Genomic DNA, 56,366 nt, shown 5'->3' with positions numbered 1-56,366 from the left:
CGCTGGCAGAGGAATTTGGACAAAATGCCCTTTACTGGGTCGAAAAAGGGGAGCTTTTCTTGCTGCCAGTGCGGCTACGGCATGAGGGGGAGAGCTTAGGGAGGATTGCGCACTGCTGGATTGCCGATGCAAATTAGAGATGAAATAATGAACATTCATTTGTCAAGGATGATAAAGGAATGTTCATGTCTCTTCCGACTCCCTTCGATCTGCTTCCTGATCTTTGTGACAACCATCAGGAGTTGCTCCACGTCGCAGCCCCTGGTTTTGTCGACTTCGGCGGCAAAAAAACGTTTCATGGCGTTGCGGTGACCCTTTCATGTTTCGAAGATAACAGCCTGGTCCGCGACCTGGTGGGACAAGAGGGCCATGGCAAGGTGCTGGTGATCGATGGAAAGGGGTCGCTGAGGCGGGCGTTGCTTGGCGATTTGCTGGCACAAAAAGCCGTGGACAATGGCTGGGAAGGGATCGTTATCAATGGCGCTGTGCGTGATGTGGTGACACTGGGTTCCTTGCCTCTGGGGGTCAAGGCATTGGCAGCCTGTCCGGTGAGAACCGAGAAGCTAGGTGCCGGGGAGCATGGGCTGGCGGTGAGCTTTGCCGAGGTGACGATTCATCCCGGTGATTATATCTATGCCGATCCCAACGGACTGGTTGTCAGCCAGGTTCTGTTACCCGTTTAGAACTGAAACCCAAGGCCAAGACTCAGGCTCTGTTCGGTGCTGACACCAATGTCGGCTTGCAGGGAGAGCGATGATGGTAATTGGTAGACGCCGTTGAATTGCAGCTGGGTATGGGCTGATGCCCGGTGGAGCTGTCGTACTTGGCTGCCCAAGCTCAACGATGGCATCAGCTGATAACGTACGCCGGATCCCAGTGTGTAACCTTGGGCCTCTTTCCCGCTGGAAGAGGCCATTGAGCCGGCCTCGACAAACCAGTGCCAGCTCTCTGACAGGGAGAGCTGATACCCTGAATTGATGATCCAGAGATCGAAATGTTCATGCTCTGTATCGTTTTGTTTTCCCATCAACACGCCGGAATAGCCGTGGGTATAGAGTGACTCGGTCGTACTGCGTTCACTCAGCACATCGTCCCATGTCGCGGCGCTAGCGCCGACTGAGAGCAGTATGCTCGCCCACCCCCACAATACCGGCAATGTGCTCATTAGGCCTCTCCTTGTTGCCAGACGAGGTACAAGCATGGCACATGCAACCTGCTCGGCACCGAGTATTTTATCAGCAGTTGCTATCGTGGCGACAACAAAAAGCCGGCCATAATAGGCCGGCTGCTGGTTCATGAATGCGCTCAGGCTGCCTGAGACTTCTCCTTGATGAGCTTGTCGACGACTCCCGGATCGGCCAGGGTCGAGATATCACCCAGGCTATCCGTCTCGCCGGTGGCAATCTTGCGCAGGATACGGCGCATGATTTTTCCTGAGCGGGTCTTGGGCAACCCCTCAGCCCAGTGGATGATGTCAGGCGTGGCGATAGCGCCAATCTCTTTGCGCACCCACTCTTTGACCTCCTTGTGCAGCTCTCGACTGGGCTCTTCGCCTGCGATCAAGGTGACATAGGCATAGATCCCCTGGCCCTTGATGTCGTGAGGGACGCCGACCACGGCCGCTTCGGCTATCTTCGGGTGCGCCACCAAGGCTGACTCGATTTCGGCTGTTCCCATTCGGTGGCCGGAGACATTCAGCACATCGTCGACCCGGCCGGTGATCCAGTAGTCACCATCAGCATCACGGCGAGCGCCGTCACCGGTGAAGTAGCGACCGGGGAAGGTGGAAAAATAGGTCTGCTCGAAGCGTTCGTGATCGCCATAGACGGTGCGCATCTGCCCCGGCCAGGAGTCGGTGATCACCAGATTGCCTTCGGTGGCGCCATCCAGCGGTTCGCCAAGGTTGTCGACCAACGCGGGTTGTACCCCAAAGAAGGGACGGGTGGCCGAGCCTGGTTTGAGAACGGTCACGCCGGGGAGCGGGGCAATGAGAATGCCGCCGGTTTCGGTCTGCCACCAGGTATCGACGATGGGGCAGCGCTCATCACCTATGGTGCGGTAGTACCACTCCCAGGCCTCCGGGTTGATGGGTTCCCCTACTGATCCCATGATGCGCAGGCTCTGGCGCGAGGTACCTTGTACGGCTTCGTTACCCTTGGCCATCAAGGCGCGAATGGCGGTGGGGGCGGTGTAGAGGATGGAGACCTGGTGCTTGTCCACGACTTGGCTCATACGATTTGCAGCCGGATAGTTGGGCACCCCTTCAAACATGAGGGTAGTCGCACCGTTAGCCAGGGGGCCATAGACCAGGTAAGAGTGGCCGGTGACCCAGCCCACATCGGCCGTACACCAGTAGATATCCTCGTCGTGATAGTCGAAGACATACTTGAAGGTCATGGTGGCATAGACGAGATAGCCACCTGTGGTGTGCAGCACCCCCTTGGGTTTGCCGGTGGAGCCGGAGGTATAGAGGATAAAGAGCGGATCTTCGGCGTTCATCGCCTCCGGCGGGCAGTCGCTGCTGACGGTGGCGGTCGCTTCATGCCACCAGATGTCGCGGTGGTTGTGCCAGGCGACATTGCCGCCGGTGCGCTTGAGCACGATCACTTTGTTGACCTGGGTATCCGGGTTGGTGAGCGCTTCATCCACATTTTTCTTGAGTGGCACCGGACGGCCGCCACGCAGTCCCTCGTCGGCGGTGATGACGATGCGCGAGCCCGAGTCGATGATGCGGCCAGCCAGCGCTTCTGGCGAGAAGCCGCCAAAGACGATGCTGTGTACTGCGCCGATGCGGGTACAGGCCAGCATGGCGATGGCGGCTTCGGGCACCATCGGCATATAGAGGCAGACCACGTCGCCGCGGTGAACCCCTTGTGCTTTCAATACGTTGGCAAACTTGCACACTTCGCTGTGCAGTTCGCGGTAAGTGAGTTTACGATCTTCGGCGGGGTTGTCCCCTTCCCAGATGATGGCGACCTTGTCACCGCGCTCACTCAGGTGGCGATCCAGGCAGTTGGCCGAGACATTGAGCTGGCCATCTTCATACCACTTGATGGAGACGTGACCTGGGTCGAAGGAGGTGTTCTTGACCTTGGTGTAGGGCTTGATCCAGTCGACGATCTGGCCGTGTTCACCCCAGAAAGCATCAGGGTTGTCCACCGAGAATTGGTACATGGTGTCGTAGCTGGCCCTGTTGATGAGGGCGTGGGAGGCAATCTGTTCTTTGACCGGGTAGACCTTGCTGTCGCTCATGGCTGCTCCTTGGCGAATCGTCCTTTTAATAATTAGGTAACAACTTATACCTTGCGGCCACAGGGACAATTAGACTTTTGGATAGACCGGTGAGCCATGCATTCGCCTATCCCATTGATCTGTCATGTTTACTGCGGGCTGTGGTTTGCTGAAAAGGTAACCTTGGCCATCTTCACACCCCAGCTGTTGCAAGAAATGATACTGCTCCTCCTGCTCTATCCCCTCCGCAGTAACAGTGAGATCCAGATTGTGCGCCAGTGTGAGAATGGTGCGGCACAGTTCGCAGCTGTGACGATCATGGGGAAGTGGTTGCACGAATGAGCGGTCTATCTTGATGCGATCGATGGGCAGGGACTTAAGCAGACTGAGCGAGGAAAAGCCGGTGCCAAAGTCGTCGATGGCGATCATCACGCCGAGCTGTTTGAGGCGACTGAACAGGGTCAGGCTCTGATCCACTTGCTGCATGATGCTCTCTGTGACTTCCAGCTCCAGACGCTCGGGGGGAAACCCCGTCTCATCGAGAATGCTCTGCAATTGCTCTATGTAGTCACTGGCGCGTAGTTCACGCACCGACACGTTGACGGCCAGCCGGGTCAGTGGAAACCCGGCTTGTAGCCAGTGTTGCCCCTGTTGGCAGGCTGTGCGCATCACCCAGCGCCCTAACCTGTCGATGAGGTCGCTCTCCTCTGCGATGGGGATGAATTTGTCCGGCGTCATCAGCCCTCGTTCGCCGTGGTGCCAGCGCAATAGCGCCTCGACGCCACACAGCTGGCCTGAATGCAGGGCGATGATGGGTTGGAAGAAGAGTTCCAGCTCCTGACGCTGAATGGCTTGCGAGAGACCCTGCTCGAGTTTGAGCTTATCGAGGCTGCGGCGGGCCATGTCGGGGGAGTAAAGCAGGCAGCGATTACGTCCCTGGCTCTTGGCTTCGTACATGGCGCTGTCGGCTGCTTGCAGCAGGGCCTCAGGGGTGGTGCCATCGTTGGGAAAGATGGAGATACCGATGCTCGCCGAGATGGTCACCGGATCTGAGCAGAGCATCAGCGGTAGGCGAATGGTGTTGAGGATCTTGTCGGAAAGTATCTCAAGCTCCTGAGGGTGGGTAAGGCGGGGCACCAGGATCAGGAACTCATCGCCGCCGAGGCGGGCCACGATATCGGTGCTGCGGATGATGCCTTGCAAGCGACATGCGAGCACTTTGAGCAGTTCATCCCCCGCGCTATGACCCAGGGTGTCGTTGATCAGCTTGAAGCCATCGAGGTCGAGAAACAGCAATCCCAGGCTGTGATGATTGATGCGGGCGGTCTGTAGCTCAATCCCCAGCCGCTCCTGAATGAGGTTGCGATTGCCAAGGCCGGTCAAGGCGTCGTGGTAGGCAAGATGGTTGAGCTGTGCCTCGACATGGCGCATGGCGCTGATGTCAGAAAACGCGATGACATAGTGGGTGGTCTTGCGTCCCTGCCCATACACGATACTGACGTGCTGCCAAGCCGTGAAGGGTTGACCATCACGGCGCAGGCAGCTCATCTCTCCGTGCCAGACCGGGTTCTTGCGTCCGAGCGAGTGCCAGGGATATTGGGAATCCCCCTGCCTGCGCGTCTGCATGAAGCGGTCGGGGGTTTGGCCGAGCACTTCATCGCGGGAGAAACCGGTGAGTCGGGTAAATGCTGGATTGACCGAGATGATCTGCTGCTGCTCATCCATGATGATGATCCCTTCTGCCGCCGTGTCGAACACCACATTGGCTTGCCGGAGCAACTCTTCACGTCGGCAGCGCTCGGTGACATCGAGAAAGACGCCGATCATCCCCCTGTGGCCATCTCCCAAGTCGCGGTAGTCGGCATAGAGATCGATCCAGGCCAGATCGCCCTGCGGCCGCAGGTAGCCGAGCGTCAGGTTGAAGGCGCAATTGCCACGCAGCGCCTTGCGCAGTTGCTGCTGTGAGGGCAGGAGCAGTAACCGGGTAAATTGCTCAATTCCCTGGCAGTGCCCGTCCGGGAACAACCGGACCAAAGGATCATTTCCGCTCAGATGCAGGATGTCGCGCTCCATGTCCCACTCCCACAGCCCCAGCGCTGCTGCCTGCATGGCCAGCCGCAAGCGCTGCTCCGTCTGGCGTAAATTCAGCTCGGTGCGGCGGCGGGCCAGTGCCATCTGCAAGGTGGCCTTAAGCTCGCGCAGGTCAAACGGCTTGAGCAGATAGCCATAAGGCAAGCTGGCCTCGGCCCGCTCCAGACTCTTCTCTTCGGCATAGGCGGTGAGAAAGATGACCGGCAACTGCCAGCGCTGGAAGATGGTGGACGCCGCCTCGGTGCCATCCATCTCGTCTTCCAGATTGATGTCCATGAGGATCATGTCCGGTTGCAGTGAGCCGGCCAACTGGATGGCGTCGCTCCCTCGTGAGGCCATGCCCACCACCTCGTAGCCGAGATGGGTCAGGCTGTTTTTCAGGTCGAGCGCCACGATGCGTTCATCCTCGACAATCATGATGCGTTGCTGCATGACGTAATTCCTAAGCAATGTGGGGAAGGGAGAGCAGGAAGTGGCAACCGCGTTCACACGGCTCGACACTCAGGTGCCCGCTGGCCTGTTCGGTCAGCAGCGGCAGCAGTTGGAAGCCGAGAGTCAGCGTCTCGCCGAGGTGTATGTCGCTGGGCAGCCCGATGCCATCGTCTCTGACCGTGATGAAACACCCATCCTCACAGGGGCTGAGGGTGATACAGATTGTGCCGCGCTGTTCATTGGGAAACGCGTGCTTGAAGGCGTTGGAGATGAGCTCGTTGACCAGCAGGCCACAGGGAACGGCCCGCTGTAGATCCAGGGTGATGGGGTGATCTGGTTGCTGGATATGCAGACGGATGCGGTCGCTGTGGGATTGGAAGGTCTCTGATTGCAACCGTGCCAGACGCTGAAGATAGAGGCCCAATTCCACCTGGGCATAGTCATTGCGTTCATAGAGCAATTGATGGATGAGGGCGATGGCCTTGACCCGCCCCTGGCTTTCGCTGAGCAGTTGGCTGGCTTCGGGGCTGGCGTGCCGGGTCTGCAAGTTGAGCAGGCTGGAGACCACTTGCAGGTTGTTCTTGACCCTGTGATGCACCTCGTTGAGGAGGGCGGTCTTCTCCTGGAGCGCCTTCTCCAACATGGCTTGGTCGGCTTTGCGCTTGGTCACATCCTGTATGGTGGCGAGCACATGCAGGCGATCGGCCGCTTGCAGCGGATTGAGGCCGATTTCGACGGGAAATTCGCTACCATCCTTGCGCCTGGCATAGAGCTCTTTGCGCCCCGCCATGTCACGCGCTTCGGGAGCGCGCAGAAAATGGCTGCGCCGCTCGAGATGGCCCCCCCGATAGCGCTCCGGCATCAGAAACTCGATGGGGTGCCCGATCATCTCTTCACGGCGATAACCGAACATGCGCTCCAAGCCGGCATTGACCAACACCAGCAGGCCGTTTTCATCGACCATGGCCAGCCCATCTGGGGCGGCCTCCACCACCTGGCGAAAGCGCTCTTCCGAGCTGTTAACCGCATCCCGATCGAGATGTTGTGCCGTGATGTCCTGCACTATGGCCAGTATGCCGTTGGGCTCGCCGCTCTCATTGAGCAGGGGAGAGTAAGTGGCCAGCCAGTGGCGGGAGCTGCCGCCATGGGCCGCGGTGTAACCGCTCAGTGGTAGCTCGACAAACTCTTCGCCCGTGGCGAGCACTTGCAGCAGCAGGGGCTCGATGGTGGGGGCCAGCGTGGGGATGACCTCCCTGATGTGACGCCCCCGGTGCGCTTCGATAGCACAGCCATTGATATCGGCCAGCTCCTGGTTGACCTCGCAATAGTGCAGCTGCTTATCGATGATCCCAATCCCCAGCGGGGCGACGGCAAACAGCTGCATAAGCAGTCTGTTGTCACTGAAACCATGGGTGAACAGGCTTTGCGGCTGGTTGAAGAGTCCCGGCGACATGGATGCCCCCTTCTGACAAGGTTGTCAAAGGAGTATGCGTCATCCCGCTGGATGTGCCAGATAGAGGAGATCAGCCCTTGGTTCGAAAACAGGCCTGGATAGAGCGTGACAGTACCAGCATGCACAAGAGCAGAAAGGGGAGTGCCGACAGCCAATGCAGCAGGGGAGAGCCGGTAAGCTGGCTCTTGTCGGCCAGCTCCAGCCAGGCTGAGAACAGGACAAACATGCCCATGCTCTGAAAACGCCGCCTCAGCACCACCTCGACACCGAGATTAGCCAGATAAAGGGTCAGCAGCATACCGGCCAGGGCCGCCAACTGGCCGGTGCCATAGAGTTCCCGATCCGTATCCAGCAGGAGCATGCCGAGAACGCGCCACCCCTGCTCGGTGGGTTGCAGGATCAGCAACCAACTGGCGATGAGCAGCCAGGCCGTCTTCACTGCGCCGGCTGAACCAGCGTGAGGTAGTTGGCATCCATGGTCAGGAATACGCCGAGCAGGCGGGCACAGGCGCCGTAGAAACCAAATTCATCCTGGCTGCGGCAGCGGGCCTCAAAGTCGGGGTACCAGACGAGCAGGTGCTCGTGCAGCAGTGAGGCTTGCTCATCCAGCCACTGGGTACGCTCTTCGGCGCTCTGGGCCTCGGCGGCGCGAATGATGAGGCTCCCCATCAGATCCAGCTCGACCGAGAGGTGATCGAAGGGAGGCTCATATTTGTCGTCGACGGCGATGGCAAGACGCTCGAGACGCTCCTGCATCCGAGTCGCACTGTGAGCCGCGTAATGGTAGGTGGATTCAAAAGGCGGCACGCGCGCCGCACTGCTGCGGCTAAACAACGCGGTGAACTCTTGTGCCAGCGCTTCCTGCCGAGTCGGGCGAACCAGCAGACGGGCGATGGCGTCATTGAGCTCGGCAACGGCCTCACGCATGGGGTCCAGGGTCGAGAGGCTCTTGAGGAAACTGCGCACGTCATAGCTGTCGTATTCGGCAATCTCTTCATCGCACAGCGGGTGTGCAAACAGAGTGGCAAACCACCAGTAGAGCTCGGCGCGGCGTTCGCTGGTGGCCATAAATTCCTGCATTCATTCCTCCGTAGACGGCAATCGAGGCGTATTGAGCCCGATTTTAACGGCTTTGCTGATAAAGGCTACCCTTGCAGGCTCACTCCTCGCCGGGACGTGTCGTGAAGCGGGGCAGCGTGTCACTGATCTCGTGCCAGGGCGCCTTGGAGCCGACGAAGATGTGGAAGGTCGGTGTCTGACTCGGAGGGGTGTCGAGCACCCCAAGGCGCAGGTTGAGTTTATTGCTCGAGCGTTTGAGGCTGTAGAGGCTGGCGCCGCAGTGACGGCAGAAGGCGAGACGGGTTTCGGCGGATTTTTCATACAGGGCGATGGCCTCGGCGCCGCGTACTGTGGTGACCAGGGCGGCATCGAGACCACCGACGCTGGAGAAGGCGGCCCCGGTAAATTTGCGGCACTCACTGCAATGGCAGTGGCCGACATAGTCGAAACGATCGGGCAGACGCAGTTGGACGGCGCCGCACAGACAGCTGGCGGTGAGCTCGGTCATAAAGCCTCCTGGTTGGGACGGGGAAAAAGATCATGGCGCATCAGCTGGCCACGGGCATCTGGAGTGCCGACAGGTTGCCAGCCGAGACGGCGATAGAAATTGACCGCCCGGGTATTGCCGGGGCCAACCCGCAGCCCCGCTCGGTGGCTGCCGGCAGCGCGGATGCGCGCCAGCGCCTGGTCGTGCAGCCACAGCCCGGCCCCGCGACCGCGCCACGGCTCGCACAGATAAAGGAGGTAGAGATAGCCCTCCTGCGCGCCGTCCGGGCGAACCAAGGCAGGGCTCAGCTCGAGCTGACCGATGATCTCCTCCTGATGCCAGAGGTGATACAGGCGTCCGAGCTCGTGCAATCGGGCAAGCCAGGCCAGGGTGTCCTGCTCATCGAAGGTATCGAGCTGGCCGAAGCTGATGCGCCAGGCATCACGGCGAAAGGGGAGGGCGTGGCTCAGGTGATGGCTTGGATGGGCGGGAAGCAATCGATACATGGTGGCGGGCAGGGAGGTGATGGCGGAATGCCCATCGTATACCCCTTCTTTAATGCGACGCAATTTACAAGTTATAAACATTTTTTTAAGTGGTCGGGCTGTCGCTTTGATCCCTGTCACGTTACAATACCTCGCCTTGATTACACCCCACGCGCAAACGATTTTCAGGAGATAAACGGATGTTGAAACGTGACATGACCATCGCCGGCTATGATCCCGAGCTGTGGCAGGCCATCACAGACGAAACCCGTCGTCAGGAAGAGCATATCGAGCTGATCGCGTCTGAGAACTACACCAGCCCCCGTGTCATGGAGGCTCAGGGCTCCCAGCTGACCAACAAGTATGCTGAAGGCTACCCGGCCAAGCGTTACTACGGTGGTTGCGAGTATGTCGACGTGGTCGAAACCCTGGCAATCGAGCGCGCCAAAGAGCTGTTCGGTGCCACCTACGCCAACGTGCAGCCGCACTCTGGCTCCCAGGCTAACAGCGCCGTCTACATGGCCCTGCTGCAACCGGGCGATACCGTGCTCGGCATGAACCTGGCCCACGGCGGTCACCTGACCCACGGCTCTCCGGTCAACTTCTCCGGCAAGCTCTACAACATCATCCCCTACGGCATCGATGAGTCCGGCAAGATCGACTACGACGAGATGGAGCGCCTGGCCGTCGAGCACAAGCCGAAGATGATGATCGGTGGCTTCTCCGCCTACTCCGGCGTGGTCGACTGGGCTCGCATGCGTGAAATCGCCGACAAGATCGGTGCCTGGCTGTTTGTCGACATGGCCCACGTGGCCGGTCTGGTGGCCGCCGGTGTCTATCCGAACCCGGTGCCGCACGCCCACGTCGTCACCTCCACCACCCACAAGACCCTGGCCGGTCCGCGCGGTGGTCTGATCCTCTCTGCTGCCGACGACGAAGAGCTCTACAAGAAGCTCAACTCCGCCGTCTTCCCGGGTGGTCAGGGTGGCCCGCTGATGCACGTCATCGCCGGCAAGGCCGTCGCCTTCAAAGAAGCGCTGGAGCCCGAGTTCAAGACCTACCAGGCCCAGGTAGTGAAGAACGCCAAGATCATGGCCGCCACCTTCATCGAGCGCGGTTACAAGATCGTCTCCGGTGGCACCGACAACCACCTGATGCTGGTGGATCTGATCGGCCGCGAGCTGACCGGTAAGGACGCCGATGCTGCACTCGGCAAGGCCAACATCACCGTCAACAAGAACTCGGTGCCGAACGACCCGCGCTCCCCGTTCGTGACCTCCGGTGTGCGGATCGGTACTCCGGCCATCACCCGCCGTGGCTTCAAGGAAGCCGAGTCTCAGCAGCTGGCCCACTGGATCTGCGACGTGCTGGATAACCACGACAACGACGAAGTGCTGGCCACCGTGCGCGAGAAGGTGCTGGATATCTGCCGCCGTCTGCCGGTTTATGCCTGATAAGACGCGAGTCTGACCAATGCCGCCTTCGGGCGGCATTGTTTTTTCTGGATTTTCTTACCCGTGCTACACTGGCGCTCATTTCGTGAGACAAGCAGCGGAGGCACCATGCATTGCCCCTTTTGTAGTGCCGTCGATACCAAGGTGATCGACTCGAGGCTGGTGGCTGACGGGCATCAGGTCCGTCGTCGGCGCGAGTGCCTGCAGTGTCGCGAGCGCTTCACCACCTTCGAGATGGCCGAGCTGGTGATGCCGCGGGTCATCAAGAGCAACGGCTCGCGCGAGCCGTTCAATGAGGACAAGCTGCGCGCCGGTATTCTGCGCGCGCTGGAGAAGCGGCCGGTCAGCATGGAGGCCATCGAGCAGGGGATCAACCGCATCAAGTCGGCCCTGCGCGCCACCGGCGAGCGCGAGGTGCCGAGCAAGCAGGTCGGTAACCTGGTGATGGAGGAGCTCAAGGCCCTCGACAAGGTGGCCTACATCCGCTTCGCCTCCGTTTACCGCAGTTTTGAAGACATTCGTGAGTTCGGCGAAGAGATCGCCAAGCTGGAGATGTGATGTTTAGCCAAGACGATCATCGCTGGATGAGCCGCGCCCTCGAACTGGCGCGGCGCGGCGTCTATACCACGGCCCCCAATCCCTGCGTCGGCTGTGTGCTGGTGCGTGATGGCGAGGTGGTGGGCGAGGGGTATCATCAGCGTGCCGGTGAACCCCATGCCGAGGTGCACGCCCTGCGCGCAGCGGGCGAGCAGGCCCGTGGCGCCACCGCCTACGTGACCTTAGAGCCCTGCTCCCACCATGGCCGCACCCCGCCGTGCGCCAACGCCCTGATTGAGGCCGGTGTCGCCCGGGTGGTAGCCGCCATGGTCGACCCCAATCCCCAGGTGGGCGGGCGCGGCCTGCGTCTGCTCTCCGAGGCCGGTATCGAGACGGCTCACGGCCTGCTGGCGGCTGAGGCCGAGGCGCTCAATCCGGGCTTTTTCAAGCGCATGCGTACTGGGTTCCCGCGCGTCACCCTTAAATTAGGGGCGAGCCTGGACGGACGTACCGCCATGGCGAGCGGCGAGAGCCAGTGGATCACCTCCCCCGAGGCGCGCCGCGATGTGCAGCGCCTGCGCGCCCGCCACGATGCGGTGCTCTCCACCGCCACCACAGTGCTGGCCGACGATGCCTCGCTCACCGTGCGCTGGGACGAGCTGCCCGAAGGGGTCAAGGCCGCCTACCCGCGGGAGCGTCTGCGCCAACCCAAGCGCATCGTCATCGACTCGAAAAACCGCCTCACCCCGGCCCAATCCCTGTTTGCCCGTGAGGGCGAGGTGTGGCTGGCGCGTCACACCGCGCAAGGGCAGTGGCCTGCGTCGGTCAACGAGCTGCTGGTGCCGCGTCTGGGGGAGGGGCTCGATCTGGTGAGCCTCTTCATGCTGCTGGCCAAGCAGAACATCAATTCGGTACTGGTGGAGGCGGGGGCGTCGCTCGCCGGTGCCCTCATCAGCGCGGGGCTGGTCGACGAGCTGGTGCTCTATCAGGCGCCAATTCTGATGGGCGATGCTGGCCGTGGCCTGTGCCATCTGCCGGGGCTGGAGAAGCTTGCGCGCGCCCCCAAACTCGAGCTGAGCGACGTTCGTCGCGTCGGCCCGGATATCCGTATCACAGCCAAGGTAGTCTGACATGTTTACCGGCATCATCGAGGCGGTCGGCACCCTGACCGCCATGCAGCGGCAGGGGGATGACATGACCCTCACCGTACACGCCCCCGGGCTCGACTTCTCCGACGTCAAGCTCGGCGACTCCATCGCCACCAATGGGGTGTGCCTGACCGTGGTCAGCCTTGGCGATCACAGCTACAGCGCCGATCTGTCGCTCGAAACGCTCTCGCGCACCCGCTTTGCCGAGGCGAAAGTGGGTGACACCGTCAACCTGGAGAAGGCCCTGCTGCCCACCACTCGCCTGGGCGGCCATCTGGTCTCGGGCCATGTGGACGGCATCGGCGTGGTCAAGAGCAAGAGCAGCAGCGGTCGCGCCATCGAGTACTGGATTGCGGCGCCGGAAGCGCTGGCCCGTTACATCACCGAGAAGGGGTCGATTGCCGTCGATGGCATCAGCCTCACGGTCAACGGTGTGAAGGGGCGTGAGTTTCGCCTCACCATAGTGCCGCACACGGCCCTTGAGACCACCATAGCCCAGTGGAAGCCGGGTACCCGGGTCAACCTGGAGGTGGATCAGATTGCCCGCTATCTGGAGCGGCTGATGCAGGGGCGCGCCGAGAGCGGCTCGACCCTGACCCTGGAGAAGCTGGCCCAATCCGGCTTTTTGTGATCGCAGTAGCATTGAAACGGCCCGGTTTGCCCTCATCTTGACCGGGTACCCTAGACGACTTCTGGAGAAGCACATGGCACTGAGCAGCACCGCCGATATCATCGCCGACATCAAGGCCGGCAAGATGGTGATCCTGATGGATGACGAGGACAGAGAGAATGAGGGGGACCTCATCATGGCCGCCTCCTGCGTGCGCCCCGAAGACATCAACTTCATGGCGCGCTATGGACGGGGCCTCATCTGCCTGACCCTGACCCGGGATCGCTGCAAGCAGCTGGCGCTGCCGCTGATGGTCGATCGCAACAACGCCCAGTTCTCCACCGCCTTCACCGTCTCCATCGAGGCGGCCGAGGGGGTGACCACAGGGATTTCCGCTGCCGACCGCGCCGTGACCGTGCAGGCGGCCGTCGCGCCGGATGCCAAGGCGGCCGATCTGGTGCAGCCGGGCCACATCTTTCCGCTGATGGCCCAAGATGGCGGCGTGCTGACCCGTGCCGGCCACACCGAGGCCGGTTGCGATCTGGCCCGTCTGGCGGGCTTTGAGCCGGCTGCGGTGATCGTTGAGATCCTCAACGAGGACGGCACCATGGCCCGCCGCCCGGATCTCGAGAAGTTCGCCGCCGAGCACGACATCAAGCTCGGCACCATTGCCGATCTCATCGAGTACCGCAACCAGCACGAGACCACGGTCGAGCAGGTGGCCGCCTGCAAACTGCCGACCGAGTTTGGCGAGTTCGACCTCATCACCTTCCGCGACACAGTCGACAATCAGGTGCATTTTGCCCTGAAAAAGGGCGAGGTGCTGGCCGAGCAGCCGACCCTGGTACGGGTGCACCTGCACGACGTATTAAGCGATCTGCTGCTGACCGACCGCCACGCGGCGCGCAGCTGGCCGCTGGCCAAGTCGATGCAGCGCATCGCCCGTGAGGGCGGGGTGCTGGTGATCCTTGGCGCTGAGGCCAGCGGTCAGGACATCCTCAACCGGGTGCGCCAGTTCGAGGCGGTGGACAAGGGCGAGCAGCCCGAAGGGGCCAAGTGGCAGGGCACCTCGCGCCGGGTCGGTGTGGGCTCGCAGATCCTCAAGGCGCTCGGTGTGCGCCAGATGCGCCTGCTGAGCAACCCGAAGAAGTATCACGCCCTCGGTGGTTTCGGCCTCGAGGTGGTGGAGTACGTCGGCGAATAACCGATCTCACCACGCTTGAAAAGGGATGGGCTAGCCCATCCCTTTTTACGTTTCACGGGTGCCGGGACGAGCCCCTTATAGCGGTTTTTGTCCCCCACCCTTTGTGCTAGACTGTGCCCACTTTTGACTAGGCCCGTTTGACAGGATTGCCCCATGAAGGTTATCGAAGGGAACATTGCCGCCCCCGAGGCGCGCGTCGCTATTGTCGTTGCCCGTTTCAACAGCTTCATCAATGAGAGCTTGGTGGAGGGCGCCCTGGACGTGCTCAAGCGTCAGGGGCAGATTGCCGACGACAACATCACCCTGGTGAAGGTACCGGGAGCAGTCGAAATTCCGCTGGCGGTCAAGAAGCTGGCCAAGAGCGGCCAGTACAATGCCATCGTGGCACTGGGCACCGTGATCCGGGGTGGCACCTACCACTTCGAACTGGTGGCGAGCGAGAATGGCAAGGGTCTGGCCCAGGTGATGATGGAGTTCGAAATTCCCGTCGCCTTCGGCGTGCTGACCACTGAGAACATCGAACAAGCTATCGAGCGCGCCGGTACCAAGGCGGGTAACAAGGGTGCAGAGGCTGCACTGAGCGCACTCGAGATGATCAACGTCCTGAAGCAACTGGGCGTGTAACGAGGAGAGAAAGATTGAAACCGTCTGAGCGCCGCAAGGCCCGCCACTTCGCCACCCAGGCCATCTACCAGTGGCAGATGACCAAAGACAACGTGGGTGATATCGAAGAGCAGTTCAAGATCGAGCAGGACACCAAGGGTGTGGATCTCGCCTACTTCCGCGATCTGCTGTTCGGCGTGTCGCTGCACTGCAACGATCTGGACAAGGTCTTCTCCCCCTTCCTCTCCCGCCCGCTGGAAGAGGTCGATCTGGTGGACAAGGCGATCCTGCGTCTGGCCACCTATGAGCTGACCCGCCGCAACGATGTGCCGCCGCGGGTGGTCATCAACGAGGCGATCGAGCTGGCCAAGTCGTTCGCCGCCGAAGACAGCCACAAGTTCGTCAACGGTGTGCTGGACAAGGTGATCAAGTCCCTGGGCAAGCAGTAACTGCGGCCCGATACAGAATAAGAGAGGAGCCAGCGCAAGCTGGCTTTTTACTGCATGGGTGAATTCGAGCTGATCGACAAGTACTTCAAGGTGGCCACGCAGCGCAAGGACGTGGATCTGGGGCCGGGGGACGACTGTGCCCTGCTCAGCGTCCCTCCCGAGACGCAGTTGGCCGTGAGCACCGATACCCTGGTGAGCGGGGTGCACTTCCTGCCGGACATGGATCCGGTGAGCCTCGGTTACAAGGCGCTGGCGGTGAACCTCTCCGATCTCGCCGCCATGGGGGCCGAGCCGCGCTGGGTCTCGCTGGCGCTGACCCTGCCGGCCATCGACGAGCGCTGGGTCGCCGGGTTTGCCGAAGGGTTTCTGGAGCTGGCCGAGTATTACAACGTGGCGCTGGTGGGCGGCGACATGACCCGTGGGCCGCTCTCCATCACGGTGTCGGTCAAGGGGACGGTGCCGACCGGGCGCGCCCTGCTGCGTAGCGGTGCCAAGGCTGGTGACGGCATCTATGTCACCGGCACCCTGGGCGATGCCGCGCTGGCCCTCTCGCACCTGCTGGGCCGGCGCACCCTCAACGAGAACCAGCTGGCGGCGGTGCTGCCGCGCCTTGAGCATCCCCATCCGCGTATCCTGGCCGGACAAGCCCTGCGCGGTATCGCGGGGGCGGCGCTCGATCTCTCGGACGGGCTGGCCTCGGATCTGGGCCACGTGCTGCGCGCCTCGGGCGTGCGGGCCCTGATCAACCTCGACAAGCTGCCCCTCTCGCCGGTACTGCACGATGCGGTGAGCCGCGAGGAGGCGTGGCAGTTGGCGCTGGCCGGTGGCGACGACTATGAGCTGCTGTTCACCGTGCCCGAAGAGCACCGCGGCGTGCTCGACACGGCGCTGGCCCACAGCGGGGTTAAGTTCACCCGCATCGGCCGCATTCTGGCCGGCGAGCCGGGTATCGAGTGGCAAGATGGCGAGCAGCCGGTGGCGCTCGCGCTCAAGGGATGGGATCACTTCGCATGATAAAGCCTGAGTTGAAGCGACTGGATTTGCGCAATCCGCTGTATCTGCTGGCGGTGGGGTTTGGCTCGGGGCTTTCCCCCAAGGCACCCGGCACCATGGGGACGCTGGCGGCGATCCCGCTCTATCTGCTGGTGAGCGGCCTGCCCACCCCCTGGTTCATTGCCCTGCTGGCGCTGGGGTTTGTGGCCGGCATTCGCATCTGCCAGGCGGCTACCGACGCCATCGGCATGCCGGATCACGGGGCCATCGTCTGGGACGAGATCATCGGGTTTGGCGTCACCATGATAGCGGCGCCGGCAGGCTGGCTCTGGGTCGCCATCGGATTTGCGCTGTTTCGCCTGTTCGATGTGCTCAAGCCCTGGCCCATCTCCTGGTTTGATCGCCGCATTCACGGCGGGCTTGGCATCATGCTCGATGATCTGATCGCCGGCTTGTTTGCCCTGCTGGGGATGCAGCTGCTGGCATTCTGGCTCGCCTGAGTCAGGCTCAGTCGAAAAGGGGGCGCCAAAAGCGCCCCCTATTTTTTGCTGTTGTGAAATACTCGGGCCGCAGATCGCGCTGAAAAAGACAATGTGTGAATAAACATTCACTGGTACACCGGGTGATATGCGTGATGAAAAAACAGTGCAGCCTGCTGCATGGGAAGTGTATGCATAATGCATATACAAAAAAGTGGTTTGCAAATAGTGTTTGTATCTGCCATTTAATTTGTTAGCGGTATTATTTTCTGATGATGTGGGTAAATATCCGCTTTCTTGCAATGAAATTGTATAAATCCAGCATTTACAGGAAGCAGCAAACAGTTTAGGTTACAAGCGGGTTATACCAAAAAAATGTAAAAAACCCGCGCGGAACGCTGGTTTGCCTGTCTCACGGAGTGAGCCTGCCGAGGCTCGAGACTATCCCGGCACCTGCGGTCTGTTTACGGATGAATTTTGTTTGGGACGGATGTCCCCCGCAGAGGTAAACATGTCCTTGCTCGAAGTGAAGAACTTGCGGATCGAGTACCCCTCCCGCTATGGGGTGCACGCCGCGGTGAAGGATTTCTCTTTCTCCATCGAAAAGGGGGAGATTGTCGGTGTGGTCGGTGAATCCGGCGCCGGCAAGTCCACCATCGGCAATGCCGTTATCGATCTCCTGAGTCCCCCGGGCCGCATCGCCCGCGGCGACATCTATCTCAACGGCGAGCTCATCTCGGGGCGCAGCCAGCGCGAGATGCGCGCCATTCGCGGCTCGCGCATCGGCTTCATCTTCCAGGATCCGATGACCTCGCTAAACCCCCTGTTCACGGTGGAGCAGCAGCTGGTCGAGACCATCCTCGCCAACACCGAGCTGACCCAGAAACAGGCTTTTGACAAGGCACTCGGGCTGATGCAGGCGGTGGGCATTCCCAAACCGGAGCTGCGCATCAAGCAGTACCCGCACCAGTTCTCCGGCGGCATGCGCCAGCGGGTGGTGATCGCCATCGCCCTCTCCTGTGACCCCGAACTCATCATCGCCGACGAGCCGACCACGGCGCTGGACGTCTCCATCCAGGATCAGATCCTCCAGCTCATCCGCACCCTGTGCAAGGAGCGCCAGGTGGGCTGCATGCTGGTGACCCACGACATGGGGGTGGTGGCCAATGTCACCGACAAGGTGGCGGTCATGTATCGCGGCGATCTGGTGGAGTTCGGTCAGACCGAGCAGGTGCTCGGCGCTCCCACCCACCCCTACACCCGCAGCCTCATCTCGGCGGTGCCGCGCTCCGATGTCAAGCTGGTGCGCTTCCCGCTGGTCTCTTATATCGAAGACGCAGGGGCGCCCGACACCAGCATCGATCTCAAGACCCACTGGCTCGGTCAGAGCCAGGATCAGCGCGCCTATGAAGGGGCGCTGCTGCGGGTCGAGCACGTCGATCTCAAGTTCGTCACCAAGGATTCGCTGTTTCCGAGCCGGCGCGAGTATGTGCAGGCGTGCAGCGACATCAGCTTCGAGATCTTCGAAGGCGAGACTTTCGGCCTGGTGGGGGAGTCGGGCTCCGGCAAGTCGACCATCGCCCGCGCCATCACCGGCCTCTATCCGCCCGATGCGGGCAAGATAGTGTTCGAGGGGATCGATCTCACCGCCCTCAAGGGGGAGCATGAGCGCCGCCCGCTGCGCCGCCAGATGCAGATGGTGTTCCAGAACCCCTACTCATCGATGAACCCGCGCATGAAGGTGCGCGACATCATCGCCGAGCCGATCCGCTTCCATCGTCTGGCCGAGAGCGAGCGCCAGATTGAACAGATAGTGGGGGATCTCCTCGATCACGTGGGCCTTGGCCGTGGCGCCGGGGTCAAGTATCCCCACGAGTTTTCCGGCGGCCAGCGCCAGCGCATCTCGATCGCCCGCGCCCTGGCCACCCGCCCGCGTTTTCTCATCTGCGACGAGCCCACCTCGGCGCTGGATGTGTCGGTGCAGGCCCAGATCCTCAACCTGCTCAAGGATCTGCAAAAGGAGCTGGGGCTCACCATGCTGTTCATCAGCCACGATCTGCCGGTCATCCGCCAGATGTGCGACCGCATCGGGGTGATGCAGCACGGTCATCTGGTCGAGGTGGCCGAGACCGAGACCCTGTTTACCAACGCCGCCCATGAGTACAGCCGCAAGCTGATCTCGCTCATGCCGGAATTTAAGGGAATGTCCCGCGAGGGGCTGGAAATCGCAAGCTAATACAAAGAGATAAGCATGGAGAACAAGATGAAGAATGGATTGTCCAAGATTGCACAGGCGCTGCTGGCTGCCGGTCTGGCCTTCAATGTCTCTGCCGCCGATATCAAGGTGGCCGTGGCCTCCGATCCCACCTCGCTGGACCCGCAGGAGCAGCTCTCCGGCCAGACCCTGGAGATGTCCCACCTGGTGTTCGATCCGCTGATCCGTTACACCCAGGATCTGCAATTTGAGCCGCGTCTGGCCGAAAAATATGAGCGTATCGACGACAAGACGGTGCGCTTTCACCTGCGCAAGGGGGTCAAGTTCCACTCCGGCAACGACTTTACCGCCGATGACGTGGTGTGGACCGTCAACCGCCTGAAGGCCTCACCGGACTTCAAGGCGATCTTCGACCCGATCGCCGCGGCCAAGAAGGTCGATGACTTCACCGTCGATATCATCACGGTCAAGCCCTATCCGCTGGTGTTGCAGACCGCCACCTACATCTTCCCGATGGATGCCAAGTTCTATAGCGGCAAGACCAGCGAGGGCAAGGACAAGGCCGAGATCATCAAGAACGGCGCCTCGTTTGCCTCGACCAATGTCTCCGGCACCGGCCCTTTCACCGTCAAGTTCCGCGAGCAGGGGGTCAAGCTCGACTATGCCCGCAACCCCAACTACTGGGACAAGGCCTCCAAGGGGAACGTGGATAACCTGACCCTGGTGCCGATCAAGGAAGACGCCACCCGTGTGGCCGCCCTGCTTGGCGGTGACGTGGACGTGATCTATCCGGTGGCGCCGAACGATCTGGATCGGGTCAAGAAGGGGGCCAACACCCAGCTGGTGACCCTCTCCGGTACCCGCGCCATCATCATCGAGCTGAACCAGAACACCAACCCGGCCCTTAAGGACAAGCGGGTGCGCCAGGCCATCGACTACGCCGTCAATCAGGTGGGGATCGTCCAGAAGATCAACAAGGGCTTCGGCACCCCAGCCGGCCAGCTGAGCCCGAAGGGCTACGCCGGTTACAACGAGGCGCTGACCCCCCGTTACGATCTGGCCAAGGCCAAGGCGCTGATGAAGGAGGCCGGTTACGAGAAGGGCTTCAAGATGACCTTCATCGCCCCGGCGGCCCGTTACGTGAACGACGTGAAGATTGCCCAGGCCGTCTCCGCCATGCTCTCCAAGATCAACATCAAGGTGGATCTCAAGACCATGCCGGTGGCCCAGTACTGGCCGGAGTATGACAAGTGCGCCGCCGACATGCAGATGATTGGCTGGCACGCCGACACCGAGGACAGCGCCAACTTCTACGAGTTCCTGACCTACACCAAGGACGCCAAGACCGGCATGGGCCAGTACAACTGCTCCGGCTATGCCAACCCGGAGGCGGACAAGCTGGTCAATGAGGCCAACAGCGAAACCGATCCGGCCAAGCGGGCCGCCCTGCTGCAAAAGGTCGAGGCCATCTTGGCCGAAGACGCGCCGTTTGTGCCGCTGCACTGGGAAGACCTGGCCTATGGCGCCAAGAAGAGCGCCGACATCAAGCCGGTGGTCAACGTGATGAACTTCCCGTACTTCGGCGATCTGGTCATCAAGCCGTAAGCGCTGGCGGCTCAGTTAGCACCAAGGACACGGCGGGGGCGCGGGCCCCCGCCTTGATACAGAAGCCTGTACTCCTATAAAGCAGGCCACGTAGAAGGATCAGCATGTTCACATTTCTACTCAAACGGTTTTATCAGGCGGTGATCGTGATGTTCGTCATCAGCCTGGTGGCCTTCGCCATTCAGGACAACCTAGGCGATCCCCTGCGCGAGATGGTGGGCCAGTCGGTCTCCGAGGCGCAGCGTCAGGTCCTGCGCGACCAGATGGGGCTCAACGATCCCTTCTTGGTCAAATACGCCCGCTTCCTCAAGGGGGCCGTTCACGGCGATCTCGGCACCTCCTACTTCTTCAAGCGGCCGGCACTCGAGGTGATCCTCGACAAGCTGGTGGCGACCCTGGAGCTGGTGTTCGGTGCGTCGCTCATCATCGTCTTGGTTTCGATCCCACTCGGCGTCTACTCGGCCATCCGGCCGCGCAGCGTGCTGACCAAGATCATCATGGGGGTCAGCAGCATCGGCATCTCGATCCCGGTGTTTCTCACCGCCATCATGTTGATGTACCTCTTCTCGATCCAGCTCGGCTGGCTGCCCGCCTATGGCCGTGGTGAGACCGCCAATCTGCTGGGCTGGGAGTCCGGTTTCTTTACCTGGGATGGCATCAAGCACCTGATCCTGCCGAGCGTGGCGCTCTCCTCGATCATGTTGCCGCTGTTCATTCGGCTGGTGCGCTCCGAGATGCTCGAGCAGCTCTCCTCTGAGTACGTGAAGTTTGCCCGCGCCAAGGGGCTGGATGACCGGGTGGTCTACTATCGCCACGCCCTGAAGAACACCATGCTGCCGGTCATTACCGTGGGCGGCGTGCAGATCGGCACCATGGTGGCTTACACCATACTGACCGAGAGCGTGTTCCAGTGGCCGGGCACCGGTTTTCTGTTTCTCGAGGCGATCCATCGGGTCGATACCCCGCTCATCACCGCCTACGTCATCTTCGTCGGGCTCATCTTTGTGGTGACCAACACGCTGGTGGATCTGCTCTATGGTCTCATCAACCCGACCGTCAACCTGACCGCCAAGGGGTAAGCATGACTCACGCCGTGACGACGGGCCGCTGGGCCCGCTTCAAGAATTCCGACATCGTCTACTACTTCCTGCGCGACAAGGTGGCGATGTTCAGCTTTGCGCTGTTTCTCATCTATGTGGTGGCGGCCCTGCTGGCTCCCTGGGTGGCGCCGCACAACGTTTATGACCAGACCAGCTTCGATCTGATGGATGCGGAGCTGCCCCCCTCCTGGCTGGAGGGCGGCGAGGAGCGCTTCTGGCTCGGCACCGACAACCAGGGGCGCGACATCTGGAGCACCATCCTCTATGGCTCGCGCATCTCGCTGACCATCGGCCTGTTTGCCGTGGGATTGCAGATGGCGATCGGGGTGGTGGTGGGCCTGCTGGCCGGCTACTTCGGCGGGCGGCTCGATAACCTGCTGATGCGCGTGGCCGACGTGCAGCTGTCGTTCTCCACCATGATGGTGGCCATCATCATCTCGGCCATCTTCCAGGCGGCGTTTGGCTCTGAGTTCTACTCGAAGTACGCCATCTTGATGCTGGTGGTGATCATCGGGGTGGCCGAGTGGCCCCAGTACGCCCGCACCGTGCGCGCCTCGGTGCTGGCCGAGAAGAAGAAGGAGTATGTGGAGGCGGCCAAGGTGATGGGCTTTCGCGCCCCGCGCATCATGTTCCGCCACATCCTGCCCAACTGCCTGTCGCCGATCCTGGTGATCTCCACCGTGCAGGTGGCCAACGCCATCATGAGCGAGGCGGCGCTCTCCTTCCTCGGGCTCGGCATGCCGGTGGATCAGCCTTCGCTGGGGTCGCTTATCAGCGTGGGCTTTAACTACATCTTCTCCGGCTCCTGGTGGATCACCGCCTTCCCCGGCGTCTGCCTGGTGGTGCTGGTGCTGGTCATCAACCTGCTGGGGGACTGGCTGCGCGACGTGTTCAACCCCAAGATCTACAAGGGGTAACCCCTCTCTCCAACAGGGCCTGCGGGCCCTGTTATTTTTCTGTCATCTGGCTCGGGTAAGGTGCCAGCCAGTCAACATGACAGAAGGATGTCACCCATGAACACACCGCTGACCGCCGCCTTGTTCGCCACCCTCTGTGCCACTGGCGTGCAGGCCGAGGTTCGTCTCACCCTGCCCGATGAGGTGCGGCTGCTCAGTGCCGGCCAGGGCCATCAGGAGGGGCCGCAGCTGGTGCTGCCCGATGGCATGAACCAGTTGCTGGTGCAGTACGACGGGGTGGAGGAGAGCCGCTCTTCAGGTGAGAGCGATCGCCATTTTCGCTCTTCACCCCAGGTGCTGCGTTTCGAGGCGGCCGGTACGGCGCTCACGTTCGGGGCCTTGCCCCATGGCTCGGCGCAAAAAGAGGCCTTTGCCCGGCAGCCCGGCTTCACTTTGCAAAACGCTCTGGGCAAGGGGGTACCCCTGATGCAGGATGCCATGGTGGTCAACGGATTGCAGATCGGCGTAGACTGGGGCAGCAAGCTGGCCGAGTACAACCGTAGCGGCGGCAAGGTGGCCCTGGTGGAGAGCCTGGGGACACCAGCGCCGGGGGGCGAGGCGTTGCCGGCAGGCACCCTTGAGGGGGAGTTGCAACGCTTGTTCCGCAGCGCCGATCCGGCCCTGCAACGCCGCTTCATCGGCTGGGCCGCCAACCAGCTTTGAGTTCGCCCCGGCTTGCAGTAAGGTGGGCACGATGTCGTGTCCACCGGAGTTCTGCATGTTTGAACTGCATCCTCGCCTTGCCGCCGATACCCGGGTGGTGGGCGATCTTCCCCTCTGCCGGGTACTGCTTTCCCGTGACAGCCAATATCCCTGGCTTATTTTGGTGCCGCGTATTGCACAGCTGCGCGAGATCCACCACCTCGGCGAGGCCGATCAACAGCAACTGATGCGCGAGTCCTGCGCCGTGGCGGCGGTGATGGAGGCGAGCCTGCATCCGGACAAGATCAACGTGGGGGCGCTTGGCAACCTGGTGCCCCAGCTGCACCTGCACCATGTGGCCCGTTTTGCCTGCGATGCGGCATGGCCTGGGCCTATCTGGGGTGCCAAGCCGCCGCAGCCTTATAGCGAGGCGCAGTTGGAGCCGCAGGTGGCGCTCTGGCGCGAGCGGCTGGCCGGGGTGGATGGCTTTATTCCGGCTCAGTGACCCACGGGGGAGGTGCGCGGCAGCGTGATCCCCTCTGCGTTTACCCGCACGGGACTATGGTATAGATAGGGCCACAACAACAGAGTCAGGAAGTCAGAAGATGTTTCATAGTCAGGATGAAGAGATCAGGGTCGTGACCACAGAGGATGTGTTGCTCGGCCTCTGCCATTCGGTGACCGATGTGCTGAGCGCCGCGACCCAGAGCCAGGTGCGTTTTTCCGGCATGGTGCAGCGCATCAGCAAGACCTGTCTTAAGCCCGATATCGGTTGTTTTGTGCTGTTCGACGGCGGTTTCTCCGGGTTGGTGGTGATCAACTTCTCCGCGGCCGCCGCCATGGAGCTCTATCAGGACTACATGCTGAGCATGGGGTTGTCGAAGGAGGATCTCGCCATCTCCCACACCTCGGACGAGGTGAGCAACGTGATGGGGGAGCTGATGAACCAGATTGTCGGCAGCTTCACCAACAAGGTGGGGCGCGAGTTGCAGACCCACATCACCCAGAACCAACCCAAGATGCTGGCCCTCAACAAGCAGGTGATGCTGAGCGTCGACACCAACCTCGACAATCCGGAGACCCGGCGGGTCACCTTCTTCACCGGTCGCAACAACATCTTCTATCTGGAGTTGGCGATGGATCGCACCGAGTTCATCAAGATCCACGATAGCGATGTACAAGAAGAGGTTGATCCGGACGAACTGATCGCTCAGGCCAAGGGACAAAGTGCCGGGGTCGTGGTGTCTACGCTCGCGCCGAGTAAGAGCGAGCGCAGTGCGCATGATGATCTGCTCGATTCACTCGGTATCTAGGGCGCGGCAATAGCGCCGCGTTGTTGCAAGGCGGGTGGCCACTAAAACGGGTGGTCATCCGGCTGCAAGATATCCCATAGGGTCATTTGGCGACGAGAGTGTCGACCTCGCAGCAACAAGGCAGCGGTTTGCAACCGCTGCCTTATGTTTACTAAATAGATATAAACTCATCGACCCAGTTTTTATTTTGTTACATGTTGTTTTGTTTTGGCTAATGAATGAATGAATGCGTCGTCAGCCGTCGTGGCTCGTCCCTGAGGCTTTGTCCTTTACGTGACGATGGTATAGGGTGTCAGGCCCTTTATCGCCAGGACATTTGAAATGCATCATAAGCATGATGACGCGACCCGAATTTTGACTACAGACGATGTACTGCTGAGTCTTTGTAACTCAGTGACTAAAGTACTGACGTCTGCCGCACATAATAATATTCGTTTTTCTGGCATGGTTCAGCGAATTAAAAAGGCGGGTCTCAAACCGGATATCGGTAGCTTTGTGCTGTTTGACGGTGGATTCTCTGGGCTGGTGGTCATCAATTTCTCTGCCGCTGCGGCAATGGAACTCTATCAGGATTATATGAAGAGCATGGGCTTTCCTCAGGAAGAGCTGGCCATCTCTTACACTTCTGATGAGGTGGGGAATGTGATGGGGGAGCTGATGAATCAGATCGTCGGCCGTTTCAGCAAAAAGGTGGGCCGCGATTTACAGACTCATATTTCCCAGAGTCAACCTAAGATGCTGGCACTGAATATGCCTATTTTTCTGAGTATCGATACCAACCTCGATAATCCAGAGATGCGTCGTGTGACTTTCTTCACCGAGAAGAACAATATCTTCTACATGGAACTGGCGATGGATCGTACCGAGTTTATTAAGATCCACGATGGCGCCATGCTAGAAGAGGTCGACCCGGACGAACTGATTGCGCAGGCCCGGGAGCAGAGAGCCGAGCAGGGGGCCGCTGCAGTGCCTGTTGAGAGTGGTGAGCATGACGCACTGCTCAGCTCCCTCGGTATCTAAAGAGCCAGGCTTTTTGCTGGTTCAGTTTCAATGACGTGTTGGAAGGCCAAGCCTAAAGTGAGTCGTTACTTCAGACTCGGCGCTTGAGCTTTCCAACATGGATTGTCTCTCTGTCTACACGTTCCGATATTCCATTCTCAAACGTACCCCCATCCTCTTTATATCGCGATTGGGTGATCTTCTCTGTTTTAACTATCACAGCGAGCCAATTATTTTATATTTCACGCTGAGTCGCGTAGTGAATATTTATCCCTGTGCTGATAAGCATCGTCGTGCGATATCTTGGGTTATTATTAATCCTGATAGGCATATGGCGCATGATATTACCCCATAACCCCCCTCTCTTTTTATTGCACTCCTTATTTTATAAAGTCAGCGGCAAAGTAATAGCCGCCTGGATGCTATTTTAGTCTGAATGAAATAATAAAATGACAAGGCGCATGGCGCCATATTATCCACCGTGTTGCCTAGAAACAGGTATTTGTCTCCTATCTTATTTAGCATTGCGAGATGATGTCGGTGACGGCCACGTCATTAATCATTTATTTATATGGCTTAATGAGATGGACGAATTTCTTGGACGCTTGCCGTCATGAATAGGGGGGCGTTGGGCATACCTGAGTCATGGTTGCGGCAGCATGCCGGGTCGCGAATGCGATGAGATAGTCAACATGTTGTGCATGGGGCGCCGAAGCGCCCCATGCTGCTGTCGTGTGTCAGGGGGCGGGGTAGAGGGTGCCGAGCACGGCGAGGCGGCGGGCTCCGGTCACCGCCGGCAGGTTACCCGGCTCGCGCAGCAGGAAGCGGTGGGCCAGCCAGGCAAAGGCGGCGCCCTCGACCCAGTCGGGATGGATGCCAAGGGCACTGGTGTCGGCGACCCGCCAGCCGGGCAGCAGGGCGGCGAGGCGCGCCAGCAGCAGTGGATTGTGGGCACCGCCACCGCAGATGAACAGCGCACCGGGCTGGCCCGGCAGGGCGTCTGCGATGGAGCGGGCGGTCAGCTCCAGCAGGGTGCGCTGCACGTCGGCGGGCACCACGCCGATGTGGTGGGCGAGGCGCTCATCGAGCCATTCGGCGGTGAAGGTCTCGCGCCCGGTGCTCTTGGGGTAGGGTTGGGCGAAATAGGGGTGAGTCAGCAGATCCAAGAGCAGCGGCTCATGCACCTTCCCTTGCGCCGCCCACGCCCCACTGGCATCGAAGGTGCCGCCATAGTGACGTCGGTACCAGCCGTCGAGCAGGGTGTTGCCGGGGCCGGTATCAAAGCCATAGACCGCTTCGGCCGGGCCGGGCAGCACCGAGATATTGGCGATGCCGCCGATGTTGAGCACCACCCTGGGCTCGCTCGGGCTGCCAAAGCAGGCCTGGTGGAAGGCCGGCACCAGCGGCGCCCCCTGACCCCCTAACGCCATGTCCATACGGCGAAAGTCGGCCACCACGTCGATGCCGGTGCGGGCCGCCAGCAGGTTGCCGTTGCCGATTTGCAGGGTAAACCCGAGCTCGGGGCGGTGACGGATGGTCTGGCCGTGGGAGCCGATGGCGCGCACCATGGTCGGGGCGACGCCGGCCTGCTCCAGCAGGACATGGGTGGCGGTGGCGAAGCACTCGGCCACCAGATTGTCGGCCACGCCCATCCGGTCGATTTCGTTGTCACCCGGGGTGCACAGGGCGTGCAGGGTGGCCACTTCGTGCTCTGCCCAGGGGTGGCAGAGGGCGGATTCAACCTCCCAGCCATCGTTCCCCTCCTTGAGCAGCACCGCATCGATGCCATCCATGCTGGTGCCTGACATCAGACCGATGTAACGCGGGATCATGGGCGTTCTCCATTCATGGCTAGGCGCGGCTCATCCGGCCGCTCCAGCCGTGCCAGCAGGGGGGCACTGCCGGCACGAAAGCGCGCCAGCTCGCGACCGCTCAGGGCATCGGCCTTGGGTAGGGTGACGGTGCGCGGGTTCTTGTGTACGCCGGCGACCAGGAATTCGTAGTGCAGGTGCGGCCCGGTGACGCGGCCGGTGCCGCCGAGCAGGCCGATGGTCTCCCCTTGCTTGACCCGCTCCCCCTTGTTCACGGTGCGCTTGGAGAGGTGCAGGTATTTGGTCACATAGGTGCTGTCATGGCGGATGAAGACGTAGTTGCCGTTGAACGGGTTGTAGCCGGCGGCCACGACCGTGCCCGACCCTGAGGCCATGATGGGGGTGCCGACCGGCGCCACATAGTCGATGCCGTTGTGCGGGCGCACCTTGCCAGTGACCGGATGCAGCCGGCGCGGATTGAAGTTGGAGCTGATGTAGCGGAAGTTGACCGGTGCGCGCAGGAAGCTCTTGCGCATCGCCTTGCCCTCCGGGGTGTAGTAGTTGCCATCGGGCCCCAGCACGGCGCGGTAACGCTCGCCCTGATTGACGAACTCGGCGGCCAGTATGTCGCCGGCGGCCACCTTCTCGTCATCGCGAAACTTCTCTTCGTAGATGACGGTGAAGTGATCGCCGGGCTGCAAGTCCTGAGCAAAGTCGATATCCCAGCCAAACAGGGTCGCCAGCGCCATGATCTGGATCTCGTCCATGCCGGCATCGACCGCCGCATTCCAGAAGCTGGAGCGGATCTCGCCGTGGGCCACCGCATCGCGGGTATCCAGATCGATCTTGAGGTGACGGGCGTCGAATCCCTCCTCGGTGCGGTTGACCCGCAGGGTCTGCTCGAGGGAGTGGGGGTAGTCGAGGCTGTGCAGCCGTCCTGCCGGGGTGAGCTTGAAGGTCAGCTCATCGCCGGGCTTGATGCGCCGCAGCGGCTCGGCGGCGGCCAGCTGGTCGATTTCATGCAGCTCGGCGGTGTCGAGCCCGAGGCGCTGGAAGATGACCCCCATGTTGTCGCCACGGCGCACCCGCACGCTGCGGGTCTTGAGGCGTGGGCGTTCGACCTGCGGCTCGGCACGCGGGGCGGGGGGAGGGGTGAGCTGCGCTTCGGGTAGGGCGGCAACCCGCGTGGCCTCGGTGTGTTTGCTGGGCCAGGCGGCCAGCATCATTGTCAGGATCCCCAGAATGAGCACCATCTTGCGATGCCAATGGGGAAGGGTGTTGAAGGCGGTCCAGATCACCATGCAAAAAGGGGGCAAACGAGCACAATCCCGCGATTTTACAGGCTTTCCAATTGTCCTGCCATTCCAGTAAGATGAGCGGTCTTGTGGAAACGTGATTGGAGAGACGAAACATGTCCCAGCTCGAGATGGCGCTGGCCGAGATTAAGCGCGGAGCGGAAGAGATCCTGGTCGAAGAGGAACTGGTTGCCAAGTTGAAGGAAGGGCGCCCGCTGCGCATCAAGCTGGGGATGGATCCGACGGCGCCGGACATTCACCTGGGTCACACCGTTATCCTCAACAAGCTGAAGACCTTCCAGGATCTGGGGCATGAGGTGATCCTGCTGATCGGCGACTTTACTGCCCAGGTGGGTGACCCTTCCGGCAAGAACGCCACCCGTCCGCCGCTCTCCGAAGAGGCGATCAAGCACAACGCCATGACCTACGCCGAGCAGGCGTTTAAGATCCTCGATCCCAAGAAGACCCGCATCGAGTACAACTCCAGCTGGCTGGGCGAGTTGGGCGCGGCCGGCATGATCAAGCTGGCGGCCAAGCAGACCGTGGCGCGCATGCTTGAGCGCGACGACTTCAAGAAGCGCTACGCCGGCGGCCAGTCCATCGCCATCCACGAGTTCCTCTATCCGCTGCTGCAAGGCTATGACTCGGTGGCGCTGAAGGCCGACGTCGAGCTCGGTGGCACCGACCAGAAGTTCAACCTGCTGATGGGGCGCGAGCTGCAAAAGGATGCCGGCATGGCGACCCAGTGCGTGCTGATGATGCCGCTGCTGGTGGGGCTGGACGGGGTCAAGAAGATGTCCAAGTCGGCCAACAACTACATCGGTGTGCACGACAGCCCGAGCGAGATGTTCGGCAAGATCATGTCGATCAGCGACACCCTGATGTGGAACTACTACGAGCTGCTCTCGTTCCGCCCGCTCCCCGAGATCGAAGGGTTCAAGGCCGGCATTGAGGCGGGCACCCTCAACCCGCGCGACGTGAAGATCTGGCTGGCTAAAGAGATCATCGCCCGTTACCACGATGCGGCGGCGGCCGAGGCGGCCCATGAAGACTTCACCCAGCGCTTCTCCAAGAACGCCATCCCGGACGAGATGCCGGAGCTGACCCTGGCGCTGGAAGGGGAAGGCATGCCGGTGGCCAACCTGCTCAAGGAGGCCGGCCTGGTCGAGACCACCTCCGAGGCGCTGCGCATGATCAAGCAGGGCGCGGTCAAGATCGACGGCGATAAGCTTGACGATGGCAAGGCGCTGATCGGTGCCGGCACCGCCGTCTATCAGGTGGGCAAGCGCAAGTTTGCGCGCATCACCCTGGCGTGATGGTCACCGGATAGAAAAAGGCCTCCCAAGGGAGGCCTTTTTCATGGGCGCTTCACAGCGTCTGTCGCAGATGACCGATGGCCGAGAAGAGCGGGGCACTGGCCAGGATGCGGCCGTGACCGAGCCCCTCTGTGGTAATGAGAGAGACATGCTCCCCCTGCTCGGCGGCCCGGGCTGAGTCGAGATAGGGGGCGAAACGATCCTCCCGGTCGTGGACTATGGTGGCGGGGCTGGTCCGTGCCAGCAACTGTCCCAGCGGGTCCAGATTGGCCAAGGGGAGCTGGAACTCCTCTTCGATGTCGCGCACCACGGCCTTAAACAGGGGCATGGAGTAGCCGGAGCGCGCCACCATGCCATAGAGTTGGGGCACATAGTCGAGCACAGGGGCGATCAGCAGCAGCGGCACACCGGCCAGTGCCGGATGGTGGCTCGAGAGTACCACGGCGGCCCCCATGCTGTGGGCGGTGACCGCGACGGGGGGCGCCTCGTGCTCGAGCAGGGTCTCCAGGGTGTGCAGAAACAGCGGCAGGTGGCCGTGACGACCGGCACTCTGGCCATGAGCCGGGTGGTCGTAGGCCAGGGCGGTGAAGCCGGCGGCGGCAATCTGCTCCATCAGGGGAAAGAACTGGCGGGCGCTGCCTGACCAGCCGTGCACCAGCAGCCACACGGGGCCGCTGCCGAGGCGATAGGTCATGATCTCGCCTTGCGGGGTGGCGAGCGGTTGCTCACTTAGGCCTGCCGGCGCCGCGATGGCGCGCTGATCGCGCTGCGGGGTCAGCAGCAGATCCCGGGCGACGCGTTTGGCATGGCGCGGGGCCAGGCGGTGGTGCAAGGTGGTGGCCATGCCGGTCATCATGCGGCGCAGTGAGAGACGCCGCCCCGTGTTGAAGTAGATCTTGCTGCTCATGGAACCTCTTTAGTACGGTCGTGCTTTTTTGTCGCTTTTTAAAAAATCAGGGATGCCAGCTCGCCATCAGCCGCTCCACTTCAGGCCAGAAGGGGGCGGGCAGGGCCAGCGCATCAAATACCTGAGCGCCCAGATAGAGGCTGTAGAGGCGGTAAACCGCCTGCCAGGGGTCGAGCGCGCTATCCCAATCGCCCTGCTGCTGGCCGAGAACTATCTGGCGTTGCAGGTAAGCGAGCCATTGGTGCACGAAGTCGCGCGCGGCCTGTTGCACCTCTCCTTCATGGGGCGCGCTCCAGGCATCGAGGAACATGCAGCGACCGCTGAAACTTTCGTTCCAGGCCAGCCAGGCCTCGAGCAGGGCGTGCAGCTTCTGCGCCGAGCCCGCGGGCTGAGCCATGCGCACCGGTGCGATGACCCGCTCGCGAAATACGGTGGCGGCGTACTCAAGCACCGCCAGTTGCAGGTTCTCGCGCGAGCGGAAGTGGGCAAACAGCCCGCTCTTGGAGAGGCCGCACTGCTTGGCCAGCTCACCGATGGTGAGGCTCTCGAGACCAAAACGGCTGGCCTGCTCGAAGGCACTGGCCAGTATGTTCTCGCGGGTGGCGCGCCCCTTGCCCATGGGTTCAACTCCTCGTCACAAGGGGGCGAGGATAGCACGCTCGTGCTGTTTGTCGATCTAATCCTGGGGCAGGTCGAGCTGTTGCAGGGCGATCACCGCCTGGGTGCGGTTCTTGACCCCCAGCTTGCGGAAGATGGCGGTGATGTGGGCCTTGATGGTGGCCTCGGAGACATTGAGCTCCCAGGCGATCTGCTTGTTGAGGCTGCCATCGCGCAGCATCAAGAGCACCTTGTACTGTTGTGGCGTCAGGCTGGAGAGGCGCTGGGCCAGCGACTCTTTGCCGGGGGCACTGTCGAGTTCAATCCCCTCCGGCAGCCAGGTATCCCCCTGCAATACACAGCCAAGCGCCTCGATGAGCCGCTTCATGGGGGAGGATTTGGGGATGAAGCCGACGGCGCCCATCTTCATCACCTGGCTGATGATGGTCGGGTCCTCGGTGGCGGAGACCACCACCACCGGCAGATCGGGATATTGGCCGCGCAGGTGGGCCAACCCCTCCAGACCGTTGGCGCCGGGCATCTTGAGATCGAGCAGCAGCAAGTCCACCTCATCCTCTCCGCCGAGCAGGGCGAGCAGCGAGTCGATGGAGTCGGCTTCGAGCAGGCGAGCGTCGCTCATGGCCATCTGTACGGCCTGATAGAGGGCGCCGCGAAAGAGGGGGTGGTCATCGGCGATGACGATGGTCTGGGTGCTGTCCATGGCGTGACCTGTCAGGGATTTGGTCTGCACGCTAGCACCCGGCCCTGGCAGGGTCAAATGGAGTTGATGGAAATGTGAGGAGACAGAAAAGCGAAACCCCGGCAAGGCCGGGGTCTCTGAAGAGTGGTGGAGGGAGAAGGATTCGAACCTTCGAAGGCAGAGCCGTCAGATTTACAGTCTGATCCCTTTGGCCGCTCGGGAACCCCTCCACAGGGGCATTGCATATTGTGTTCAGGAAGATGGTGGAGGGAGAAGGATTCGAACCTTCGAAGGCAGAGCCGTCAGATTTACAGTCTGATCCCTTTGGCCGCTCGGGAACCCCTCCACGGGGTATTTCCTGATTGTTGCACTTGATAGATGGTGGAGGGAGAAGGATTCGAACCTTCGAAGGCAGAGCCGTCAGATTTACAGTCTGATCCCTTTGGCCGCTCGGGAACCCCTCCCCAAGTGCGAGGCGCATACTACCAGAATCTTGGCGCTTGTGAACCCCGAGAACGAAAAAGATTGATGGTAAAAGCCCGTTTGGCGGTTTTTTGAGTATGTTTGCTTGTTTTTCGCCCTTTAATGGGCGTTTCATGACCCGTAGGCGGACTGTTGCACCATCAGCAGGATGGGGTCCATGCGGCGGGCCTGCCAGTAATGCTTGCGCCAGTAGACGTTGTCGAGGCGCGAGCGGATCACCCCCTTGCTGGTGGAGGCGTGGATAAACTCGCCCGCTCCGGTATAGACCCCGACGTGGTACTGGTTCCAGCCGGTCTTGAAGAAGACCAGATCGCCGTGACGCAGCTGGCTGCGGGTGATGGGCTGACCGAGGTTGGCCTGGGAGGTGGTGGTGCGCGGCAAAGAGAGGCCGAACACCTGCTGGTAGGCGAGCTGAGTGAAGGCCGAGCAGTCGAGGCCGGCGCGCGAGTTGCCGCCCATGCGATAGGGTACGCCGCGCCACTGCTGGTAGAAGCCGTCAAACGCCTGGTTGCGGCTGGTGGGAGGCGGTGCCTGATCCGGCGTACTGGAGCAGGCGGCGAGCAGCAGTGTGACACAGCACAGAAGAAAATAGCGCATCCGGCCTCCTTGATGGGGGAAGAACGGCATCAGTGTAAACAGAGGCTCAGTCAAATGGAACCCGGCGGGCTAGGGGAGCCGGATGAGGTGCTGTTCATCTATTTGCCGCCATCCAGGGGGTAGCGTGGGCAGTGGCGTGGGGCGCAACAGGTAGAGCGGCGCCCCCGGCTTGAGCAGGGCGGGCAAATGGGGCAGCGCCTTCTCTACAGAAAAATGGGCCGGCTCGAGCCAGGCGGCGGCGAAGGGCACCGGCGTGCTGAGCTGCTCCAAGCGGCAGACGCGAACCGGCAGGCCGGCCGCCAGCGATGCCGCCTGAGCGGCCGCAATGTCGTGATGGTAGAGGCTGACCACCATGCCGGCTTGCAGCAGGCGGGCGGCGAACTGGCCATCGTCACCGAGCAGCAGCAGGTGGCTGCCGGCCGGTAGGGTGGGGGGGGCGTTATGCATGCATGCCACCGGTCTGGCGCAACAGGGCAAACAGGTTGTCGAGCAGGAAATCGGCCTCCTGCTCCAGACTGATACGCTCGGGGAAGTGCATCCAGTTGAGGATGTAGCCATCCAGCGTACAGTGCAGCAGGGTGGCGCAGCGGGCGGTATTGGTGTGGGGGGGCAGCTGACCCTGCTGCTTGGCGTTGTTCAGGGTGGCTTCGAGATCGCGGAAGAACTGCTGCGCCTGTTCGCGCATGTGGGCGCGCAGGGAATGGGTCTCCCCTTCCATCGACTCGAGGCTGAACATCAGGCTGAACATCTGGCGGTGGGCCGGCGCCGTGGTGACCTGGTGCAGCGCTTCACGCAGAAAGATTCTCAGACGCCCGAGCGGGTCGGCTTCGGCCGGATCGATGCAGGCATAGAGCTGCTGGGCCAGCGGCGCGCACAGCTCCTCCCACAGCGAGGCAAACAGCTCGTCCTTGTTCTTGAAGTGCCAGTAGATGGCGCCCCGGCTCAGGTCGGCGGCCTGGGCGATGTCGCTCAGGCTGGTCTTGGCCAGACCGTGGCGGCAAAAGAGATCGAGCGCGGTGTTCATGATGCGCTCGCGGGTCTGCTGGGCTTCTTCTTTGGTTCTTCTGGCCATATAAGGAAGGGCGTTCTCCACCTGATTGCGTAGTGTAAAAAGAAGGAAAAGTAACTTACATACATTCGTGAATGTTTGTATATTAACCCACTCACGTTTTTTTGCCAGCCGGCTTCGTCGCGAAACGGCTGCCCGATAGGTAACAGAGGCGTAGACTCTTCATGCAAAAACATACTCTTGCTCTGCTGTTGGCCGTGATGGCCGGTGGAGCACTGACAGGTTGCGGTGAGCAGGCCGGCCCCACCCAGGGACAGATGCCGCCGACCGCGGTGGACGTGGTCACTCTCGGTGCATCCACCGTGACGCTCGACACCGAACTGACCGGCCGCACTTCCGCCTTACGCATCGCCGAGGTGCGTCCTCAGGTGAGTGGCATACTGCAAAAACGCCTCTTTACCGAGGGCTCCGACGTCAAGGCCGGCGATCTGCTCTATCAGATCGACCCCTCGCTGTATGAGGCCGAAGTGGCCTCGGCCAGGGCCAATGTGGCCAAGGCGCAGGCCAACGAGCGTACCGCCCAGCTCAAGGCCAAGCGCTACGAGTCGCTGCTCAAGGTGAAATCCATCAGCAGCCAGGACTATGACGACGCCCTGGCCAGCTGGAAGCAGGCGCAGGCCGAGGTGATGGCCGCCAAGGCGGCGCAGCGCACCGCCGAGATTAATCTGGGTTACACCCGCATCACGGCTCCCATCAGCGGCCGCATCAGCAGCTCGGCGGTGACCGAGGGGGCCCTGGTGACCGCCCAGCAGGCCACCGCTTTGACCACCATCCAGCAGCTCGATCCCATGTACGTGGACGTGCGCCAGTCGACCGCCGATCTGCTGCGTCTCAAGCAGCTGGCTGCGGCCGGCAAGCTCAAGACCGATGAACGTCATGGCGCGCCGGTCAACTTCACGCTGGAAGATGGCAGTGTCTACCCCGAGGCGGGTTCGCTGCAGTTCTCCGATGTCTCCGTCGACGAGACCACCGGCATGGTGACCCTGCGGGTCGTGGTGCCCAACACCCACAACCTGCTGATGCCGGGCATGTTCATGCGCGCCACCTTGCAGGAGGGGCAGCGTCAGGATGCACTGCTGGTGCCGCAGGTGGCGGTCAGCCGCACCCCGCGTGGGGGCGCCTCTGTCATGGTGGTGAGCGCAGAGAACAAGGTCGAGGCGCGCGAGGTGCAGGTGAGCCGCATGGTGGGCAACAACTGGTTGGTTGAGTCCGGACTCAAGGCGGGCGAGAAGGTGATCGTCGCCGGCCTGCAGAAGGTCAAGCCGGGCGCCGAAGTGAATCCCAGTGAAGCAAAGGCCGCCGCCACCCCAGCCGCGCCCCAGAGCAAGTAATGGAGTAGTCGCCAAATGGCACGATTTTTCATAGACAGACCCATCTTCGCCTGGGTGATCGCCTTGGTGATCATGATGGCGGGGGGGCTGGCAATCCTGAAATTGCCGGTGGCCCAGTATCCCACCATCGCCCCGCCGGCGGTGGGGATCTCGGCCAGTTATCCGGGCGCCTCCGCCAAGACGGTGGAAGACTCGGTGACCCAGATCATCGAGCAGAACATGACCGGGCTGGATCACCTGCTCTACATGTCCGCCGAATCGGATTCATCGGGCAATGCCTCGGTGACCCTCACCTTCCAGCCGGGGACCGACCCCGACATTGCCCAGGTGCAGGTGCAAAACAAGCTGCAACAGGCCATGTCGCTGTTGCCGCAAGAGGTGCAGTCCCAGGGGATCCGGGTTGAAAAGACCTCGAGCAGCTTCCTGATGGTGATGAGTATCATCTCCACCGATGGCTCCCTGAGTGGTCAGGATCTCTCTGACTATCTGGTGAGTAACCTCAAAGAGCCTCTCAGTCGTCTCGACGGGGTGGGTGAGGTGACAGTGTTCGGCAGTCAGTACGCCATGCGCGTCTGGCTCGATCCGCACAAGCTCAACCGGGTGCAGATGACACCGAACGATGTCAAGGCGGCGATCCAGGCACAAAACGCTCAGGTGGCGTTCGGTAAGCTGGGGGGCACCCCGGCGGTGAGCGATCAGCAATTTACCGCCACCATCATGGGGCAGACCCGTCTCTCTACCGTGGAGCAGTTCCAGAACATCCTGCTGCGGGTGAATCAGGATGGCTCCAAGGTCCGTCTGGGGGATGTGGCGCGAGTTGAGCTCAATGGTGAGCGTTTCGATGCCGAGGCACTCTATAACGGCCAGGCCAACGGCGCCCTGGCGATCAAGCTGGCGACCGGCGCCAACGCGCTGGATACCGCCGAGAAGGTGCGGGCCAAGGTGGACGAGCTGTCGGCCTATTTCCCGAACGGCGTCAAGGTGGTCTACCCCTATGACACCACCCCGTTCGTCAAGATCTCCATCGAGGAGGTGGCCCAGACCCTGATCGAGGCGATCATCCTGGTGTTCTGCGTTATGTATCTGTTCTTGCAGAACTTCCGCGCCACCTTGATCCCGACTATCGCGGTGCCCGTGGTGCTGCTTGGCACCTTCGGCGTCATGTCGGCGTTTGGTTTCTCCATCAACACCCTGACCATGTTCGGTATGGTGCTGGCCATCGGCCTCTTGGTGGATGACGCCATCGTGGTGGTTGAGAACGTGGAGCGTCTGATGAGTGAGGAGGGGCTCTCCCCCCTCGAGGCGACCCGCAAGTCGATGGACCAGATCACCGGCGCCCTGGTCGGTATCGCCCTGGTGCTTTCGGCGGTGTTCGTGCCGATGGCCTTCTTTGGCGGCTCGACCGGTGCGATTTACCGGCAGTTCTCGCTCACCATCGTCTCGGCCATGACCCTGTCGGTGCTGGTGGCGCTGATCCTGACCCCGGCCCTGTGCGCCACCATGCTCAAGCCGCTCAAGCACGGCGAGTTCGGCCAGCAGCGCGGCTTCTTCGGCTGGTTCAACCGTCTGTTTGACGCCAGCACCCAGCGCTATCAGAGCGGGGTGCGCAAGGTGATCAGGCAGGGGGCCCGCTACAGCATCATCTATGCCGCCATGCTGGTCGTGTTGGGTATCCTGTTCATACGCCTGCCCAGCTCCTTCCTGCCGGAAGAGGATCAGGGGGTGATCATGTCCATGGTGCAGCTGCCAGTGGGGGCCACCAAGGAGCGCACCGAGACCGTACTGAGCGACATGCGAACCTACTTCCTCGAGCACGAGAAGGATAACGTCGAGTCGGTGCTGACCATCGCCGGGTTCAGTTTTGCCGGTAGCGGCCAGAACACCGGGATGGCCTTTATCAAGCTCAAGGATTGGGATGTTCGTCAGGGAGCCTCGCGCAGCGCCAATGCCATCATCGGCCGCGCCATGGGCTATCTGCTCAGCATCAAGGAGGCGCAGGTGTTTGCCTTTAACCTGCCTTCTATCCCGGAGCTGGGGACGGCCACCGGTTTCAACTTCTATCTGCAAGATCGCGGCGGCATTGGCCATGACAAGCTGATGGAGGCGCGTAACCAGCTGCTCGGCATGGCGGCGCAAGATCCGACCCTGGTGCGGGTGCGCCCGAACGGGATGGAGGACACGCCGCAGCTCGATATCAAGATTGACTACGACAAGGCGCTGGCCCAGGGGCTCAGCATCAGCGACATCAACACCACCCTGGCATCGGCCTGGGGCTCCTCCTATGTGAACGACTTCGTCGATCGCGGCCGGGTGAAGAAGGTCTACATGCAGGCCGATGCCCCCTTCCGGATGAACCCGGAAGATCTCAGCCTCTGGTACGTGCGTAACAGCAGCGGCCAGATGGTGCCCTTCTCCTCGTTTGCCACTACCGAGTGGAGCTTCGGCTCCCCGCGCCTGGAGCGCTACAACGGCGTGGCGGCGATGGAGATAGTGGGTGAGGCGGCCCCCGGCAAGAGTACCGGTGACGCCATGGTGGCCATCGAGAAGCTGGTAGAGAAACTGCCGGAAGGGGTGGGCATCGAGTGGACGGGGCTCTCTTATCAGGAGCGCGAGGCGGGAGCTCAGGCGCCTGCCCTCTACGCCATCTCGCTCCTGGTGGTGTTCCTCTGCCTGGCGGCCCTCTACGAGAGCTGGAGCATTCCGTTCTCGGTCATGCTGGTGGTGCCGCTCGGGGTACTCGGGGCCATTTTGGCCGCCACCCTGCGCGGGCTGGAGAACGACGTCTACTTCCAGGTGGGCCTGCTCACTACCATCGGCTTGTCGGCCAAGAACGCCATCCTCATCGTCGAGTTCGCCAAGGAGCTGTACGACAAGGGGATGAAGCTCGGTGACGCCGTGCTGGAGGCCTCGCGTCAGCGTCTGCGCCCGATCCTGATGACCTCGCTCGCCTTCTGCCTTGGCGTGTTGCCGCTGGTGATCAGTACCGGTGCCGGCGCCAGTAGCCGTAACGCCATCGGTACCGGCGTGATGGGGGGGATGATCACGGCCACCGTGCTGGCCATCTTCTTCGTGCCCATCTTCTTCGTGCTGGTGATGCGTTACTTCACCAAGGGGCGCAGCGAGCACAACCAGCTCTGATCCTCCACGAACATAACCAAGGGCCCTATGGGGCCCTTTTTCATGCTTGGCTTTCGACCCGGTTGCGCCCCTTGTGCTTGGCGCCGTAGAGCAGGTGATCGGCCTCCTGCAACCAGTCATCGACCGATGCCAAGGTGGGGCGATAGGGGGTGACGCCGGCACTGATGGTCAGATGCAGGGTCAGTGACTCACAGACGAAGGGGTGGTCGGCAACGACGAGACGCAGCCGCTCCAGCGTGTTGCGCGCGTTGTCCAGGGCGACATCGTGCAGCAGTACGGCAAACTCCTCGCCGCCGATCCTGGCCACCAGATCCTGCTCGCGCAGGGTATCGAGCAGCACCTTGGCGAGCCCTTTGAGCACGGCATCCCCGACCAGGTGGCCATGTTCGTCGTTGATCCGCTTGAAGTGATCGATGTCGAGGAGCGCCAAGCAGTGGCGCCCAGCCTGACGCCGACGAGGGCCGGCGAACAGGGCGCTGGCCTGTTCGAAGAAGAGGCTGCGGTTGGGGAGCTGGGTCAGAAAGTCATGGCTGGCGCTAAAGCGCAGGTCGCTCTCCATCCGGTTGCGCTCATCTTCCAGAGTGCGGGCGTGGATCAGGGTGCCGAGGGTGGCAACCAGTGGCTCGAGCTGTTGGATCACCGACGCGTCATACCCCTGCTGGCGGTTGGCCAGCGCTATCATGCCGATGGCTCTGCCGCCATAGGTGACGGGAATGCCGAGGAAGGAGTGCAGCTGGGGGTGGCCGGGAGGAAAACCACGGCTGGCCGGGTGGCTGGGGAGGTGGTTGGTGCAGACCGTGGTGTTGTGAGTCACCACATGGCCGAACAGGTTGTTGAGGTTGTTGAAGATGAGGCCGCTGCGGGAGCGGCTTTGGCGCTCGTACCACTCCCGGGTGGCCTCGTTCCAGGAGAGGTTGGAGATGGAGGGGAGGTAGAGGCAGGCCTGCTCGCCGCTGCCTTGGACGATGCCGATGAAGCCGAACTCGCTCTCGGTGACGCCGAGCAGGCGGGAGAAGAGCTTGTCACAGGCGCCTGCCAAGTTGTGATCGAGCAGGAATCCATCCTGGGCCGACAGCATGATGTCGAGCAGCTCTCCTTGGCGCAGCACCTTCTGCTCGGTCTCGACGCTCTGCGTGACATCGTGGGCATACTTGACGATGCGGCTGACCCGGCCATCGTTGCCGATGAGCGGGGTGTAGCTGGCCTGGATCCAGTAGTGGCGGCCTTGGTGGCCACGGCGCGGGAAGCGGCCGCTGCACGGTTGGCCTTGACGCAGGCGCTGCCAGAAGAGGCGGTATTCATCGCTGGCCACATAGTCGGGGGGGGCAGAGCAGGCTGTGGTGCTGGCCGAGCAGGGCCTCGCGCGGATAGCCGGTCAGTTTCAGGTAGTGATCGTTGACCCGCTCGATGACCCCGTCCGGGGTGAACTCTATGATGCCGTGGCTGCGCTCGATGGCGGCCAGCCTGGCCTTGAGTTCATCGAGGGAGGGTTCGGCGCCGAGCGCCTCTGGTTGCAGGTTGAGTGTGGCGGCGTCAGCAAGGTGGGCATGAGAGGGGGGAAGTAAGTCTGGCTCTTTCAACGGTTCATCCATGGAGTCTCTCCCTTCTGCCGACATTGTGAGATTAAACAGTAGCATATGAAATTGGGCCGGCAGCGGGGGGCCATGCCCTTCACGGCTGTACTTGGGCAGAGATATATCTATAATGGAAACCGGTTTCCAATTTGTTCCGCCCAGGTATCGGCGCCGCGCGTGCCGATCGCCCCTTGCCATGGATGCAGCATGACACAGACCACCCTCTCCCCCTTCTACCGCATGACCAACCTAGTTCAGCATTACGAGTGGGGCAGCCGCACGGCCCTCACCACCCTGTTTGGCCTACCCAACCCCGAAGGGGCGCCCCAGGCCGAGCTGTGGATGGGCGCCCACCCCAACGGCTGCTCCTTGGTCGAGGTGGACGGTGCGCCCACTCGTTTGGCCGACCTCATCGCCGCCCATCCCGAGGCTACCCTCGGCGCCAGCGCCGCGCCTGTTGGCGCCCTGCCGTTCCTGTTCAAGGTGCTGTGCGCCGAGAAAGCCCTCTCGGTACAGGTGCACCCGAGCAAGGCGCAAGCTCAGGCCGGCTTTGCCCGCGATAACGCCGCCGGGCTCACCGCCAACGCGCCAAACCGCAACTACCGCGATGACAACCACAAGCCCGAGCTGGTGTTCGCCCTCACCCCCTATCAGGCGATGAACGGTTTTCGCGACTTCGCCGCCATCCTCGCCCTGTTCCAGCTGGTTGCCGCGCCGAGTCTGGCGTCTTTGGTCAGCGCCTTCGCCGCCGAGCAGACCCCGGCTGGGCTGGCGCGCTTTTTTCGCGCCCTGCTGACCTTGCAGGGGCACGCCAAAGAGGAGGCGCTCGCGGCACTGCACGCCGCAGCCCTGGCCCACCGCGAGGAGGAGACCTTCGCCGCCGTGCTCGACTTGTTCGAGCAGTACCCAGGGGACGTGGGGCTGTTTGCGCCGCTGCTGCTGCACGTGGTGACCCTGGCGCCGGGCCAGGCCATGTACTTAGGCGCCGGCACGCCGCACGCCTACATCCGTGGTGCGGGGCTGGAAATCATGGCCAACTCGGACAACGTGCTGCGCGCCGGGTTGACCGGCAAGCACATGGACGTGGAGGAGCTGCTCTCCTGCACCCGCTGCGAGCCCACGCCGGCGGAGAAGATAATGCTGGCGCCCCACCTGGAGGGGGCGGTGCAGCACTTCGACGTGCCGGTGCCGGATTTCACCTTCAGCGTCTACCCGGCCGGGCTGCACGAGCTGCACAGCGCCAGTGCCGAGGTGCTGCTGGCCATCGATGGCGAATTGTCGCTGGTGCAGGAGGGCGCGTCCCTGAGCTTGCAACCGGGCCAGTCGGCCTTCGTGCCCGCGGCCACCGGCCGTTATCGGGTACAGGCTAAGGGGCGGTTTGCCCGGGCCGGCAACCGGGTGTGAGAGGGGAAAGATTGACCACCAAGAGGGGCCATCAGGCCCCTCTTCGCGTTGGGGGCTATTGGCCCCTGTTCGCCCGCTGCTGGCGCGCCGCCTCCTGCTCTAGCAACATCCGCTCGTGGGCGATGAAGAAGGGGCGATAGAGCACATAGCTGTTGAGGATGCAGACCAGCACCATCAGGGCGTTGGCCCAACTGCCGTTGGCCGCCCAGGCGGCGCCGAGGGGGGAGGGCATCGACCAGGGCAGCATGGCCACGAAGCGATCCAGATAGCCCCACTGGGTCAGCAGCCAGGCCAGGGTGGCGTTGATCATCGGCACCCCTATGAAAGGCAGAAAGAAGAGCGGATTCATGATGATGGGAAAGCCGAACAGGATCGGCTCATTGATGTTGAACAGGGAGGGGATGAAGCCGAGCCGGCCGACCGAGTGCAGGGTGCGGCTGCGGCTGCGCATCGCCATGAACACCAGCGGCAGGGTGGTGCCGATGCCGCCGATCAGCAGGTAGTAGTCCCAAAATCCCTGCAAGAAGATGTGCGGCAGCGGCTCGCCCGCCATCAGCGCTCCTTGGTTGGCGCTGAGCCCCGCCATCCAGAAAGGGGAGAGCAGGCCGTTGACGATGAGGGCGCCGTGCACCCCCATGAACCAGAGCAGGTGGGCCACCAGCAGGGCGATGAGCAGGGCCGGCAGGGTGTCGGCGCCGGTCACCAGCGGCTGGAACAGTTGCTCCATCAGCTCCGGCATCGAGATGCCGAAATGGCTCTGCAACCACAGCCGTAGCAGGCTCAAGGAGAGGGTGACAAACAGCAGCGGGATGATGAGCTGAAAGCCCTGCCGGGTCATCAGTGGCACCTCGTCGGGAAAGAAGATGATCCAGCCGGCGCGGTGAAACAGACGGATCACCTCCACCGTGTAGAAGGCCGCCAGCAGGGCGGTGAAGATGCCCAGCCCCCCGAGATAACCAAACACCCCGCTTTGCAGCGACCGAAAGTCGATGAGCAGCAGGAAGGCGACGCAGCCGCACAGGCCGCTGAGCCGCTCCGGCATCTGGTAGGCCTTAGCCAGGCTGGCCGAGGCGCCGAAGGCAATGATCAGCGCGATGAGCCCGGTGGTGTGGCTGTAGACAGGGTAGAGCCAGGGGGTGAGCTGTTGCGAGAGCTGGCGCAGCCCGGTGGCCAGCGGATGCAGGTTATCGGAGGCGATCGGGGGATAGAGCAGCGGCACCAGCAGGCTGCCGACGATGATGAAGGGCATCGCCAGCTGAAAACCGTCGCGCAGGGCCATCACGTGGCGGCTGCGGGTCAGCCAGTTGGCCACAGGCACCATTCTCTGCTCGATGATGCTGACCAGCATCCCCATGACCTGCATGTTCATTCGTCTCTTGCGTCCTCACTGGCCCCACGGCGATGGTGTGTCCATTTTGCCCCTTTTCTTGGAAACAGTCCTGCCGCTTCGGTTTCCGCTCCTATTTTTCCAACCCGCCTCACAGAAATCATGGCCAAGCCTTTCCCTTGAGCGATCTCGATCACAAAGCATACGGAAAACAATGGAAACCGGTTTCCGTTGTGTTTCAATGGCCCCGTAATTTCATCGTCCATTACTACTCAGGGAGATTCGTTGATGAACAAGATCATGCTGTGCTGCTCCTCCGGTATGTCCACCGGTCTGCTGGTCAAGAAGATGAAGGAAGAGGCGGCCAAACGTGGCCTGGCGGCGGAGATCAACGCCTTCGGTGCCAGCGAGTTCGATGCCCAGATGCCCCACTACCAGGTGGTGCTGCTGGGGCCGCAGGTGAAATACATGCAGGCCGAGCTGGCCGGCCGCGCCGCACCGCACGGGGTGCCGGTCGCCGTCATCGACATGATCGACTACGGCATGCAACGGGGTGACAAGGTGCTGGATCACGCCCTGTCGCTGATCGGCTGATTTTGCTTACCACTACAAGGAAGAGTCCATGAGTACCTTTTACGACCGCTTCGTCTCACTGATCGAGCAGAAGATCAGCCCCCTGGCCGGACGCCTAGGGCAGCAGAAGTACATCCAGGCCATCCGCGATGGCTTCATCGCCGCACTGCCGTTCATGATCGTCGGCAGCTTCATGCTGGTGTTCATCTACCCGCCCTTCTCGCCCCAGACCCAGTGGGGCTTCGCCCGTGCCTGGCTCGATTTTGCCAGCACCTACCAAACCCAGCTGCTGTTGCCGTTCCAGCTCAGCATGGGGCTGATGACCCTGTTCATCTCGGTCGGCATCGGCGCTAGCCTAGCCCGCCAGAATGGGCTGGACCCGGTGACCACCGGCCTGCTCTGCCTGATGGCCTTCATGCTGGTGGCCGCGCCGGTCAAGGAGGGGGCTATCTCGATGCAGTACTTCTCGGGCCAAGGGATCTTCACCGCCCTGCTGACGGCCATCTATGCCTCCGAGATGTATGCCCTGCTCAAGCGCCGCAACGTCACCATCAAGCTGCCGCCCCAGGTGCCGACCGGTGTGGCCCGCTCCTTTGAGGTGCTGATCCCGGTGCTGGTCATCATCCTGACCCTGCATCCGCTCAACCTGCTGATCGAGAGCAGCACCGGCATGATCCTGCCGCAGGCCATCATGTCGTTGGTCGAGCCGCTGGTGGCTGCCTCCGACTCGCTGCCTGCCATGCTGCTGGCGGTGCTGCTGTGCCAGATCCTCTGGTTTGCCGGCATCCACGGCGCCCTCATCGTGACCGGCATCATGAACCCGTTCTGGATGGCCAACCTGGCCAACAACCAGGCCGCCATGGCCGCCGGCGAGGCGCTGCCGCACATCTTCCTGCAAGGTTTTTGGGATCACTACCTGCTGATCGGCGGGGTTGGCTCCACCCTGCCGCTGGCCTTCCTGCTGCTGCGCAGCAAGGCGGCGCACCTGCGCTCCATCGGCAAGATGGGGGTGGTGCCCGGTCTGTTTAACATCAACGAGCCGATCCTGTTCGGGGCCCCGATCGTGATGAACCCGGTGTTCTTCCTGCCCTTCATCCTGGTGCCGATGATCAACGCCACCCTGGCCTGGTTCGCCCTCGATCTGGGGCTGGTCGCCCGCGTCGCCTCGCTGACCCCCTGGACCACCCCCGGCCCTATCGGCGCCTCCTGGGCCGCCAACTGGGCCATCAGTCCGGCGGTGATGAGCGTTCTGTGCATGTGCTCGGCCGCCGTCATGTACTACCCGTTCCTGAAGGCCTATGAGCGCACCCTGCTCAAGCAGGAGGCCGACGACCAGAGTGACGAGGCCGTCAGCGCCCCCATGGCCACCGCCAACGCCCGTTAATCCCTATTGCCGCCGGCCGCCCTGTGGGGCGGCCCAGAGGAGAATCACCATGCAGTACCGTTTCCCCGACACCTTCTGGTGGGGCAGTGCCTCATCCGCCCCCCAGGCCGAAGGCGCCAGCTTGCAAGGGGGCAAGGCCCCGACCATCTGGGATCACTGGTTCGCCATCGAGCCGCACCGTTTTCACCAGCAGGTCGGCCCGGCCGATACCTCGACCTTCTATCAGCACTTTCGCGATGACATCGCCCTGATGGCGCAAATTGGCCACAACAGCTTTCGCACCTCGATCGCCTGGGCCCGTCTGCTGCCCGAAGGGCGGGGCGAGCCCAACCCGGAGGCGGTGCGCTTCTACCACGCCATGCTCGACGAGCTGCTGGCGCGCGGCATCACCCCCTTCATCAACCTGTTCCACTTCGACATGCCGATGGTGATGCAGGAGAAGGGGGGTTGGGAGAGCCGCGAGGTGGTCGATGCCTTCGCCGAGTTTGCCGCCACCTGCTTCCAGCTGTTCGGGGGCAAGGTCAAGCACTGGTTCACCTTCAACGAGCCGATCGTGCCGGTCGAGGGGGGCTATCTCTACGACTTCCACTACCCGAACGTGGTCGATTTTCGCCGCGCCGCCCGCGTGGCCTATCACACCATGCTGGCCCATGCCAAGGCGGTGCAGGCTTATCGCAGTCAGGGTCAGGATGGCCAGATCGGCATCATCCTCAACCTGACCCCCTCCTATCCGCGCTCTCAGCACCCGGCGGATCTGAAGGCGGCCAACATCGCCGATCTCTTCTTCAACCGCAGCTTCCTCGATCCGGCGGTGCGCGGCGAGTACCCGAGCGAGCTGGTGGCGCTGCTGCGGGAATATGATCAGCTGCCGCCCTGCGAGCCGGGCGATCGCGAGCTGCTGGCCGCCGGCAAGGTGGACGTGCTCGGGGTCAACTACTACCAGCCGCGCCGGGTCAAGGCGCGCAGCAACGCGGTCAACCCCGCCAGCCCCTTCATGCCGGAGTGGTTCTTCGACTACTACGAGATGCCGGGGCGCAAGATGAACCCGCACCGGGGCTGGGAGATCTACGAGAAGGGGATCTACGACATCCTCACCAACCTGCGCGACCACTACGGCAACATCCCCTGCTTCATCTCCGAGAACGGCATGGGGGTCGAGGGGGAGGAGAAGTTCCTCGGCGAGGATGGCCAGATCCAGGATGACTACCGCATCGCCTTCGTCAGCGACCACCTGCGCTGGGTACACAAGGGGATCGGCGAGGGGTGCCAGTGCCTCGGCTACCACTTGTGGACCTTCATCGACAACTGGTCGTGGAGCAATGCCTACAAGAACCGCTATGGCTTCATCCGCCTCGATCTGGAAAGCGGCGAGCGCCGCATCAAGAAAAGCGGCGAGTGGTTCGCCGACGTCTCGCGCCGCGGCGGCTTCTAAGCCGGCCCCGACAGCAACACAAGGAGTACAGCATGTTTGATCTCGAAGAAACCGTCATGGGCATCATCATCAATGCCGGCCAGTCCCGCAGCCTCTGCTACGAGGCGCTGCTCTGCGCCAAGCAGGGCCAGTTTAGCGAGGCCGACGATCTGCTCAAGCAGGCCACCGAGGCGGCCAACGCCGCCCACGCGGTGCAGACCAAGCTGATCGAGGCCGATCAGGGCACCGGCGAGATCGCCGTCACCCTGGTGCTGGTGCACGCCCAGGATCACCTGATGACCTCCATGCTGGCCAAGGAGCTGGTGGTCGAGCTCATCGACATTTACCGCCGTCAGGCGGCCTGATCAGGCAAAGGAGTAGCAGCATGTTACGACTGGGACTGGATATCGGCGGCACCAAGATGGAGGGGCTGCTGCTCGATGCCGCCGGCAACGAGCGCTGCCGGCGCCGCATCGCGACCCCGCAGCAGGGCTACGCCACCTTCATCGAGGTGGTGACTGGCTTCATTCGCGGTTTTGCCGAGGAGGCCGGCGCCCCCTTTAGCATCGGCATCGGCCTGCCCGGCGCGGTGCGCAGCGATAACGGCTGCATCAAGAACGCCAACTGCCTGTTCCTCAACGGCCACCCGCTCAAGGCCGATCTGGAGGCGGCGCTCGGTCAGCCGGTGTGGATGGCCAACGATGCCGACTGCTTCACCCTCTCCGAGGCGCTCGACGGCGCCGGCAGCGGCGCCAACCTAGTGTTCGGGGTGATCCTCGGCACCGGCTGCGGCGGCGGGATCGTGGCGCACCAGCGCCTGCTGGTGGGCCCCAACGCCATCAGCGGCGAGTGGGGGCACAATCCGCTGCCCGGCTATGCCCCCCAGTTCGATGGCCCGGCCCAGCCCTGCTACTGCGGGCGCAGCAACTGTATCGAGCGCTTCGTCTCGGGCACCGGCTTTGCCGGGCGCTTCGTCGAGCGCCATGGCCGCAGCCTGTCACCGCAGGGGATCCTGACGGCGGCCGCAGAGGGGGATGCCGAGGCGCAGGCCCACTACGGCCACTTCATCCACGCCTTGGGGCGCAGCCTGGCGAGCGTCATCAACCTGCTCGATCCGGACGTCATTGTCTTCGGCGGTGGCCTCTCCAACGTGGCGAGCCTCTATGAGGATCTGCCAGCCGCCATCACCCCCTGGCTGTTCACCGACCGCTGCCTGACCCGGCTGTTGCCGGCCCGGCACGGTGACAGTAGCGGGGTGCGCGGCGCCGCCTGGCTGCCACAGCGCTAGTCATGCCGTCGCCCTGCGGGGCGACCCTCAACCACACAGAAAAAGGACATGGTGCCGCGCCACCGTGCGGGGATGTGCTGCCCGCAGGGGAGCGTTGCCGGTGGTGCGGCGCGGCTTACGCCACTTCAGTTGGACGTTATAAAAAGGAAGAGAAAATGGAAAACATCAACAAAATCATGCCTCTGTCTCTGCTCACCTTGGCCATGTTCAGTGGCACTGCGCTGGCAGACAAGTACGACTTCGCCATGCACGGCTATGTGCGCTCCGGCGTGCTGGCCAACCAGGACGGCAACCGGGTCGACTCCGTCAGCCTGATGCCGGACGGCAAGTGGCGCCTTGGCAACGAAGACAACACCAAGCTCGAGCTGATCCCCCAGGTGACCCTCACCTCCGACGCCGGCCCGGTGGCCAAGATCCAGGCCAACCTGACCCACGAGACCGACTGCACCGCCGACTGGAACTGTATCGACGACGATGGCCATGAGTTGCAGGTGCGCGAGGCCTACGCCCAGCTGACCAAGCTCGACTTCGCGCCGGACGTGGTGTTTTGGGGCGGCAAGCGCTACAGCAGCTCCAACACCTCCAGCCACCAGTTTGACTGGGAGTACATCCAGTACAACGGCACCGGCGGCGGGGCCGACAACATCGATCTCGGCTTTGCCAAGTTCGACGTCGGCCTGTACGCCTTCACCCCGAGCGACGAGGCCAAACGCTATCCCCACGATAAGGATGAGCAGGGCTACCCGGACGACTACTCCCTCAACCTGTGGTTCAAGAAGCTGGGCGGCGGCCCCATCGACCTGCAACTGGTCGCCCACCACATGAACCAGAACGAGGGCAACGGCTGGAAGCAGAGCGCCGAGAAGGGCTACGGCATCACCGGTATCTATAACCTCGACGGCTTCTATGGCCTGAGTGGTGGCTATTCGCGCATCGTCGCCCAGTTTGGCCGCGGTCTGGCGGCTGGCGACTCCCTTGGCAAGAACGGCTGGGGCTGGGCCAACCTCGATGACACCCAATCCTGGCGCCTGGTGCTCGATGGCATGGCCTCCCTCGGCAATGGCTGGGATGTCTCGACCTTCGCCTTCTATCAAAAAGACAAGAACTACCGCTGGTGGACCGGTGATGAAAGCGGTTGGGGCCGCAGCATGTGGGTGGCCGGCGTGCGTCCGATGCAGCAGATCACCAAGAACTTCGCCATGCAGTATGAGGTCGGCTACGAGTACCTCGACGACGACAACTTCAAGGGAGTGGAGGGGAGCAAGGGCAAGGGCGGCATGACCAAGGCCACTATAGCGCCGACCCTGACCTTCGACTCCGGCTTTTGGAGCCGGCCGCAGCTGCGCCTGTTCGCCACCTACGCCAAGTGGGACCGCGATGTAGCCGATGCCATCGACGGCAACTACGACTGGGGCACGGGCACCCTCTCGGCCGGCGCCTATTCGCGCAGCGGCAAGACCAGCACCTGGAACTTCGGTGTCCAGGGCGAAGTGTGGTTCTAAGGAGAGCAAGCATGAAACGCGTATTACTCAATACCCTGAACTTGTGTGTGCTGTCGGCCCTGGCCGGCAGCGCCCTGGCCGCCCCCTCGCACTTTGAGCACTTCATCACCCGTGATGGCGCTGCCCTGATGGATGGCAAGCAGGCGTTTCGCTTCGCCGGCATTCACGCCCCCGAGCTGCACCGCATCGAGGATGATGCGCGCGGCGTGTGCAAGGCCGACCCGCGCGGCTGGGGTCAGTACTTCAAGTGGCCGACCGCCGAGGAGCAAGCCAACTGGATCCGCGCCATGGTGCAGACCGGCGCCAAGGCCCAGCGGGTCTATGTCCTCTCGGTGCAGCAAGAGAGCGACAAGGCGTGCGGCCGCGAGACCCACATCCTGGCGCCCGCCACGGCCGAGGGGATGCCGCGCCTCAACGAGAAGGCCATGGTGGTCTATGACAACATGATTGCCGAGGCCGACAAGCAGGGGCTGCGCCTCATCCTCCCCTTCATCGATCACTGGTGGTGGTGGGGGGGCCGCGAGCAGCTGGCGGCCTTCTATAAGGAGAAGGCCGACGACTTCTACAACACCTCGAGCAAGACCTATCAGGCCTATCGGGAGATCATCCGCCAGGTGATCACCCGCAAGAACACGGTCACCGGTCGTCACTACTACGACGAGAAGGCGATCATGGCCTGGGAAACCGGCAACGAGCTGGAGAGCACCAACGAGGCCTTCTTGACCCAGACCGCGGCCTGGATCAAGCAGCTCGCCCCGCACCAGCTGGTCATCGACGGCACCTACAAGAAGATCAATGACTTTTCCCTCAAGGATCCGAACGTCGACATCATCAGCAACCACTACTACACCAACGCCGGCAACAACCACCCGGATCAGGTGAAAAAGGATCTGGCGGCCATCGCCGGCAAGAAGGTCTATCTGGTGGGGGAGTTTGGCCTGCTCGATCACCAGGAGCTCAATCACATCATGCAGTCCATCGTCCACAGCGAGGTGAACGGCGCCAAGGCGGCGGGGGGCTTTATCTGGGGGTTCCGCGGCCATCGCCACGACGGCGGCTTCTACTGGCACAAGGAGTACACGGGTCACTACAGCTATCACCTGCCCGGCTTCCCGGTCGAGGGCAAGGCCAATCAGGAGATGGAGGTGGTCAACCTGGTGCGCCAGGCCTCGGCCCAGATGGCCGGCCTTGAGCAGACCCCTGCGTTGCCGGCACCGGATGCGCCCGTGCTGCGCCAGAGCCACTCACCGTTTGCCATCAACTGGATGGGGGCGCCGGTGGGGCGGAGCTATGACATCGAGCGCGCCCCTGCCGCCACGGGGCCATGGAGCCGGGTCGGCAAGGATCTCTCGGACGGTCGCAACGAGTGGGACCCGAGCAAGATGAGCCTGTTTAGCGATGACTACCGCTCGCTCACCTTGGGCCAGACCTACTACTACCGGGTCATCGCCAAGAATGAGTCGGGGGTCTCCCAGCCCTCCAACGTCATCGCAATCAAGCACACCCAGCAGAACCTGCCGCCGGTGGTGGAGGCCGGGCGCGATCTCACCACCACGCTGGATCAGGGGGTCTTGCTGCACGGCGCCTGGCGCGACGACCAGCTGCCGACCCCGCAGGTCAAGGTGGGGTGGCGCAGCAGCGGGCCCCTCAAGGCCCACTTCTGCCACGCCGATCAGGCGGCAACCCGCGCCTGGTTCCCCCAGGTTGGCGAGTACCAGCTGACCTTCAGCGCCGATGACGGCCTGGCGCAGAGCGCCAAGTCCATCAAGGTGCAGGTGACAAAGGCCAATGGCGAGCTGCCGGCCAGCTACTGCGCGTTCAGCTCTGCCGTGCTCGGTGTCAAGGAGGGGGCGCTTCACGTGGTCAAGAGCGCCGAGAACCAGCTGGCCGTGGCGGCGGACGGTTTTGCCGGCCCATTTGCCAACGAGGGCGACCATATCAGCTGGCATGTCGAGGCTCCCTGGGCCGGTGCTTTCAACCTGCACCTGCACTTCAACGGCAAGTGGGGCGGCAAGAAGAACAGCGTGGTCATCAACGGCAGCGACAGCTACCCGATCGAGTTCCCGCAGACCGACGAGGCCGGCCAGGTGCAGGTGATCCCGGTGCAGCTCAAGCAGGGCAAGAACGAGATCCGTTTTGGCAAGTTCGCCGGTGACTGGGGCTACATGTTCGTGAAATCCATCCAGGTGATGGCGCAGTAATGCAAGGCGGGCAGCCCCAGTGCTGCCCGCTTCATGTTTTGTCGCGGCGAGGGGCCGTGCCCACCTCGCTTAGCCAAGGAGCCAAAAATGAAGAAACGCGTGTTGATGGGGGCCGCGCTGGCGGCGCTGCTCAGCGTGCCGAGCATGGCGCAGCAGGTGCTGGCCGAGCAATCGGCTAAGGAGGGCCAGCTCAATGTGGTCGCCAGCCCTAAGGATCAGCTGGCCATCGGTGCCGACGGCTTTCTCGGCCCGTTTGCCAGCGAGGGGGACAAGGTGACCTGGACGGTGGCGCTGCCCAAGGCGGGCCAATACCGGCTGCACCTCTTTTTCAACGCCAAGTGGGGCGGCAAGAAGAACACCCTGGTGATCAATGGGGGCGAGCCGCAGCAGATCGATTTTCCCCAGACCAGTGAGGTCGGTGAGGAGAAGGTGATCCCGGTGACGCTGCAAGCGGGCAGCAACCACATCAGCTTTGGCAAGGCGCCCAATGACTGGGGCTATATGTTCGTGAAATCGATCAAGGTGACGAGCGACTAATCATCAATAGGGCTGCGTGCGTGAGCCGGCAGCCATTTTTTGCCCAGCAAGACCCATCACAACAAGGGCCCTGATTATCTGTGGTTGGCCCTGCCGGCCCCGGATAAAACACCGGTGGTGTATTTCCATCATGCCGTGGCAATGAGTCGTGCGGTATCGCTGTCCAGGTTATGGAATGACCGCTTATCCCGTGGATAAACAAAAGGATAGATACGTGAAGAACAAGACAATTATCGCTGCCATGCTGCTTGGCTGCTGCACGCTCCCCGCCTTGCTGCTGAGCCCATCGGCCCTGGCCGCGACCACTTACCCGACCTGTGCCTCATCGGCCAGCGACCCTGACGGCGACGGCTGGGGTTGGGAGAACAACCAGAGCTGCAAGGTGGCCAGCACCACACCGCCCCCCGGCAGCGGCGATATGTACGTGAAAGAGGGCCAGCTTTATTCCGCCACTGGCCAGCGCTTTGTCGCCCGTGGCATCAACTTGCAGTACGGCGACAACCCAGGGGCGGCGCTGGCCGCCATCACGCCGATCGCCAATACCGGCGCCAACCTGGTGCGCCTGCAACTGCGCAAGAGCACCACGGCGCAGCAGCTGCGCAGTGCGCTCGATGCCATCGTCGCGCGCAACATGGTCGCCATGCCCATGTATTGGGAGAGTGACGTGACCTGCCAGAGCAATCCGCAGCCGCTGCAAAGCGCCGTCAGCTCGCTGTGGCTCGGCAGCTGGAAGGCGGTGATGCAGGATGCCAAATACAAGGGCAAGATCCTGCTCAACATCGCCAACGAGTGGGGGGAGGACACCAACAATTACGCGGATTTCGTCGCGACCTACAAGGGTCTCATCAAGCAGCTGCGCGATGGTGGCTACACCATGCCGCTGGTGATTGACGCGGCCCACTGTGGCCAGTATGTGCAGAGCTTCCTCGCCGGACGCGGCAGCGAGCTGCTCACTGCCGATGCCAGGAAGAACCTGCTGTTTTCCCTGCACGCCTACCACTGGCTGTGGGACACCAGTGCCGAGATCGATGCCGCCATCGCCCAGATGAAGGCCCAGAACCTGACCTTCCTGTTCGGGGAGTTCGGTGACAAGCGCTTCCAGGCGCCCAACAACGTCGATCACTACTACCTGCTGAACAAGGCGCAGGATGAGTCGGTCGGTTGGATTGCCTGGTCTTGGAAGGGAAATGGCGCCGGCGCCGAGGAGGTGCTCGACATGTCCTACGACTACGGCAGCATCAATCTCTCGCCGCGCGGCAACGACATCGTCTATGGCAACGGGGGGCTCCAGCAGACCTCCATCCTGCTCAAGTAACTCATCTGGCCTCCTGCCGCTTTCCGGCGGTGGGGGGCCCGTTGCATGGCGTGGCGATCCCACGCCTCTTTTGAAACCCTTTTCTGCTGTCACCTTGTTGATAAATCGGCCAATCGCATTGGCCGTCGGTGGGGGATCTGGTACGATGAAACAAGTTGTAAACCGGTTACCGGAATCACTCCATGGCTAATATCACCGATGTTTCACGTCTGGCAAATGTCTCGAAGGCGACCGTCTCGCGGGTGCTCAGCGGCTCGCGCGGTGTGCGTGAAGAGAGCCGCCTGGCCGTATTGCAGGCCGTTGAGCAGCTCAACTACCGCCCCAATGTGCTGGCCCGCTCGCTGGCGACCCAGGCAACCGACTGCATCGGTCTGCTGCTGACCAGCCAGAGCCATCAGCTGCTCACCACCTTGTTGCCCGCGCTTGAATCTCAGCTGACCCAGGCCGGTAAGAGTTTGCTGCTGCGCTTTGCCGACAGCGAGGAGACCCAGCAACAGGCGCTCGACGAGCTGCTCGGTGGGCGCTGTGATGCGGTGCTTGGCATCGGATTGATGGTCAACCCGCCCGATGAGGAGCGGCTGCTGCTGCTCGATGACATAGGGGGGGTGATCAGCTACGACCTCACCTTTGCCTGCGAGAGCGCCTGCCGCTTCCTGCTTGGCAAGGGACATCGTCAGATAGCCTTGCTGCTCGACGATCGCCGCTCCCCGACCGGCCAGCAGATCCTGCGCGGTTATCAGGAGGCGCTGCAACAGCAATCCCTGCCTTATAACCAGCAGCTGGTGATCGATGCCCAGGGCAACGCCCAGGCCCTGCTCGGTCTGCTCAACCGCTATCTGCCCTTCACCGCCCTGGTGGTGCAGCACGACGTGCAGGCCGCCGAGGCGATGCAGTTGCTGCGAGAGTTCAATATCCAGGTGCCTGAAGAGGTCTCTCTCATCACGCTGGAGGGAAGCCCGCTCTCGGCCGTCCTGCAACCGGCATTGACCTGTATCGAGTACCCGGTCGAGCAGATTGCCCGCGAGTGCGCCCAGGCCCTGATTGCCAGAGGCGAGGGGCGGGAGGTGCTGCACAAGGAGAGCCGGCTACATGGGCGGCTGGTGACCCGCGACTCGGTGCGCGCCTGCTGATCGCCGCGCCGCGAGCGGTTTGAACCGGTTAGCGCCGGGAAATAAAAAACCTCTGCCAAGGCAGAGGTTTTTTTATGGCCGAAGGTGGTCGCGGGAGGGGATATTCCCTTCACGTGGCGCGCTGCCCTGGCCTGCTTGGCTCTTTGTGCTGAGCCAAGGACTCAGAGGTAATAGGCCTCGACGCTGCCCTTGACGGTGATCAGCATGGGGTTGCCGTAGCGATCCTTGGCCTTGGGGGAGGGAATCTTCACCCAGCCTTCGCTGATGCAGTACTCCTCGACATTGGTGCGCTCCTTGCCGTTCACACGAATACCGATCTCGTGCTCGAAGCATTCGGCCACATAGTGCGGGCTGCGCGGGTTGGCCGCCAGATGATCCGGCAGGGCCGGTTTGTTGTCGCTCATGGTCATTACCTGTTGTCGATGCAAAGTGCGCCATTGTAGGCAATGGCCGTAGTGGGCTCAAGGCCATCTCTCGCATTGATAAGTTGGTACTGCTGAGCCCTCACCAAAGGATGCCTGTTAGCCTACAGATTGACGAAGCGGTCTCGACGAGTTTATTCCGCCATCTTTTCTTTCTTTATAAAAAAAAACCGCACGACAAGGTGCGGTAAAGGGAAGGTAAACATGGATTTTTAATAAAGAGAGTTTTTATTTTAAAGACTCAATTGACAGAGACCATAGATGCCGGGACTATTTCTGCCTACGACTGATTTACCTCCTTTTGTTTCTACCATGTAGACGGTGTCAGCAAAGGGGTAGGTTTCAGCTGTCCAATAGTAACTGGAGACGAATTGAGAGCCAGCATAGGCTGCCGTATCTCCCCATTCTGAAAACAGTGCACCCATTTTTCTAATAATAATATTTTGCCCACCCACCGGGCTTGGTATGAAATCCATGCCTAGTGTGAGATCGGATACGATGGGTTGACTTTGTCTTAATGTTGCACACCAGTATGCGGTGTCATCCCAAGACATTGGCTCTATACCATGATTGGTAAACCAGCGGTTGAGTGTAAAGGTATAGGTCAGAGGAAGGCCGCCCGCGGTCGGGGTGGCGGTGATGGTGACCGGTGAGGCGTTACCCTGAGAGATAAAGCTCACGACCCCTTCGTTATTCACTGTGACCCAGTCGGCGTCGCTCACCCAACTGTAATCGCTGGCGTGACTCGGAGTATTGAGGGTAAAGGCGGCACCCATAAAGCCGGTGCTCGGAAACCCTGCATGGATATTAAAGGTAAAGCCGTTTACCTCAACGCCAGTAAATGCCTGGGTCACAGTAATCGTCACAATATTGCTGTCTATGCCGTCCATGCTGGCCGTGACCGTGGTGTGTCCGACCTTCTCGGCTGTCAACAAACCGGTCAAGGTCATAGTCGCGGTGTCATTATCGCTGAGTAACCAAGCGACATCATTGCTGAGATCAGCCGTGCTGTTGTCGCTGTACATGGCTGTTGCGATCAGCTGCTGCGTCCCTCCCCTGGGGAGTGACACCTGCTCTGGCGTTATCTGGAGTGCCGTGATGGTCGCTGCGGTGACATTGACCGCAACGGTGTTACTGGTCACCCCCTCTTTATGGGCCGTCACTGTGGTACTGCCCATTGCCACACCGGTCAGCAGCCCGGCAGGGGTCACTGTGGTTGTGGCGGTATCGCTTGGTAAGAACCAGGTGACGTTATTGCTCACGTCTGCGGTGGTGTTGTCGCTGTAGGTGGCGATGGCGGTCAGTTGTTGTGTTTGTCCCTTAGCCAGCGATATCTCTTCCGCCGTTATGTGCAGGGCGGTAATGATGGCTGCGGTGACATTAATGGTGACCGTGTTACTGCTTAGCTCATCCATGCTGGCGATGACCGTGGTGTTGCCAACCTTCTCGCCGGTTAATAGACCGGTTTGAGTTAAGGTGGCGGTGGTGGTGGATTTGACCCCATAGGTC

General features: G+C 61.8%; 55 protein-coding genes and 3 tRNA genes (1 of these 58 running past the window's edge). 33 read left to right on the top strand and 25 right to left on the bottom strand.

What is annotated here, in order from left to right; all coding sequences use genetic code 11:
* Both BN1134_RS08765 and BN1134_RS08760 read left to right on the top strand, forming a co-directional pair.
* Window positions 1-137 carry the 3' portion of a DUF3293 domain-containing protein gene (locus BN1134_RS08765; RefSeq protein WP_042046652.1) on the top strand. It extends 250 nt beyond the left edge of the window, so 137 of the gene's 387 nt are visible here — the last part of the coding sequence; its start codon lies beyond the left edge, outside the window; the stop codon is at window positions 135-137.
* A 48-nt stretch (window positions 138-185) separates the two neighbouring features.
* Window positions 186-683, top strand: coding sequence for a putative 4-hydroxy-4-methyl-2-oxoglutarate aldolase (locus BN1134_RS08760; RefSeq protein ID WP_042046737.1), 498 nt, complete (start codon window positions 186-188; stop codon window positions 681-683).
* Here the strand turns inward: BN1134_RS08760 and BN1134_RS08755 are convergent.
* From BN1134_RS08755 to BN1134_RS08720, 8 genes are all read right to left on the bottom strand, one after another.
* Complete coding sequence (locus tag BN1134_RS08755; protein ID WP_156991720.1) at window positions 680-1,297, bottom strand: hypothetical protein; 618 nt, start codon at window positions 1,295-1,297, stop codon at window positions 680-682. The two genes, BN1134_RS08760 and BN1134_RS08755, sit on opposite strands and share 4 nt — an antisense overlap.
* An 8-nt stretch (window positions 1,298-1,305) precedes the next feature.
* Window positions 1,306-3,252 carry an acetate--CoA ligase gene (acs, locus tag BN1134_RS08750; protein WP_042046647.1) on the bottom strand — a complete coding sequence of 649 codons (1,947 nt, stop codon included), beginning with the start codon at window positions 3,250-3,252 and terminating at the stop codon, window positions 1,306-1,308.
* A gap of 69 nt (window positions 3,253-3,321) precedes the next feature.
* Window positions 3,322-5,754: a two-component system response regulator gene (locus tag BN1134_RS08745; RefSeq protein ID WP_084214760.1), complete on the bottom strand. Its 2,433-nt coding sequence runs from the start codon at window positions 5,752-5,754 to the stop codon at window positions 3,322-3,324.
* Between the two features lie 10 nt (window positions 5,755-5,764).
* Window positions 5,765-7,207: a sensor histidine kinase gene (locus BN1134_RS08740; protein ID WP_198133160.1), complete on the bottom strand. Its 1,443-nt coding sequence runs from the start codon at window positions 7,205-7,207 to the stop codon at window positions 5,765-5,767.
* Window positions 7,208-7,277: 70 nt separating this feature from the next.
* Complete coding sequence (locus BN1134_RS08735) at window positions 7,278-7,646, bottom strand: hypothetical protein (protein WP_042046646.1); 369 nt, start codon at window positions 7,644-7,646, stop codon at window positions 7,278-7,280.
* A complete protein-coding gene (torD, locus tag BN1134_RS08730; protein ID WP_042046645.1) occupies window positions 7,643-8,287 on the bottom strand; it encodes a molecular chaperone TorD in 645 nt (214 codons plus the stop codon). The genes BN1134_RS08735 and torD overlap by 4 nt, the downstream gene beginning before the upstream one ends.
* A 79-nt stretch (window positions 8,288-8,366) precedes the next feature.
* Window positions 8,367-8,774 (bottom strand): GFA family protein, encoded by a 408-nt coding sequence (locus BN1134_RS08725; protein WP_042046644.1) that lies wholly within the window; start codon window positions 8,772-8,774, stop codon window positions 8,367-8,369.
* Window positions 8,771-9,322 carry a GNAT family N-acetyltransferase gene (locus tag BN1134_RS08720; RefSeq protein WP_052449455.1) on the bottom strand — a complete coding sequence of 184 codons (552 nt, stop codon included), beginning with the start codon at window positions 9,320-9,322 and terminating at the stop codon, window positions 8,771-8,773. Before BN1134_RS08720 ends, BN1134_RS08725 begins: the two co-directional genes overlap by 4 nt.
* 116 nt (window positions 9,323-9,438) lie before the next feature.
* Between BN1134_RS08720 and glyA the strand changes: the two genes are divergently transcribed.
* The 17 genes from glyA to BN1134_RS08635 all read left to right on the top strand — a co-directional run bounded on the left by glyA (window position 9,439) and on the right by BN1134_RS08635 (window position 25,566).
* On the top strand, window positions 9,439-10,692 hold the full coding sequence (gene glyA, locus BN1134_RS08715; RefSeq protein ID WP_042046643.1) for a serine hydroxymethyltransferase: 1,254 nt from the start codon (window positions 9,439-9,441) through the stop codon (window positions 10,690-10,692).
* 108 nt (window positions 10,693-10,800) lie between these two features.
* On the top strand, window positions 10,801-11,250 hold the full coding sequence (gene nrdR, locus BN1134_RS08710; protein WP_042046642.1) for a transcriptional regulator NrdR: 450 nt from the start codon (window positions 10,801-10,803) through the stop codon (window positions 11,248-11,250).
* Window positions 11,250-12,359, top strand: coding sequence for a bifunctional diaminohydroxyphosphoribosylaminopyrimidine deaminase/5-amino-6-(5-phosphoribosylamino)uracil reductase RibD (gene ribD, locus BN1134_RS08705; protein ID WP_042046640.1), 1,110 nt, complete (start codon window positions 11,250-11,252; stop codon window positions 12,357-12,359). Before nrdR ends, ribD begins: the two co-directional genes overlap by 1 nt.
* A 1-nt stretch (window position 12,360) precedes the next feature.
* The gene (locus BN1134_RS08700; RefSeq protein ID WP_042046637.1) at window positions 12,361-13,008 is read left to right on the top strand and encodes a riboflavin synthase; all 648 of its coding nucleotides are present in this window, start codon (window positions 12,361-12,363) and stop codon (window positions 13,006-13,008) included.
* A gap of 73 nt (window positions 13,009-13,081) precedes the next feature.
* Window positions 13,082-14,191 (top strand): bifunctional 3,4-dihydroxy-2-butanone-4-phosphate synthase/GTP cyclohydrolase II, encoded by a 1,110-nt coding sequence (gene ribBA / locus BN1134_RS08695; protein ID WP_042046634.1) that lies wholly within the window; start codon window positions 13,082-13,084, stop codon window positions 14,189-14,191.
* Between the two features lie 153 nt (window positions 14,192-14,344).
* Window positions 14,345-14,815, top strand: a complete 471-nt coding sequence (gene ribH / locus BN1134_RS08690; protein ID WP_042046633.1) for a 6,7-dimethyl-8-ribityllumazine synthase — start codon at window positions 14,345-14,347, stop codon at window positions 14,813-14,815.
* Window positions 14,816-14,829: 14 nt separating this feature from the next.
* Window positions 14,830-15,243 (top strand): transcription antitermination factor NusB, encoded by a 414-nt coding sequence (nusB, locus tag BN1134_RS08685; protein ID WP_042046632.1) that lies wholly within the window; start codon window positions 14,830-14,832, stop codon window positions 15,241-15,243.
* 54 nt (window positions 15,244-15,297) lie between these two features.
* Window positions 15,298-16,257 carry a thiamine-phosphate kinase gene (gene thiL, locus BN1134_RS08680; protein ID WP_042046630.1) on the top strand — a complete coding sequence of 320 codons (960 nt, stop codon included), beginning with the start codon at window positions 15,298-15,300 and terminating at the stop codon, window positions 16,255-16,257.
* Complete coding sequence (locus BN1134_RS08675) at window positions 16,254-16,736, top strand: phosphatidylglycerophosphatase A family protein (RefSeq protein WP_156991719.1); 483 nt, start codon at window positions 16,254-16,256, stop codon at window positions 16,734-16,736. Before thiL ends, BN1134_RS08675 begins: the two co-directional genes overlap by 4 nt.
* Window positions 16,737-17,226: 490 nt before the next feature.
* Window positions 17,227-18,951 carry a dipeptide ABC transporter ATP-binding protein gene (locus BN1134_RS08670; protein ID WP_042046627.1) on the top strand — a complete coding sequence of 575 codons (1,725 nt, stop codon included), beginning with the start codon at window positions 17,227-17,229 and terminating at the stop codon, window positions 18,949-18,951.
* Window positions 18,952-18,978: 27 nt separating this feature from the next.
* Window positions 18,979-20,535 carry an ABC transporter substrate-binding protein gene (locus tag BN1134_RS08665; RefSeq protein WP_042046731.1) on the top strand — a complete coding sequence of 519 codons (1,557 nt, stop codon included), beginning with the start codon at window positions 18,979-18,981 and terminating at the stop codon, window positions 20,533-20,535.
* Window positions 20,536-20,639: 104 nt separating this feature from the next.
* On the top strand, window positions 20,640-21,614 hold the full coding sequence (locus tag BN1134_RS08660; protein ID WP_042046625.1) for an ABC transporter permease: 975 nt from the start codon (window positions 20,640-20,642) through the stop codon (window positions 21,612-21,614).
* A 2-nt stretch (window positions 21,615-21,616) separates the two neighbouring features.
* Complete coding sequence (locus BN1134_RS08655) at window positions 21,617-22,552, top strand: ABC transporter permease (protein WP_042046623.1); 936 nt, start codon at window positions 21,617-21,619, stop codon at window positions 22,550-22,552.
* Between the two features lie 96 nt (window positions 22,553-22,648).
* Window positions 22,649-23,254 (top strand): DUF2057 family protein, encoded by a 606-nt coding sequence (locus BN1134_RS08650; RefSeq protein ID WP_042046622.1) that lies wholly within the window; start codon window positions 22,649-22,651, stop codon window positions 23,252-23,254.
* A gap of 55 nt (window positions 23,255-23,309) precedes the next feature.
* Entirely contained in the window at window positions 23,310-23,738 is a 429-nt protein-coding gene (locus BN1134_RS08645) for an HIT domain-containing protein (RefSeq protein WP_042046621.1), read from the top strand.
* A gap of 100 nt (window positions 23,739-23,838) precedes the next feature.
* Entirely contained in the window at window positions 23,839-24,546 is a 708-nt protein-coding gene (locus BN1134_RS08640; RefSeq protein WP_042046619.1) for a DUF3334 family protein, read from the top strand.
* Between the two features lie 321 nt (window positions 24,547-24,867).
* The gene (locus BN1134_RS08635; RefSeq protein WP_042046618.1) at window positions 24,868-25,566 is read left to right on the top strand and encodes a DUF3334 family protein; all 699 of its coding nucleotides are present in this window, start codon (window positions 24,868-24,870) and stop codon (window positions 25,564-25,566) included.
* A 716-nt stretch (window positions 25,567-26,282) separates the two neighbouring features.
* Here BN1134_RS08635 and BN1134_RS08630 read toward each other — a convergent pair.
* The gene (locus BN1134_RS08630; protein ID WP_042046615.1) at window positions 26,283-27,377 is read right to left on the bottom strand and encodes an anhydro-N-acetylmuramic acid kinase; all 1,095 of its coding nucleotides are present in this window, start codon (window positions 27,375-27,377) and stop codon (window positions 26,283-26,285) included.
* Window positions 27,374-28,657, bottom strand: a complete 1,284-nt coding sequence (locus BN1134_RS08625) for a peptidoglycan DD-metalloendopeptidase family protein (protein ID WP_042046613.1) — start codon at window positions 28,655-28,657, stop codon at window positions 27,374-27,376. The genes BN1134_RS08630 and BN1134_RS08625 overlap by 4 nt, the downstream gene beginning before the upstream one ends.
* A 110-nt stretch (window positions 28,658-28,767) precedes the next feature.
* On the opposite strand from BN1134_RS08625, the gene tyrS reads away from it, so the two are divergent.
* Entirely contained in the window at window positions 28,768-29,967 is a 1,200-nt protein-coding gene (gene tyrS, locus BN1134_RS08620; RefSeq protein WP_042046612.1) for a tyrosine--tRNA ligase, read from the top strand.
* Window positions 29,968-30,019: 52 nt separating this feature from the next.
* Here tyrS and BN1134_RS08615 read toward each other — a convergent pair whose 3' ends face one another.
* The 9 genes from BN1134_RS08615 to BN1134_RS08575 form a co-directional block, all read right to left on the bottom strand.
* Complete coding sequence (locus tag BN1134_RS08615) at window positions 30,020-30,874, bottom strand: alpha/beta hydrolase (RefSeq protein WP_042046610.1); 855 nt, start codon at window positions 30,872-30,874, stop codon at window positions 30,020-30,022.
* A 46-nt stretch (window positions 30,875-30,920) separates the two neighbouring features.
* Window positions 30,921-31,493 (bottom strand): TetR/AcrR family transcriptional regulator, encoded by a 573-nt coding sequence (locus tag BN1134_RS08610; protein ID WP_042046609.1) that lies wholly within the window; start codon window positions 31,491-31,493, stop codon window positions 30,921-30,923.
* Between the two features lie 57 nt (window positions 31,494-31,550).
* Window positions 31,551-32,192, bottom strand: coding sequence for a response regulator transcription factor (locus BN1134_RS08605; protein WP_042046607.1), 642 nt, complete (start codon window positions 32,190-32,192; stop codon window positions 31,551-31,553).
* A gap of 124 nt (window positions 32,193-32,316) precedes the next feature.
* A tRNA-Tyr gene (locus BN1134_RS08600) sits at window positions 32,317-32,401 on the bottom strand.
* A gap of 31 nt (window positions 32,402-32,432) precedes the next feature.
* Window positions 32,433-32,517: transfer RNA gene (locus BN1134_RS08595), tRNA-Tyr, on the bottom strand.
* A 33-nt stretch (window positions 32,518-32,550) separates the two neighbouring features.
* A tRNA-Tyr gene (locus tag BN1134_RS08590) sits at window positions 32,551-32,635 on the bottom strand.
* Window positions 32,636-32,765: 130 nt separating this feature from the next.
* Entirely contained in the window at window positions 32,766-33,251 is a 486-nt protein-coding gene (locus BN1134_RS08585) for an NlpC/P60 family protein (RefSeq protein ID WP_042046606.1), read from the bottom strand.
* 69 nt (window positions 33,252-33,320) lie between these two features.
* Window positions 33,321-33,698, bottom strand: a complete 378-nt coding sequence (locus BN1134_RS18880) for a hypothetical protein (protein WP_052449454.1) — start codon at window positions 33,696-33,698, stop codon at window positions 33,321-33,323.
* Entirely contained in the window at window positions 33,691-34,323 is a 633-nt protein-coding gene (locus BN1134_RS08575) for a TetR family transcriptional regulator (RefSeq protein ID WP_042046605.1), read from the bottom strand. The genes BN1134_RS18880 and BN1134_RS08575 overlap by 8 nt, the downstream gene beginning before the upstream one ends.
* Window positions 34,324-34,484: 161 nt before the next feature.
* Between BN1134_RS08575 and BN1134_RS08570 the strand changes: the two genes are divergently transcribed.
* Complete coding sequence (locus tag BN1134_RS08570) at window positions 34,485-35,651, top strand: efflux RND transporter periplasmic adaptor subunit (protein ID WP_042046603.1); 1,167 nt, start codon at window positions 34,485-34,487, stop codon at window positions 35,649-35,651.
* Window positions 35,652-35,666: 15 nt separating this feature from the next.
* Window positions 35,667-38,789 (top strand): efflux RND transporter permease subunit, encoded by a 3,123-nt coding sequence (locus BN1134_RS08565; protein ID WP_042046602.1) that lies wholly within the window; start codon window positions 35,667-35,669, stop codon window positions 38,787-38,789.
* A gap of 40 nt (window positions 38,790-38,829) precedes the next feature.
* Here BN1134_RS08565 and BN1134_RS08560 read toward each other — a convergent pair whose 3' ends face one another.
* Both BN1134_RS08560 and BN1134_RS20165 read right to left on the bottom strand, forming a co-directional pair.
* The gene (locus tag BN1134_RS08560; RefSeq protein ID WP_415857802.1) at window positions 38,830-40,101 is read right to left on the bottom strand and encodes a sensor domain-containing diguanylate cyclase; all 1,272 of its coding nucleotides are present in this window, start codon (window positions 40,099-40,101) and stop codon (window positions 38,830-38,832) included.
* Window positions 40,088-40,381 carry a PAS domain-containing protein gene (locus BN1134_RS20165; RefSeq protein ID WP_232300614.1) on the bottom strand — a complete coding sequence of 98 codons (294 nt, stop codon included), beginning with the start codon at window positions 40,379-40,381 and terminating at the stop codon, window positions 40,088-40,090. Before BN1134_RS20165 ends, BN1134_RS08560 begins: the two co-directional genes overlap by 14 nt.
* 189 nt (window positions 40,382-40,570) lie before the next feature.
* Here BN1134_RS20165 and manA point away from each other — a divergent pair, with 189 nt between their 5' ends.
* On the top strand, window positions 40,571-41,767 hold the full coding sequence (gene manA / locus BN1134_RS08555) for a mannose-6-phosphate isomerase, class I (RefSeq protein ID WP_042046601.1): 1,197 nt from the start codon (window positions 40,571-40,573) through the stop codon (window positions 41,765-41,767).
* A gap of 55 nt (window positions 41,768-41,822) precedes the next feature.
* On the opposite strand, the gene BN1134_RS08550 is transcribed toward manA, so the two are convergent.
* Together BN1134_RS08550 and BN1134_RS19660 are read right to left on the bottom strand one after the other, a co-directional pair.
* Entirely contained in the window at window positions 41,823-43,136 is a 1,314-nt protein-coding gene (locus BN1134_RS08550) for a PTS sugar transporter subunit IIC (protein ID WP_042046600.1), read from the bottom strand.
* A complete protein-coding gene (locus tag BN1134_RS19660; protein WP_156991718.1) occupies window positions 43,133-43,360 on the bottom strand; it encodes a hypothetical protein in 228 nt (75 codons plus the stop codon). Before BN1134_RS19660 ends, BN1134_RS08550 begins: the two co-directional genes overlap by 4 nt.
* A gap of 22 nt (window positions 43,361-43,382) precedes the next feature.
* On the opposite strand from BN1134_RS19660, the gene BN1134_RS08545 reads away from it, so the two are divergent.
* From BN1134_RS08545 to BN1134_RS08500, 10 genes are all read left to right on the top strand, one after another.
* Window positions 43,383-43,688, top strand: coding sequence for a PTS sugar transporter subunit IIB (locus BN1134_RS08545; RefSeq protein ID WP_042046598.1), 306 nt, complete (start codon window positions 43,383-43,385; stop codon window positions 43,686-43,688).
* Between the two features lie 28 nt (window positions 43,689-43,716).
* The gene (locus tag BN1134_RS08540) at window positions 43,717-45,051 is read left to right on the top strand and encodes a PTS sugar transporter subunit IIC (RefSeq protein ID WP_042046597.1); all 1,335 of its coding nucleotides are present in this window, start codon (window positions 43,717-43,719) and stop codon (window positions 45,049-45,051) included.
* Window positions 45,052-45,100: 49 nt separating this feature from the next.
* On the top strand, window positions 45,101-46,483 hold the full coding sequence (locus BN1134_RS08535; RefSeq protein WP_042046596.1) for a glycoside hydrolase family 1 protein: 1,383 nt from the start codon (window positions 45,101-45,103) through the stop codon (window positions 46,481-46,483).
* 32 nt (window positions 46,484-46,515) lie between these two features.
* Window positions 46,516-46,827: a PTS lactose/cellobiose transporter subunit IIA gene (locus BN1134_RS08530; RefSeq protein ID WP_042046595.1), complete on the top strand. Its 312-nt coding sequence runs from the start codon at window positions 46,516-46,518 to the stop codon at window positions 46,825-46,827.
* A 20-nt stretch (window positions 46,828-46,847) separates the two neighbouring features.
* Window positions 46,848-47,750, top strand: a complete 903-nt coding sequence (locus BN1134_RS08525) for an ROK family protein (RefSeq protein WP_042046593.1) — start codon at window positions 46,848-46,850, stop codon at window positions 47,748-47,750.
* 155 nt (window positions 47,751-47,905) lie between these two features.
* Window positions 47,906-49,252 carry a carbohydrate porin gene (locus BN1134_RS08520; RefSeq protein WP_042046592.1) on the top strand — a complete coding sequence of 449 codons (1,347 nt, stop codon included), beginning with the start codon at window positions 47,906-47,908 and terminating at the stop codon, window positions 49,250-49,252.
* Window positions 49,253-49,263: 11 nt separating this feature from the next.
* Window positions 49,264-51,453, top strand: coding sequence for a CBM35 domain-containing protein (locus BN1134_RS08515; protein ID WP_042046591.1), 2,190 nt, complete (start codon window positions 49,264-49,266; stop codon window positions 51,451-51,453).
* An 87-nt stretch (window positions 51,454-51,540) separates the two neighbouring features.
* Window positions 51,541-51,990: a CBM35 domain-containing protein gene (locus tag BN1134_RS08510; protein ID WP_042046590.1), complete on the top strand. Its 450-nt coding sequence runs from the start codon at window positions 51,541-51,543 to the stop codon at window positions 51,988-51,990.
* A 214-nt stretch (window positions 51,991-52,204) separates the two neighbouring features.
* Window positions 52,205-53,305: a cellulase family glycosylhydrolase gene (locus tag BN1134_RS08505; RefSeq protein ID WP_042046589.1), complete on the top strand. Its 1,101-nt coding sequence runs from the start codon at window positions 52,205-52,207 to the stop codon at window positions 53,303-53,305.
* Window positions 53,306-53,487: 182 nt separating this feature from the next.
* The gene (locus tag BN1134_RS08500) at window positions 53,488-54,435 is read left to right on the top strand and encodes a LacI family DNA-binding transcriptional regulator (protein ID WP_042046588.1); all 948 of its coding nucleotides are present in this window, start codon (window positions 53,488-53,490) and stop codon (window positions 54,433-54,435) included.
* Between the two features lie 161 nt (window positions 54,436-54,596).
* Here BN1134_RS08500 and BN1134_RS08495 read toward each other — a convergent pair whose 3' ends face one another.
* Complete coding sequence (locus BN1134_RS08495; RefSeq protein WP_156991717.1) at window positions 54,597-54,839, bottom strand: DUF3297 family protein; 243 nt, start codon at window positions 54,837-54,839, stop codon at window positions 54,597-54,599.
* A gap of 251 nt (window positions 54,840-55,090) precedes the next feature.
* Window positions 55,091-56,366, bottom strand: a 1,276-nt coding sequence (locus tag BN1134_RS08490; protein ID WP_042046586.1) for an Ig-like domain-containing protein, incomplete at its 5' end; no start/stop codon positions are given.

The sequence above is a fragment of the Aeromonas simiae genome (assembly GCF_000820125.1).
Taxonomy (GTDB): Bacteria; Pseudomonadota; Gammaproteobacteria; order Enterobacterales; family Aeromonadaceae; genus Aeromonas; species Aeromonas simiae.
The sequence above is the reverse complement of the archived record's forward strand: the minus strand, read 5'-3'. Positions and strand labels throughout refer to the sequence as shown.

Coding starts and splice junctions, on each gene's coding strand:
- BN1134_RS08760 (WP_042046737.1), top strand. CDS start 186: ATGTCTCTTCCGACTCCCTTCGATCTGCTTCCTGATCTTTGTGACAAC.
- BN1134_RS08755 (WP_156991720.1), bottom strand. CDS start 1,297: ATGAACCAGCAGCCGGCCTATTATGGCCGGCTTTTTGTTGTCGCCACG.
- acs (WP_042046647.1), bottom strand. CDS start 3,252: ATGAGCGACAGCAAGGTCTACCCGGTCAAAGAACAGATTGCCTCCCAC.
- BN1134_RS08745 (WP_084214760.1), bottom strand. CDS start 5,754: ATGCAGCAACGCATCATGATTGTCGAGGATGAACGCATCGTGGCGCTC.
- BN1134_RS08740 (WP_198133160.1), bottom strand. CDS start 7,207: ATGTCGCCGGGACTCTTCAACCAGCCGCAAAGCCTGTTCACCCATGGT.
- torD (WP_042046645.1), bottom strand. CDS start 8,287: ATGCAGGAATTTATGGCCACCAGCGAACGCCGCGCCGAGCTCTACTGG.
- BN1134_RS08725 (WP_042046644.1), bottom strand. CDS start 8,774: ATGACCGAGCTCACCGCCAGCTGTCTGTGCGGCGCCGTCCAACTGCGT.
- glyA (WP_042046643.1), top strand. CDS start 9,439: ATGTTGAAACGTGACATGACCATCGCCGGCTATGATCCCGAGCTGTGG.
- nrdR (WP_042046642.1), top strand. CDS start 10,801: ATGCATTGCCCCTTTTGTAGTGCCGTCGATACCAAGGTGATCGACTCG.
- ribD (WP_042046640.1), top strand. CDS start 11,250: ATGTTTAGCCAAGACGATCATCGCTGGATGAGCCGCGCCCTCGAACTG.
- BN1134_RS08700 (WP_042046637.1), top strand. CDS start 12,361: ATGTTTACCGGCATCATCGAGGCGGTCGGCACCCTGACCGCCATGCAG.
- ribBA (WP_042046634.1), top strand. CDS start 13,082: ATGGCACTGAGCAGCACCGCCGATATCATCGCCGACATCAAGGCCGGC.
- ribH (WP_042046633.1), top strand. CDS start 14,345: ATGAAGGTTATCGAAGGGAACATTGCCGCCCCCGAGGCGCGCGTCGCT.
- thiL (WP_042046630.1), top strand. CDS start 15,298: ATGGGTGAATTCGAGCTGATCGACAAGTACTTCAAGGTGGCCACGCAG.
- BN1134_RS08675 (WP_156991719.1), top strand. CDS start 16,254: ATGATAAAGCCTGAGTTGAAGCGACTGGATTTGCGCAATCCGCTGTAT.
- BN1134_RS08670 (WP_042046627.1), top strand. CDS start 17,227: ATGTCCTTGCTCGAAGTGAAGAACTTGCGGATCGAGTACCCCTCCCGC.
- BN1134_RS08665 (WP_042046731.1), top strand. CDS start 18,979: ATGAAGAATGGATTGTCCAAGATTGCACAGGCGCTGCTGGCTGCCGGT.
- BN1134_RS08660 (WP_042046625.1), top strand. CDS start 20,640: ATGTTCACATTTCTACTCAAACGGTTTTATCAGGCGGTGATCGTGATG.
- BN1134_RS08655 (WP_042046623.1), top strand. CDS start 21,617: ATGACTCACGCCGTGACGACGGGCCGCTGGGCCCGCTTCAAGAATTCC.
- BN1134_RS08650 (WP_042046622.1), top strand. CDS start 22,649: ATGAACACACCGCTGACCGCCGCCTTGTTCGCCACCCTCTGTGCCACT.
- BN1134_RS08645 (WP_042046621.1), top strand. CDS start 23,310: ATGTTTGAACTGCATCCTCGCCTTGCCGCCGATACCCGGGTGGTGGGC.
- BN1134_RS08640 (WP_042046619.1), top strand. CDS start 23,839: ATGTTTCATAGTCAGGATGAAGAGATCAGGGTCGTGACCACAGAGGAT.
- BN1134_RS08635 (WP_042046618.1), top strand. CDS start 24,868: ATGCATCATAAGCATGATGACGCGACCCGAATTTTGACTACAGACGAT.
- BN1134_RS08630 (WP_042046615.1), bottom strand. CDS start 27,377: ATGATCCCGCGTTACATCGGTCTGATGTCAGGCACCAGCATGGATGGC.
- BN1134_RS08625 (WP_042046613.1), bottom strand. CDS start 28,657: ATGGTGATCTGGACCGCCTTCAACACCCTTCCCCATTGGCATCGCAAG.
- tyrS (WP_042046612.1), top strand. CDS start 28,768: ATGTCCCAGCTCGAGATGGCGCTGGCCGAGATTAAGCGCGGAGCGGAA.
- BN1134_RS08615 (WP_042046610.1), bottom strand. CDS start 30,874: ATGAGCAGCAAGATCTACTTCAACACGGGGCGGCGTCTCTCACTGCGC.
- BN1134_RS08610 (WP_042046609.1), bottom strand. CDS start 31,493: ATGGGCAAGGGGCGCGCCACCCGCGAGAACATACTGGCCAGTGCCTTC.
- BN1134_RS08605 (WP_042046607.1), bottom strand. CDS start 32,192: ATGGACAGCACCCAGACCATCGTCATCGCCGATGACCACCCCCTCTTT.
- BN1134_RS08585 (WP_042046606.1), bottom strand. CDS start 33,251: ATGCGCTATTTTCTTCTGTGCTGTGTCACACTGCTGCTCGCCGCCTGC.
- BN1134_RS18880 (WP_052449454.1), bottom strand. CDS start 33,698: ATGCATAACGCCCCCCCCACCCTACCGGCCGGCAGCCACCTGCTGCTG.
- BN1134_RS08575 (WP_042046605.1), bottom strand. CDS start 34,323: ATGGCCAGAAGAACCAAAGAAGAAGCCCAGCAGACCCGCGAGCGCATC.
- BN1134_RS08570 (WP_042046603.1), top strand. CDS start 34,485: ATGCAAAAACATACTCTTGCTCTGCTGTTGGCCGTGATGGCCGGTGGA.
- BN1134_RS08565 (WP_042046602.1), top strand. CDS start 35,667: ATGGCACGATTTTTCATAGACAGACCCATCTTCGCCTGGGTGATCGCC.
- BN1134_RS20165 (WP_232300614.1), bottom strand. CDS start 40,381: ATGGATGAACCGTTGAAAGAGCCAGACTTACTTCCCCCCTCTCATGCC.
- manA (WP_042046601.1), top strand. CDS start 40,571: ATGACACAGACCACCCTCTCCCCCTTCTACCGCATGACCAACCTAGTT.
- BN1134_RS08550 (WP_042046600.1), bottom strand. CDS start 43,136: ATGAACATGCAGGTCATGGGGATGCTGGTCAGCATCATCGAGCAGAGA.
- BN1134_RS19660 (WP_156991718.1), bottom strand. CDS start 43,360: ATGGACGATGAAATTACGGGGCCATTGAAACACAACGGAAACCGGTTT.
- BN1134_RS08545 (WP_042046598.1), top strand. CDS start 43,383: ATGAACAAGATCATGCTGTGCTGCTCCTCCGGTATGTCCACCGGTCTG.
- BN1134_RS08540 (WP_042046597.1), top strand. CDS start 43,717: ATGAGTACCTTTTACGACCGCTTCGTCTCACTGATCGAGCAGAAGATC.
- BN1134_RS08535 (WP_042046596.1), top strand. CDS start 45,101: ATGCAGTACCGTTTCCCCGACACCTTCTGGTGGGGCAGTGCCTCATCC.
- BN1134_RS08530 (WP_042046595.1), top strand. CDS start 46,516: ATGTTTGATCTCGAAGAAACCGTCATGGGCATCATCATCAATGCCGGC.
- BN1134_RS08525 (WP_042046593.1), top strand. CDS start 46,848: ATGTTACGACTGGGACTGGATATCGGCGGCACCAAGATGGAGGGGCTG.
- BN1134_RS08520 (WP_042046592.1), top strand. CDS start 47,906: ATGGAAAACATCAACAAAATCATGCCTCTGTCTCTGCTCACCTTGGCC.
- BN1134_RS08515 (WP_042046591.1), top strand. CDS start 49,264: ATGAAACGCGTATTACTCAATACCCTGAACTTGTGTGTGCTGTCGGCC.
- BN1134_RS08510 (WP_042046590.1), top strand. CDS start 51,541: ATGAAGAAACGCGTGTTGATGGGGGCCGCGCTGGCGGCGCTGCTCAGC.
- BN1134_RS08500 (WP_042046588.1), top strand. CDS start 53,488: ATGGCTAATATCACCGATGTTTCACGTCTGGCAAATGTCTCGAAGGCG.
- BN1134_RS08495 (WP_156991717.1), bottom strand. CDS start 54,839: ATGAGCGACAACAAACCGGCCCTGCCGGATCATCTGGCGGCCAACCCG.